We start from the raw sequence: 57118 nt of genomic DNA on the forward strand, positions 1-57118 counted from the left end.
GGCCCGCCTCACTCGAACTCGACTGGAACGGCCCGTTCCTCGTCGACGGAAGCGCTGCGGACGTCGCCCGGCCGCCGCACCTTACGAACCCCGCGTGCACCGTCGTCGACGGCACCGATCCGGTGGTCGTCCGCTGGGGCGGGCGCGAGCTGGTCCTTCCTGCGCTGGCCGACGAGGGGAATACGGTCTGATCCGTGGCTTCCGAAGACACCGACAACGCCCGGCTCGCTGATCCCCCGCTGCCTCCGGTTGGCGACGAGGCGCTGACGCGCGAGTCGCTCGCTGCAACGGCCGATCGGGTCGCTGCCGCGACCTGGCGGCTGGGGTTGCCGCGATGGTTCTGGGGCGAGGGGGTCTGCCTCACCGGACTCGTCCAGGCGGGCTTGGTATATCGCGGCGATATACCGCGCGAAGTGATCGAGTGGTTCGAAACCCAGATCGCATCCGACCCACTCGCCACCCTCGACCACGTCAACGAGGTCGCCCCCGGCGCGGCCGCGGCGGACCTCGGCGATCCGACCCACACCCCCGTCCTCGAAGCTCTGCTCGCCTGGACGCGCAACCCTGACCAGCCGCGGGCGGCCAACGGTGCGATCGAGCACTGGCCGGGCGGGGTCTGGGCCGACACCATGTACATGGTCGGCCGTTTCATGCTGCGCTTCGGCGTACGCACCGGCGACGCCGCCCTGGTGCGCGCAGGCGTACGCGAGGTCCTTGCGCAGACCGAGATCCTCCAGGCCGAGAACGGATTGTTCGTCCACGGCGCGCACCGCGGAGACGTGATCCCGTGCTACTGGGGACGGGCCAATGCCTGGGCAGCTCTGGCCCTTGTGGAGACCCTCGAGGCACTCGACGAGATGGGGATCACGCGGCTGCCGATCCCCGAGTTCGCGCTGCGGCGACAGTTGGCCGCGTTGGTCGAGGTCCAACCGTGGCACGGGGTCTGGGACGTCCTCGTCGACGGCAACGTCGAGACCCGCGGCATCCTCGAGACGTCCGCGACGGCGGGGATCGGGGCGGCGCTCCTGCGGGCCGGACGGCTCCTCGACGAACCAACCTTCACCGACGCAGGCTGGGCCGCGCTGCGGGGCGTACTCGCCTATGAGCAGGACGGACTCCTCACCCGGGTCAGCGCGGGAACCGTCCTGCAACTCGTACCGTTCGGGTACTCGGTGATACGCGACGACCGGCCGCAGCTCTGGGGTCAGGGGCTGCTGCTGACGGCGCTCGCCGCCGCCGGCCGGCATCCCGCCGAACCGTGAGGTTCTCAGGCCCCAACCGTGAGGAATGCCGGAGGCAATCCGAGCCGAAAGTCACGGTTTCGACCTGAAAACCTCACGGTTCGGCACGAAAAACCTCACGGTTCGGCGCTATTGGGCGCGCGCCTGCAGAGCAATCCAGCCATCGGCTCGCGTCTGAGGGTCGGCGAGCGACGAGTCGAGCAGCGATTCGATCCGGTCCAGCCGCTTCCGCACGGTGTTGCGATGGATGCCCAGGTCCTCGGCGACCTGCAGCTGCGACCCATGATGCGCGAGGAACGACCGCAGCGTCGCCAGCAACTCCGGCTCCGGGTCGAGCGGCGCCAGCCAGGTGTCGGCGAAGGCGCTCAACCGATCTGAGTCCAACACCTCCAGCACCCCGCGGCGTACGCCCTCGACCCATCGGACCACCGCGCGATCCACCGTCGTCAGGTCCAGGGCCAGGCCGGCGGCACGGTCGCTTCGCGCAGCGTCTGCGACCGGGACGAGGTCGCCAACGCCGACCCGCAGGCCACGAGCGGCCAGGTCCTCAACGAGAGCGTCGACGCGTGACTGCCGCGCGACGATGACCATCTCCCCCGCCTCGGCGGCAACGACTCCGGCGAGCGCCGTCGATTCCACCTGCGCCAGAGCCGCCTCGATCCGGGAGGCCGCTCCCCTCGTCCGAAGCACCGCGACGCGCGACGGGACCCGCAGCCGCCCACCCCCGGCAGCCGCCAGCAGGACCGAGGCCGTACGTGTGTCGCCGGCGATGAGGAGTTCGACCGCACGAGCGCGTACCTGCCGCTCCGCCTCCCGCCGCGAGCGACGACGCTCCTCGGAGGTACTCAACAGGGCGACAGCGGTGACGATGCTGCTGCGCTGGTCCTCGGTGACGCGTTGCTCGAAGGCGGTCACCAGGTAGCGCTCGGGTCGGCCGCGGACACCGAGCGGATGCAGCAGGATCTCGCCGCCACTGACCGACATCCCAGCAGCCGCACGCAGGCCCCGGTCACGGATCCGGTTGAGTGCCTCAGCGATCGCGTCGGCCGCCAACAGGTCGGTGCGTACGCCCGCGGGACCGACCAGAACCGCCCCCTCCGGATCGACCAGCGCCGCCGCCTGACCGACCCGCGCAACCGCTTCGATCAGCAGTTCGGGCTCGTCCTCCCGCAGCGCGGCCTGGGTCAGTTCGCGCTGCTGGCCCAGAGCCGCCCGAGTGGACGACTCGTCCTCGGCCTGGAGCAGGCGAGCGACCTGTCGGGTGACCGCCACGAACGTGGTCTCCCGAGGCACCTCGAAGAGGCCGACGTCGTACGCCGCGCAGGCTTCGATCAGAGCCGGCGGCGCCGTGGCGTACGTCAGGTCGACGGCGAGGCCGATCGCCAGTACGCCCACGGCCGCGATCCGCGCGACGTACGAATCCCACTCGTCGAGCCAGCCGACGGTCTCCAGCCCGGTGGTGAGCAGTACCTCGCCCTGACCGAGGAACGGAGACGGATCCGTCAACTCGCTGGTCGCGCTCCATGCGATCTCCTCGGACCGGCGTACGTCGACGAGCGGGCGCAGCCCGAGGGTGCGGTCATCCAGGAGTACGGCGAGCTTCACCACGAGTGTCATTTTTGCACACTTGTAGAACCGATATTCGACACAAATGACATGTTGACGACCGGCACCGCAGGCCTACCGTGATCAGCACAGGCCCCCAATCCAGGAGCAACGATGACGACCTTCCTCACGGAGACCACCACGGGCGGCCCCGCGCTTCCCCAAGAGCTGCGACTGGTCACCGAGGTACCCGGCCCTCGGTCGCGTGAACTGCAGGCGCGCAAGAGCGCCGCAGTCGCCCAGGGTGTCGGTACGACCCTCCCGGTCTACATCGCCGCGGCCGGCGGAGGCGTCCTCGTCGACGTCGACGGCAACTCGCTGATCGACCTCGGCTCCGGCATCGCGGTGACCACGGTCGGCAACAGCGCCCCGCGTGTCGTCACCGCGGTCCAGGAGCAGGCGGCGGCGTTCACTCACACCTGCTTCATGGTGACCCCGTACGAGAGCTACGTGGCAGTCGCGGAGGCGCTCAATCGCCTCACCCCCGGTGACCACCAGAAGCGTTCGGCCCTCTTCAACTCCGGCGCCGAGGCCGTCGAGAACGCGGTCAAGATCGCCCGCAGCTACACGAAGAAGTCAGCCGTCGTCGTCTTCGACCACGCCTACCACGGGCGTACGAACCTCACCATGGCGATGACCGCGAAGAACATGCCGTACAAGAGCGGCTTCGGCCCGTTCGCCTCCGACGTCTACCGTGCGCCGCTCTCCTACCCGTACCGCGACAGCGGTATCGACGGCGCTGCCGCTGCAGCCCGCGCGATCGACGTCATCGAGAAGCAGGTCGGCGCGGAGAACCTCGCCGCCGTCGTGATCGAGCCGATCCAGGGTGAGGGCGGTTTCATCGTCCCGGCCGACGGCTTCCTCGCCGGACTGGTCGACTGGTGCCGCGTCAACAACGTCGTCTTCGTCGCCGACGAGGTGCAGACCGGCTTCGCCCGCACCGGTGCGATGTTCGCCTGCGACCACGAGGGCGTCGTCCCCGACCTGATCGTCTCGGCGAAGGGCATCGCGGGCGGTCTCCCGCTCAGCGCCGTCACCGGGCGCGCCGAGATCATGGACGCTGCGCACGGCGGCGGCCTCGGCGGTACGTACGGCGGCAACCCGCTCGCCTGCGCGGCAGCGCTGGCGGTCATCGAGACCATCGAGTCGGACGGTCTCGTCGAGCGCGCCGCTGCGATCGGCGACCTGATGGTCGACCGCCTCAAGACCCTCGCAGCCCGCGACGACCGGATCGGCGACATCCGCGGTCGCGGCGCGATGATCGCGGTCGAGCTGGTCAAGGCCGGCACCAACGAGCCGGATCCAGACCTCACCAAGAGGGTCGCCGCCGCCGCCCACGCCCGCGGCGTGATCGTGCTGACCTGCGGGACGTACGGCAACGTGCTCCGCTTCCTGCCCCCGCTCGCCATCTCCGACGCACTCCTGGCCCAGGCCTGCGACATCCTCGACGACGTCTTTGAGGAGACCCGATGACCGCCGCGCTCACAGCCACCAGCATCGCGCCCGACCCGAACCCGCTGGACGATGCCCGCTCGCAGCTCGCCGAGGCGGTCAAGCTGCTCGGCTACGACGAGAGCGTCTACCAACTGCTGGCGGTGCCGCGTCGTGAGGTCACGGTCAGCATCCCGCTGCGCCGCGACGACGGCTCCCACGAGGTGCTCATCGGCCACCGTGTCCAGCACAACTTCTCCCGCGGCCCGGCCAAGGGTGGTCTGCGGTACGCACCCAACGTGACCCTCGACGAGGTCCGCGCGCTGGCGATGTGGATGACCTGGAAGTGCGCCCTTCTCGACGTCCCGTATGGCGGCGCCAAGGGCGGCATCCGGCTCGACCCGCGTGCCCACTCACAGGCCGAGCTCGAGCGGATCACCCGTCGCTACACCTCCGAGATCAGCCCGATCATCGGTCCTGACCGCGACATCCCGGCGCCCGACATCGGCACCGATGAGCGCACGATGGCCTGGATGATGGACACGTACTCCGTCCAGCAGGGTCACACCGTCCTCGGCGTGACCACCGGCAAGCCGATCAGCCTCGGCGGCTCACTCGGCCGCGCCACCGCCACCTCGCGCGGCGTCCAGCACGTCGCCCTGGCGGCGCTGGCCAGCCGCGGCATCCCGGTCCAGGGCGCCACCGCCGCCGTCCAGGGCTTCGGCAAGGTGGGTCGGTACGCGGCCCGCTTCCTCGCCGAGTCCGGCATGCGGGTGGTCGCGGTGAGCGACCAGTACGGCGCCGTCGCCGATGAGAAGGGTCTCGACATCGTTGCCCTGGAGGAGCACGTCGACCGCAACGGTTCGGTCGTCGGCTTCGTCGGCAGCGACGTGATCGACGGCGATGCACTGCTCGAGCTCGAGGTCGACCTGCTCGTCCCGGCGGCGGTGGAGGGCGTACTCCGCGCCGACAACGCGCCGCGGGTCAAGGCCAAGGTGATCGTCGAGGGCGCCAACGGTCCGACGACCCCGGAGGCCGACGAGATCTTCTCGAGCAACGGCATCCTGGTCGCTCCCGACATCCTCGCGAACGCCGGCGGCGTGGTCGTGTCCTACTTCGAGTGGGTCCAGTCCAGCCAGGCGTTCTGGTGGAGTCTGGACGAGGTCGAGGCTCGCCTTGCCGAACGCATGGACGTTGCTTGGGACGCCGTTGCCAAGCACGCCGCGAAGCTCGACGTACCGTTGCGCACGGCAGCCACCGCACTCGCCGTCGAGCGCGTCGCCGAAGCACACCGCCTGCGCGGCCTCTACCCGTAAACCGACGCCTCACCCCGACAGTCACGACTTCTCAAGGACGAACGATGATCCCCACCTCGGTCACCGCCACCATTGCCGCGCTCGACGCCGCCAACGGCCAGCACATCGCCGGAGCGGGCCGACCGGGCGTCGACGGTCGGGTGTACGACGTCAACGACCCGGCCACGGGCGTACTGCTGTCGCACGTCTCGGACGGCGGTCCGGCCGACGCCACGGCCGCGGTCGACGCCGCAGCAGCGGCGTTCGGCGGATGGTCCACGACGGCACCGCGCGTACGCGGTGAGGCGTTGCGCAAGGCGTGGGAACTGATGACGGCCCGCTCCGAGGAGTTGGCCGCGCTCATCTCCGCCGAGAACGGCAAGGCGCTCCCGGACGCCCGCGCCGAGGTGGCGTACGCCGCTGAGTTCTTCCGTTGGTTCTCCGAGGAGGCGGTCCGCCCCGAGGGCTCGTACGGAGAGTCGCCCGCCGGCGGCACTCGCACGATCGTGACCGAGCACCCGGTCGGCGTGGCCGCCCTGGTGACGCCTTGGAACTTCCCGGCCGCGATGGCGACCCGCAAGATCGGTCCGGCCCTTGCGGCAGGCTGCACCGTCGTCCTCAAGCCGGCAGCCGAGACGCCGCTGACGGCTCTTGCCGTCGCGCAGATCCTCGAGGAGGCCGGCGTACCCGCCGGTGTCGTCAACGTGGTCAACTCCACCGACCCCGGCGCGATCGTCAGCACCTGGCTCGAGGACGACCGGGTCCGCAAGATCTCGTTCACCGGTTCGACCGGCGTGGGGAGGATCCTGCTAGGCCAGGCGGCCGACCGGATCGTGAACTCCTCGATGGAGCTCGGCGGCAACGCACCGTTCGTCGTGGCCGCGGACGCCGACATCGACAAGGCCGTGGCCGGCGCACTGATCGCGAAGTTCCGCAACGGTGGCCAGGCCTGCACGGCGGCCAACCGCTTCTACGTGCACGCCGACGTGGTCGAGGATTTCGTCGCGAAGTTCGGCGCCGCGATCGAGGCGATGCCGGTCGGGTCAGCCTTCGAGGACGGCACCGTGATCGGTCCGATGATCAGCGCCAAGGCCGTGGCCGGGCTTACGGCGAAGGTCGAGGACGCACTCAACCGTGGCGCCAAGGTCGCGTACGAGGCGACGCCAACCACCCTGACCGGACACTTCTACACGCCGGCGCTGCTGGTCGACGTGCCGCAGGACGCGAAGATCGTCCGCGAAGAGGCCTTCGGCCCGGTCGCCCCGATCATCATCTGGACTGACGAGGCCGATGTGCTCCGGCAAGTCAACAACACCGAGTTCGGGCTCGCGTCGTACGTGTTCTCCGGCGACCTCAAGTGGGCGCTGCAGTTCGCGGAGAAGGTCGAAGCCGGCATGGTCGGGATCAACCGTGGCGTCGTCTCCGACCCGGCTGCACCGTTCGGTGGCGTGAAGGAGAGCGGTCTGGGCCGCGAGGGTGCGCGCGAGGGCGTACGCGCCTTCACCGAGACGCAGTACTTCTCCGTGGACTGGAGCTGATCAGCCGCCGCGCGGCCGCTACTGACAGGCTGAGCAGATGAGCCGAGTGCCAGCGTGGGTGCTCACGGTAGCCGCGATCTTCACGGCGCAGGCGGGCTCCGTCTTCTCGGTACGACTCATCCCGCTGGTCGGCTCGGACGGAACCGCCTGGTTGCGATTCACGATCGCCGGACTGATCCTGCTGGCTCTGGTGCGGCCACCCCTGCGATCGATGAGTCGACGCGAGCTCCCGGCACTGATCGGGCTGGGGCTCGCGACAGCTGTCATGACGACGTGCTTCATCAACGCGCTCGCTCATCTGCCACTGGGCACCGTGGTGGCGATCGAGTTCCTGGGGCCGCTCTCCGTCGCCGCCTTCCAAGCCGCTGACCGGCGAACGCTGATCTGGCCGGCCACGGCGTTCGCCGGCGTACTCCTGCTCACGCGACCGTGGCTCGGATCGGTCTCCGCGGCCGGTATCGCCTTCGCGGTCGGTGCGGCCGCCGGTTGGGGTGCGTACATCGTGCTGACCCAGAAGGTCGGGGATCAGTTCAGCGGCATCAGTGCGCTCGCGATCACGATCCCGGTCGCTGCCCTCGCGACAGCGCCTCTGGGAGCAGCACCGGCCGGCTCGCACCTGTCCTGGCATGTCGTTGTGCTTGCCGGAGCGATGGCCGCCCTCTCCCCCGTCGTCACGTTCGGACTCGAGATGGTGTCGCTGCGCCGGATGTCGCAGACCGCGTTCGGAACCCTGATGGCGCTGGAGCCCGCCGTCGCCTCCCTGCTCGGGTTCGCCTGGCTCGGCCAGTCGATCTCGCTCTGGCAGTTGGCCGGCACGGCCCTTGTGGTGGCTGCGGGTGCCGCAACCCAGAGGACCGGGCAGCGGGCCCTCGTGCTCGAGACCTGACGGGCTGCCGCACCGGGCCCCAGCTCTCAATCTTCCGAACGTTCGGACGGTGACGGCCGAATCCGTCCGAACGTTCGGACGGTGACCCCGGGATCCGTCCGAACGTTCGGAAGATCGGCGCCGCCTCAGTCTCCGAGCACCAGCGGCGCGATCTCGTCGAACACATCCCCGGGGCCGGGGTTCGCCGCAGCTGTCGATCCGCCGAACTGGTGCATCACACCCCAGACCGCATTGAGCGCCGTGGTGACCGCTCCTTCGGCCCAGCCGGCCGTCCAGGAGACGTCATCCCCGGCGAGGAACAGTCCGCGGAATTCCGGCGCAAGCCGGTCCTGCATGAAGTGGCTGTAGAGCCGCTCCTGGTAGCGATAGTGCCCCGGCAGGTTCGCCTTGAACGCGCCCATGAAGGCCCGCTCTGACTCCCAGGTGACCGTCTGCGGCGGAGCGATGACGTGCGAGCGGATGTCGACGCCGGGATAGATCTCGGCGAGCGACTTGAGCATCAGGTCCATCCGCGCCTCGGCGTCCAGCGGCAGCAGCTTCAGCGAGTCGTCCGACCACGTGTACGAGAGGCAGATCAGGCCCGGCTTTCCCTCCCCCTGGTCGAGCAGGTACGTCCCGCGGCTCATCCGGTCGGTGAGCGTCATGGACATCACCTCGCGTCCCGTCGCGGGGTCCATGTCCTTCCAGAACGGTCGGTCCACCAGCACGAACACCTTCGACGACCCCATGTAGTGGGTCCGCTCGACGGCGGTCCAGTGATCGATCGGCAGCAGCCGGTCGTCGCTGTTGATGGTGTTGAGCAGCATCCACACCTGGGCGGTGTAGACGACCGCCTCGAAGGTGTCCGTACGCCCCTCGGCGTCGGTGATCTCGAAGCCACCGGCATCGGTCCGCCGAAGCGCGGCGACGGCGGGGTGCGTACGCCCTCCCTCGTGCACCGACTGGACGGAGGTGCCGGCGGGCCAGTGCACCGCCCCCTCGACGGGGCGTTCCCAGAGGCGGACCGGCAACTGCTGCGAGCCGCCCACGACACCTTGGTGGTGGTCATCCGCGGCGGTCAGCACCACCCGCAGGATCTCCAGGATCGAGTTCGGGTAGTCCGTGTCCCAGCCGCCGGTGCCGAACCCGACCTGACCGAAGATCTCCCGCAACCGAAAGCTCTGGAACGACGAGCTCCGGGCCAGGAATCCGTAGAACGTCTCGTCGTCGTAGCGACGGATGAGGTCGTTCCAGATCTCCTTGAGCTTCACGTGATCGCGGGCTCGGATCGCGTCCTGGAGGGGCCGGAGTTCGGCGTGCTCCTCCAGCGCCCTGGTCCACGCCTCCGCGACCTCGGTGTAGACCGGCGGGAGGTCGGCGAGCGTACGCGCAAAGTGCGTCTCGCCCTTGAGATCGACGACGGTGCTCGGCGTCGACTCAGCCAGCGGATTCGGGAACGGTGTGGTCTCCAGACCCATCTCGTCGAGGTAGTGGAAGAGCGTCGTGGAGGACGGCGGGAACCGCATCGAGCCCATCTCGGCGACGACATCCTCGTGGCCCTCGAACGGCACCGAGCGCATCCGGCCACCGATCTGGTCGGCTTCGTACACGACGGGCTGCAAGCCCATCCGGAGCAGTTCCCGGGCGGCGAGCATGCCCGAGAGCCCACCGCCGATGATCGCCACGCGAGTGCCGTACGCGGCGGCCGGGATCGAGCCGATCCCATCGGGGTGCTTCACGTAGTCGTCGTAGGCGAACGGGAAGTCGGGCCCGAACATCGTGATCGGGGCGGCGGCGTCGGTGCCGCCGGCGGCATGGGTGGGGACGGCCGAGGTCATCGGACGTGCTCCTCTCGGGCGAGCGCTCCGTACAACTGCGGTCGACGGTCATTCAGATGGGTGTTGTCCGCGCGCGATCGCGCGAGCGCGGCGGTGTCGATCTCGGCCAGCAGCAACTCATCCCCGGAGCGGGCACGGGCGAGGTCGACCCCGTCGGGTCCGACCACACAACTCTCGCCGCAGTACGTCAGCGTGCCCTCAACCCCACTGCGGTTCGCATACGCGAGATAGACCTGATTCTCGTACGCCCGTGCCGGCACCAGAGTGCGCGTGACGACCTCGTACGGGGTCATCAACGCGGTCGGGACCGCCACCAGATCGGCACCCGCCAAGGCCAGCATGCGTACGGTCTCCGGGAACTCGACGTCGTAACAGATGAGCACGCCGACGCGTACGCCATCGAGGTCGGCGAGCGCGTCCAGCGAAGTGCCCGGCTGGTACACCCGATCGACCTCACCGTAGAGATGAGTCTTGTGGTGACGGGTCAGGACGCTGCCGTCGCGGTCGACCAGGGTCGCGCTGTTGAAGACCACGTCGCCGGCACGCTCCGGGTGACCGTAGAGGATCGCCAGCCCCGTCTCGGCAGCGATCGCAGCCACCGCCTGGTCCCACGCCCCGCCGAGCGGTTGAGCCAGTTCCGCGATGTCCGGCACCGCGTACCCGCTGGTGAAGGCCTCCGGCGTGATCAGCAGTCGCGCACCCTCCGCCGAGGCCTCGAGCGCACGCTCGCGGAGTCGGCCGAGGTCAGCCGATCCGGTCTGCCACAGTGCGATCTTCATCGGCCGTCCTCAGTGGTTGAGTGCCATCAGCGAGACCAGCTCGTACGCCACGTGCGAGGCCGCGATCGCGGTGATGTCGGCGTGGTCGTACGCCGGGGCGACCTCGACGACGTCCGCGCCGACGATGTTCGAGCCCCGGAGGCCGCGGAGGATCGCGAGCAACTCGCGGCTGGTGAGACCGCCCGCCTCAGGCGTACCCGTGCCGGGTGCGTGCGCCGGGTCGAGGCAGTCGATGTCGATGGAGATGTAGAGCGGCCTGTCGCCGATACGCTCACGCATCGCCTCGACGACCGCCCCGACCCCCTGGTTCATCACGTCCATCGAGGTGGTGATGCCGAAGCCCATCCGGGCGTCGTCGCTGAGGTCGTCCTTGGAGTAGAGCGGGCCGCGGATGCCGCAGTGGCTGATCGCCTCGGTGTCGAGCAGGCCCTCCTCGACCGCGCGCCGGAACGGAGTGCCGTGGGTGTAGTCGGCTCCGAAGTAGGTGTTCCAGGTGTCGAGGTGGGCATCGAAGTGCAATAGTGCGACCGGACCGTGCTTGCGGTGCATCTCGCGCAGCAGCGGCAGCGCGATGGTGTGGTCTCCTCCGATCGTGACCGGTCGAGTGCCCGCGTCGAGCAGCGTCGAGACGCCTTCCTGGATCGAGTCGAGCGCCTCGGGGATGTTGAACGGGTTGCAGGCGATGTCACCGGCGTCCGCCACCTGCATCGTCGCGAAGGGTGAGACGTCGAGACCGGGGTGGTACGGCCGCAGCAGTCGACTGGCTTCGCGGATCTGGGCCGGCGCGAACCGGGCGCCGGGGCGGTAGGAGACGCCGCTGTCGAACGGCACCCCCATCACAGCGACGTCGGCATGTTGCACGTCCTCCAGGCGCGGCAGCCGGGCGAACGTGGCGATGCCCGCAAAACGCGGGACGCGGGAGGAGTCGACGGGTCCGATCGGTTCGGTCATCTTCGGGCTCCTGCTCAGTAGATCGGGTGGTCCAGCGAGAGCGCGGGCGTGAACACCCACAGCACCTCGGTGGCCTCGGACGGGGCGATGCTCCGGAACGCGTGCGGTGCCTGCGGGAAGGTCATCGCATCCCCGGGACCCAGGACGGTCTCCTCGTCGTTGAGGTGAACGGCGAGCCGGCCGGAGAGTACGTACACGAACTCGACCTCGGCCGGGATGCTGTAGAGCTCGGGGCCGCTGCCGCCGCCAGGCTCGATCCGGCTCAGGATCGCCTGCAGCCGCCGCTCACCGGACGGGGTGAGCAGGAACTCGGTCATGTCGATGCCACCGAGGTTGATCGGGGGGTACTCGTCGCGGCGCACGACGGAGCCCTGGGGCACCTCGAACAACTCCCCGATCGAGATCTGCAGGGTGTCGCACAGCCGCATCAGGCAGGCGACAGACGCGGTGGCTTGATCGCGTTCCAACTTCGACAGGAAGCCCTTGGTGATGCCCGCGGCCTCAGCGACCTCGGCGAGCGTCAGCCGCCGCGAATGCCGGGCCGATCGGAGTTGGTCGCCCACACCATTGGACGATTCGACCGCAGCGCTCATGCCCATCCTCTCGCGGGCGACATCGAGGTGACGCCGACCACACCCTCGGGACTAGGCAACACCAAGCGGAGTCAGGAAACAAGCGTTTCCATCAGGTGAACTAACCCGCGGTGCGGATCAGTTTCTTGTTGACGAACTCGTCCATCCCGAACCGCCCGAGTTCTCGTCCGAATCCCGACCGCTTGACCCCTCCGAACGGGGTCTCGGCGAGGTCCATCAGCACGCCGTTGATGTAGACCATGCCGGCCTCGATCTGGTCGGCCACGCGCGCACCCTGAGCCGCATCGGTGGTGAAGACGTACGAACCGAGCCCGAACGGTGTGTCGTTGGCGACCTCGACCGCCTCGGCTTCCGAAGTGACCTTGAAGACCATCGCCACCGGTCCGAAAAATTCCTGCGCATAGGCCGGGTTGTCCCGGGTGACACCGGTGAGTACGCCGGGGGGCGCCTGCGCGCCGGCGGTCTCCCCCGCCGAGGCGTAGTACGCGCCCCCGGCGACGGCAGCGGCCACTTGGGCGGACAGGATCTCGGCGGCGCGTACTGATGACAACGGCGCGACATCGGCGGTGGCGAGCAGGGCTGCGGTGAACTTCTCCACGAACGGCTCGTAGAGGTCCTCGACCACGACGAAACGCTTCGCCGCGTTGCAGGACTGGCCGGCGTTGTCGAGGCGTGCAGCAACGGCCGATTCGACCACCGCGTCCAGGTCGTCGGTGGACAGCAGAATGAACGGGTCCGAGCCGCCGAGCTCGAGGACGACCTTCTTGAGATGGCGACCGGCGATCTCCGCCACCGCCGCACCCGCGCGCTCCGATCCGGTGAGCGACACCCCCGCCAACCGCGGGTCGGCGATGATCGTCTCGATCTGCTCGTTGGTCGCGTACGCGGTGACGTACGCACCCTCCGGGAAACCCGCATCCAGGAAGATCTGCTGCTGGGCTGCCGCGGAGCTCGGGCACTGCGGTGCTGGCTTGAGGATCACCGCATTGCCGATGGCCAGGTTCGGTCCGGCGAACCGGGACACCTGGTAGTAGGGGAAGTTCCACGGCATGATCCCGAGGATCACTCCGAAGGGCTGGCGCCTGATCACGGCAGTTCCACCGGCATCGCCGACGTTGATGCTCTCGTCGGCCAGGAAGGCTTCCGCGTTGTCCGCGTAGAACTCGTAGATCGCCGCCGCGAAGTCGACCTCGCCGAGGGCGTCCTCCATCGACTTGCCCATCTCGATGTGGGCCAGTCGGGCCAACTCGTCGCGCCGCTCCGTGTGTAACGCAGCCACCCGCCGCAGCAACGCAGCCCGGTCTCCGACCGAGGACGTACGCCCCCAGCCCCTGGCGGTCTCGGCGGCGGACGTCAGCAGGTCCTGAATCTCAGCGTCGGTGGCAGCGGGACGATCGGCGACGGACTCACCGGTGGCGGGGTTGATCACGGTGTACATGCGGATGCCCTATCGAGAGGTGGAAGACGTCGCCGTTCGGGTCAGTGATCCGCGCGCTGTCGCGGCTGCAGGAGGTCGAGGCTGATGCCGACTTCCGCACCCGGCGGCGTCTCGGGCTCGAGCAGCGACTTGAGCAGCTGGGACGCCGCCACCACCAGCAGGATCGGCTCGATGGCCGCCTCCCAGCGGTCCAGCAGATAGGTGGCGGCGATCAGCGGGAGCGCGAAGATCAGCAGATCCACCTGTACACGGTTGAACCGGCGCCACATCGACGCAGCGTCACCGTGACGCCGGCGCGCCATCAGCACCACCAGGATGACCGCACCGAACTCGCCGATGCCCGAGAGCATGTGGGCGTAGTGGGTCATCGGCAACTGGAAGTGCCACTCGGCACTGCGGCAGCTCGCGCTGAGCGCCTCGGCGCAGGAGTAGTGGAAGATCGCCCCGGTCATGCCGAAGGCGGTGAACCACAGCATCGTGAACCACTCGGTGCGGCGGCCGCGGGCGCCCACGAGCAGCAACGCGACCAGGAACAACGCGCTAGCCGTGAAGTCGAGGCTGTTGAAGAGGCGCGAATACTGACCGCCCTGCACCTCGAGGTCGCTGAACAGCATGTTGGGCGTCGGCAGGATGTGAGTGAAGGCCGCGACGACCCACCAGTTGTAGAGCGCAGCGCCGACAAGACCGAGTGCCGCGGCTGCCCACAGCACCGGCGTGGCGATCACACGCCCCTGGTTCGTACCCTCCACCATCACGACTCCCATCCCGAATCGCCTGGCCAGTCAGCTCCCCCATGATGACCGGCGTCGCGCCGCAACGCTCAGCATTTTCGCAGCGTAGGCCTGTGCCCGGGCTGTGTCGGCACAACACGCTGCGGTGCCGGCGCATTCCACGGCATGCGTACGCAGGGCCCCACTCACGCGACCGCGCCGGTCGACGCACTCGACCGCGCGACCGTGACGTACCCCGTCTTCTTGCCGGTCACATGGACCGAGATCTTGCGGCCAATCCACCCGCTCGACAGCGTCAAGGTCGACTTCGTCGCACCGCCGACCGCGACGCCGTTGACGTACCACTGGTAGGCGAAGGTGATGCCTGCCGGCTTCCACGTCCCGGGGTGCGCGGTCAGTGTCGACCCGTGTCGCACAGTGCCTGAGATTGTCGGCGTCGCCGCCAGCAGGGCGACCTTGACCGCGAACGCCGGACTGATGGCCACGAAGTAGTCATGTGCCGCCGTGCGGCCACTGGCGTACCAGCGATAGGTCGTCGAGATCGTCTGCGCGAAGGTCAACGAGGCCGCTCCGGTTCCGGAGGTGATGACGTTCTTGACGCCGGCCCAGGCGCTGCCGGTCCACCGCTGGAGTTGCGCCGTGACGCCAGCCAGCGGCGTGTGCGTGGACGTGTTGGTCGCCGTCATCGAGAACTTCACCGCACCGCCGTACGTCACCTGGCCGGCCGACTGGGTGTGCGCCACGGTCGTGGTGTCGGTCTGCGGGGCGATCACCATCGCGCCGGCGTACACCGGCGCTGAGAGCCCTGGCGTCGGGTTGGACCCGGCGACGTTCCAGTAGTTCTCGGCGTGACTGAAGGTGATCGTCGTGCCCGACTGCAGACCCTCATAGGTGGTGGTCAACTCGCCATTCGAGTCCTGGATGCCCACCCAGAAGTTCCCGACCGAATCGATGTGCATCGACACCGCGGTCTTCCCCGAGCCAAGAGTGGGCAGGTTCGTGGTGTTCGTCTGGATCGTCGATCCGTCCGACGTGCTCAGCCACTTGATGGTCCGGGTCGCCGGGTCGAGCGCAAAGAGGAACGTGCCACTTGCGTCGAACGCGAGCGAATCCTGTGGCCCGGAGAGTCCGGTGGATCCCTTCTTCTCGACCCCCGCCGACGTGGCTCCGAGTGCGATCGAATACAGCCCACCCTGATCGCCGAGCCCGTAGATCTGCCCGCCCGAGCCGATCGCAATCGAGTCGATCCAGTCGAGGCCCTCGGGCTCGTTGAGTTGCACCGACCCCCAGCGTCGTCCGGTGGACGGGTCGAGTCGCTCGATCCGGCGACCGAACGCGCTCCATTCGAGGACGTAGACCGTGCGGTCGGCGGGGTTGTACGCCATCGAGTTGGGGGCGTAGTCGTTCGCCGAATCGACCGCCGCACTTCCGGTGGAGACGAAATGGCCGTTCTGGAGATCGGTGTCGACCCAGCTCGCTCCCGTGTAGTCGAGGACGTACATCGCCTGACCCGCAGGCAGCGACATCGAGGTGATGGCGTGAGCAGGAGTCAGGCCCAGCCACTGGGCAGATCCGACCACGATGACGACGACAACGAGGGAGGCAAAGCGGCGCACGGTGTCTACTTTCGTCCCTCCTGAGGCCGAAGACCAGAGTCGGAGGTGCAGAATCAGCCCGTGAGCACCTCGACCAGCCGCGCCCGCAGTCGGGCCGGATTCGACACCCTGACCACCCCCGACGGCACCGTCCTGGCAGTCGTGGACGCCGGACCACGGGACAGCGCGGCGACGATCGTGCTCCAGCACGGCTGGACCCAGGACCACACCAGCTGGGAGGACGTGGCCGAACGCCTGGCAGGGACCTACCGAGTGGTGTCCTTCGACTCCCGTGGCCACGGCCGCTCCGACGCCGGCCCGCGCGGCACCGCGACCGTCGAGCAACTCGCTGACGACCTGGCCGAGGTCATCGATCAGCTCGCCCCTGAAGGCCCGCTCGTCCTGGCCGGGCACTCGCTCGGCGGACCGGTGCTGCTGGCGCTGGCCGAGCGTCGTCCGGACATCGTTTTCGAGCGCGCGACCGGGATCGCGATGGTCGCGACGTCGGCGGCCAACATCGGGCGCGACATCCTGGGCCTGCCGCTGGCAGTGACTTCGGTCGCGTCCGCCGCTGTGCCGGCGGTCAGCCGCCTGCGGCAGTTCTCGCGGGCACCGCGCAACACCCGCTATCCCCGTGTCATCGAGGAGTTCGTACGCCTCGGCCTGTACGGCCCCGGACAGGGAACCCGGGCGAACCGCAGCCGTACCGCGCGTCAGGTGGCCCGGAGCCACCCCGAGACGACGGCGGCGCTGGTACCGGCGTTGATGCACCACGACCGGCTCGCGATGATGCCGCTTCTGGACAAGGTGCCGACCGTGATCCTCGGAGGCACGAAGGACGCCCTCACACCGATCGCCCACTCCCGGGCGATGGCGGAGGCGCTTCCCCAGGCCAAGTACGTGGTCTATCCGCAGGCCGGGCACATGCTCCCGTACGAGCGCGCGAACGAGGTCACCGGCGAGCTGACCGCCCTCGCCGAGCGCGTCACGATCCTCAGCAGGACCGGGGTCTGAGCCTCGGTCTCAGGCGGGGATGCGCTCGAGTTCGTCGTCGACGACGAGCTCGACGACCGGGGCCTCCTCGGGCGCCGGCTCACCGAGCTTGACCAGGATGACGCCGGCGAGGATGCCGACTCCGCCGAGCAGTTGCACCGGGGCGGGCGTCTGACCGAGTAGCGCCCAGGCTGCGAGGACCGCCCCGACAACTTCGGCGAGGGACACGAACGACATCAGCCGGGCGCCGAGAAGCTGTCCGGCGACCATGCCGAGGGCGTACGCGATGCCGGTGCTGATCACGCCGATGCCCAGCAGCGGGAGGAACCACGGCACGCCGACGGAGCGGAAGTGCACAGTCGACGCGCCCGCGTGGAAGGCCGTCAGCCCAGTGGCGCCGGCGGCCAGCAACAGCGCGCCGCCGACCAGCATCCCGGCCGCGGGCAGCGCGATTGCCGGCAGTTGGCTCGGCCGCGCGGACAGGACGAAGTAGACGGCCGCTCCGACCATGGACGCAAAGGCCCAGGCGAGTCCCAGGCCATCCAGGCGGGCTCCGGAGAACAGATTGATCACCAGGACCAGCCCGATCGTGGTGACCAACGCCCCGAGGGCTGTCAGGCGGCTGGGACGGTGCCCGTGCCGGGCCCAGAGCCAGGCCAGGAGCGCCACCGGCGCGGTGTACTCAATGAGTAGTGCGACGCCGACATCCATCCGTGCCACCGCGCGGTAGTACGCGGTCTGGCACAGCGCGACCACGACCGCCCCGTACAGGACGATCGTGACGATCTGGGACCGCACCAGGTGCCACTTGCCGCGCATCGCTCGCGCAGCCGGGATCGCGAGCACGACGGCTGCGATGAGGACCCGGCAGGTGATCACCAGACCGACGCTCCAGCCGGCATCGAGCAACGGTCGGGCGAAGGTGCCCGACCATGCGAACGAGGCCGACGACGCGAGAGCCCACAGGATCCCGCGACGAGTGTCATTGGCAACAGCGGTCATGACACATGACGGTACGACGCAGCATGTAACCTGTCAAAGTGCTTTTTGCTCATGACACGGTGATGAACCTCCTCGGCTCGGTGGCCGTGGTCAACAGTCGGTTCAGCAACCCGATGGACGTCGACCGACTGGCGACCCCGGAGGCGCTCGACCTGTTCCTCACCGAGCACGGATACAGCTACATCCCGAAGGCCACTCCGGCGCTGGTGGCCGAGATCCAGGCGCTCCGCCAACCCATGCACGACCTCTTCACCAGCTCGCGGGAGGACGCAGTCGTCGTCATCAACCGCTGGCTGGCGGACGCAGAAGCAGTCCCTCGGCTCGTACGTCACGACGAACTCGACTGGCACATCCACGCCGAACGCCCCGGCGCCACCCTGGCGACGCAGATCCTCGTGGAGACCGCCATGGGCATGATCGACGTCGTCCGCGCCGACGAAATGGGGCGCCTGTCCGTGTGCGAGGACGACGCGTGCGAGGGCATCGTGCTCGACCTGTCGAAGAACCGGTCACGACGCTACTGCTCGACCGCCTGCGGCAACCGGGCGGCAGTCGCCGCGTACCGCGCCCGGCGAGCCGGTGACCAATGAGAGAGTGGCGCCATGGCCGTACGCGTTGACCTCAACATCTCACTCGACGGATTCGGGACCACGACGGACCAGACGCCGGAGAACCCGTTCGGCGAGGACTGGGGACGGTTGGTCGCCGCGTACGTCGCGACCCGCACCTTCCAGGAACGCGTCCTGCACAACACGTCCGGTGAAGGCACGACAGGCGTCGACGACGCGTACGCGGAGGCGTACTTCGAGGAAGTCGGCGCCGAGATCATGGGTGCCGGCATGTTCGGGCTGCACACCTTCCCGGACGACCCCGACTGGCGTGGCTGGTGGGGCGAGGAGCCGCCGTTCCACTGCCCCGTGTTCGTACTGACCAACCGTGCCCGACCCTCAGTCTCGTTCGCGAACGGCACGACCTTCGACTTCATCACCGCCTCCCCGCACGAGGCTCTGAAGCGAGCAATCGACGCCGCCGGCGGTCAGGACGTACGCATCGGCGGCGGGTTGAGCACCGTCCGCGACTTCCTCCAGGCTGGACTGGTCGACCGGCTCCATGTCGCGATCGCGCCCATCCTGCTCGGACGGGGCATCCGTCTGTGGGACGACCTGCGGGGCCTCGAGGAGGGCTACGCGGTCGCGACCGAGACTGCCGAGAGCGGCGTCGTCCACCTGACGTTCAGGCGGTGAGCCGCCGGCTCACGGTTTGCATCCGACAACCGTCAAGGTGGTCGCGGCCGAGGTGACTCTGCCGCCAGGCCCGATCACACGAGCCGTCACCGTCCACTGACCTGGTGTCGGGAGGTCCGTCGCCTTCACCGATGCCGTCCAGGATCCTCCCGCTGACTTCGCACCGACGGTCCTGACCGTGCCGGCCCGGGTGAGGATGAAGGTCACGTTGGCGGCGTGCGATGCGGCGATGCTCAGCACGGTGCCGGTCGGGTCTGCGCAGCCCTGGACCTCCGCGATGGTGGCCGGGCGGGCTGACGGCGTACCCGCCGTCGGCGGCGGTGTGACTGGCGACGGCGTTGGGCGTGGAGACGAAGCACTCGTCGAAGGGGACGCCGACGGGCTCGTGGACCAGGTCGGTCTCGTGATCGCCGCCGGAGACGTCGGAGAGGTAGTACGCCCCGCTCCTGAAGCTGGCGGCGAGCTCGGCACCACGGACGGTGTGACCGTGACCGAGGGCGAGGAAATCGGAGCCGCCGCGCCTGCGCCCGACCCGCTCGAGGGCCAGAACCAGTAGGTGCCGCCGCCGATCAAGACGAGGAGCAGGAGACCGAGAAGCACCTTCGGCGCGACAGGCGGACCGGGCGGCTGACTGTTGGCCGGCGGCTTGTTGAGAATCTCTTCCGGCGTATAGGTGAGGTTGACGTACGCAGCGTCCTTGGCTGCACCGTCACCGCCGGGGAACTCCACCGCACCCGGCGGCTCCGGCTGCGGATTCAGGCGCGTACGTCGCCACTTCATCTCGACACTCCCATGAGCAGATGATCGCACCGCGAAGGCCCCGGCGTGGGCCGTGCGTGTGCAGCGCGGCGGTCTTGACGCCGACACATAGGCTGTAGGTGACTGATCGGCGACATGGCCTCAACCCCGAACCCGTAGCGGTGACCGGTCGAGAGGCGGCTTCATGCACGACCAGTCGACTGCAGACCGACGAGGACTCCTGGCAGCACTCTTCGCAGCCGTCGTGACGGCGCGCGAGACCGAACGGACGCAGCGTCACCAAGCAGCCACCTTGGCCAACTCGACGGCGTTGAGTCAGGCCCGGGAGTCGACGCTTCGCGCACTCCTCGCGTACGCCGCGGCGATCGAGGCCCTGAACTGGCCGGTGCCTCGCGAGATCCTCGCCGACATCCGGATGCACCAAGGGATCCGGGCGTACAAGGCCGCCCCTTAGGTCAGGCCGGCTCGCGCTCCAGGATGAAGCAGTACGGCGTCGAGCCGCGCAGGTCCATCACTCCGAACAGAGTCGTCTCATCGACGCGTCGGAAGACATCGATGATCGGCAGGTGGTCGTAGACCATGGCCGCAGTCACGACTCCCCGGAACTCGACCGCCCGTAGTCGCGCGCGGTGACCCCGCGCCCGCAGCAGCGGACGCAGGCCGCCGATCAGACCCTGCGAACGGTCCACGATCGCGTCAGGGACCGACGCCGCCATGCCGAGCGGCATCATCCGGGGCTCGACGGGGAAGATCTCGCCACGGCGGTTGCGGAACAGCAGCGGGTGCACGTGGTCGGCGTCGTCGAACTCCTTGCCGTACCAACCCGTTGCCTCGAGCAGTCCGTCCATCGCGTGCCCGGTACGCAGCTCGCGACCGATGTAACGGCCCGATACATCCCCGCATTCGACTGCCGGGAGGGAGTCGTAGAAGGCCAGCGCCTCGTCCAACGTGGTGCCCGCTTCGAGCCGGGCCAACTTTTCGGAGTTCACGACGCGACTCCTGTCAGACGCAGCGCCCCGGGAGCGTTCGCCGGGACCACCGGAGCGTTCGGCACGACCGGCTCAAGTCGTACGTACGCCGACCCGAGCTCCGGCCGTCCGTCGGCCTCACCCTTGTTGGGCCAGAACGCCATCGCCCGCTCGGCCTGAGCGGTGATCGTGAGTGACGGGTTGACTCCGAGGTTGGCCGTGACGGCGCTCCCGTCGGCGACGTGCAGACCGGGGTGCCCGTAGAGGCGCTGCCACGGGTCGACGACGCCCGTCTCGGCCGAGTCACCGATGGCACATCCACCGATGTAGTGCGCGGTCGCCGGGATGTTGAAGATGTCGGTGACGATGTTCCCGGCATCGGCATCGGAGTGGTCCGCGTACTGGCGGGCGATGTCATGTGCGATCGGCAACCAGTCCGGATTCGGCTCGCCCGTCCCCTGCTTCGTCTTGAGCAGACCGCGCTTGAGGTACGACGTCAGCGAGTTGTCGAGCGACTGCATCACCAGCAGGATCACCGACCGCTCGGAGGCCCGGCGGACGCTGAGCGTACGCGCGAAGGCGATCGGGTGGAGCACCAACGTCAGCAGGAATCGCAGGAACCGGAACGCCCCGCCATCCACCATCGGCACCGTCTGCAGGAACAGCGAGTTCTGACCCTTGCCGTACGAACACACCTCGACGTGCGTCTGCGGCTCGGGGTGGATCGAGGACGTGATCGCGACGCCCTGCGCGAAGTCGTGGCGCGTCCTGCTCTGCACACCGATGATCGCCTCGGAGTTGCTGCGGGTCAGCTCGCCGAGCCGGTCCGAGAGGCCCGGCAGGCTGCCGTCCTCCTTCAATCGGTGCAACAGCTTCTGAGTGCCGAGCGCCGCGGCTGCGAAGACGACCTGCTGTGCGGTGAACGTACGCCGCCCTTTGCGGACCCACCGGTCCGACCGCTCGGTCTCGATGACATACCCACCGTTGCCGTCCGCGGTCACGTTCGTCACCGTCGTGAGCGGATGCACCTCCGCGCCGTTCTTCTCGGCGAGGTAGAGGTAGTTCATGTTCGTGGTGTTCTTGGCGTTGTGCTTGCACCCGGTGAAGCACTCCGAGCAGTGGATGCAGCCCGTACGCGTCGGCCCAGCACCACCGAAGTACGGGTCCGCGACCTCCACGCCCTCCTGGCCTTCGTTGAAGAACACCCCTACCTGGGTCCGGTGGAACGTGTCGGCGACCCCGCGATCCTTCGCCACGCTCAGCAGGACCTCGTCCTTCGGGCCGATACGCGGGTTCTCGTTGACACCCAACATCCGCTTGGCCTGGTCGTAGAACGGGGCCAGCTCGTCGCGCCAGTCGGTGATGTGAGCCCAGGCCCGATCGGTGTAGAACGCCGGCAACGGCTCGTACAACGTGTTGCCGTAGATCAGGGACCCGCCACCTACACCCGCGCCACTGAAGACCAGACACTTCCCCAGCGCACTGATCCGCTGCGGCCCGGTCAACCCCAGACGCGGCGCCCAGATCGACTTCCGGACGTTCCAGTTGGTCTTCGGGAAGTCCTCGGCATTCCAGCGTCGGCCCGCTTCGAGCACACCGACCCGATACCCCTTCTCGGTCAGGCGGAGCGCCGTGACGCTCCCCCCGAAGCCGGAGCCGATCACGATGACGTCGTAGTCGTAGGTCATGCGGGAAGCACCTCATAGTCCTCAGGCCTGAAGGTGGCCTGCTTCTTGTAGTCAAGACCGAGAGCCGGCCAGTTGGTAGTGACACGCCCGTTCGAGTTTCGGTACCAGGAGGAGCACTGACTCCACACGCTGTCGGCGAGCTGGCTCTGGATGCGCTGGTCGTACGCCTCCTCGACGTCAGGCTTGACGCCCAACGGCCCAGCAGAGTCGGCCAGGAACTCGACGTAGTCGCCGAGGTATCTGGCCTGGGCTTCCAGGAAATAGATGATCGATCCGCCACCGGTGTTGGTGTTCGGTCCGTACATGATGAAGAGGTTCGGGAAGTGCGGAACGGTCATGCCGTAGTACGCCCGAGCACCCTCGGACCACTGCTCCGCCAAGTCGCGCTCCCCCGCGCGGATCATCATCGGAGCAAGGAACTCGGTCGCCTTGAACCCCGTCCCCCAGATGAGCACGTCCGCGTCGTGGTGGACACCGTCGGTGGTCACGACGCCGCCCGGGGTGATCTCGCGGATGCCCTCAGTGATCACGTCGACGTTGTCCTGTGCGAGCGCCGGCAGATAGTTGTCGGAGAAGAGGATCCGCTTGCAGCCGATCGCGTACGTCGGCCAGACCTTCTCGAACAGCCCGGGCCGGGCCTTGGTCTGCCGCTTCATGTGGGCTCGGGAGATCGCCTTGATGGCCGCCGCCAACGGCTTGGAGTAGACCCACGCGATGCTGAGGAGTTCGACGAGGCCGTACCAGGTGCCGCGCTCGACGAGCTGGGTGGCGCGTACCCGCTCGAAGACGCGGTGGTGCAGCGCCGAGAACTTCCGGTCCGGCCGCGGGATGACGTACGGCGGGGTGCGCTGGAACAGGTCCAGATGGGCCACCTCGGGCTGGATCACGGGCACGAACTGCACGGCGCTGGCGCCGGTCCCGATCACCGCAACCTTCCGGCCCGACAGATCCACGGCATGGTCCCACTCGGCGGAATGGAACGACGGACCAGCAAAGGTGTCGGCTCCGGCGATGGCTGGGAACGACGGCCTCGACAGCTGCCCGACGGCCGTCACGAGGACGTCGACCTCGACTGTCTCGCCTGTGCCTAGTTCGACGGTCCACGTCTTCGTGCTCGCGTCGAACGATGCGCCGACGACTTCGGTTCCAAAACGGATGTGCCGACGAACGTCGTACTTGTCGGCGACGTCGCGGATGTAGTCCAGGATCGCTGGCTGCCTCGAGAACCGGTGCGGCCAGCGCGGGTTGAGTTCGAACGAGTACGAATAGAACGGCGACGGCACGTCACAGGCGGCACCCGGGTAGGTGTTCTCCCGCCACACGCCGCCGACGTCGTCGCCCTTCTCGAACACCACGATCGAGTCGAAGCCACGCTTCTTGAGCTCGATCACAGCGGCGAGGCCGCCGAACCCTGCGCCGATCACGGCGATACGAGGTGTCTTCACGCATCAGACCTTAAAAACAGTTTGCTTGTACGGTTTATGCACCGTATTCAACCGACAGGCATGCTGTCAACCAGACCAGTTGACCCATTTGTTGTATACGTCGTACGGTTTGTGGCATGAGCACGACCCCTCCCCGACGCAGCCAGGCCGAGCGACGGGCCGCCTCACGCAAGAAGATCCTCGACAGCACCGCGCAGTGCCTGATCGAGCGCGGGTACGCAGCCACCACGATCAGTGAGATCCAGCAGCGGACGGGACTCGCCCGCGGGACCCTGCAGCACCACTTCCCCACGCGAGCGGACCTCCTCATCACGACGGTCACGCACGTCGTGGACACCCGGGTCGACGCCTTCCAACGCGAGGCGGCTGCTCTGCCCGAGGACATCGACCGCATCGATGCGCTCGTGGAACTCGTCTGGCGCGACCTCAATTCACCGGCGTTCTTCGCCGCCGTCGAACTGTGGGTCGCTGCGCGTACGGACGCAGACCTGCGCACCCAACTTCTGCAGGAGGAGGCGCGGGTCTTCGCCGAGATGCGGCGCGTGTACGCGGCGTGCCTCGGGGAGCCGCTGGCAACCGACCCCCGTACGCCCGAACTGATCGAGTTCACGATCGACCTGCTCACCGGGCTCTCAATGACCACCATGCTGACCGGCAGCCTCGGCGACCGCGAGGCCGTCCTGCGCCGCTGGAAGCTCGCGCTGGCCGTCCTGTCCGGGCGGGCGCCCGCCGAGCAGATGCTCGAAGGGCGCTCGCTGCAATGGACGTAGGTCAGTGCTTCCGCCGACCGGGCGTCACGGGCAGGTAGCGCCCGTCGAGGCCTTGGTGCCCGGGTGGAAGCCCGCGTACGACGGGGTCGTGGCCGAACCCTCGTAGGCACCGGGCCACGTCTGCGACGGGCTCGTCATGTCGACCGTTCCGATGTTCGACATGTTCGCGAACGGCAGTTGCGCGCCAAGAGCCGGGAAGACGTTGTTGAACGACTTGTACCCGCCAGTCGGGGTGTTGTCGATGACCTGCTGGTTCGCCAGAGCGGTGTAGAGCGCACCGTGCGTCTGGAAATACGGACGCCAGTCGTAACCGGTGATCTTGGAGAGTTCGATCAGCAGGAAGTCGTTACCGATCATGTTGCCGACCGTCTTGCCGCTGCCGTAGACGGCGTCGTTGTTCCACGCGAAGTCGGACATCCCGTACGTCGTCTGTGCAGCAGCCGTCCATTTGGCCTGGCTCGACGTCGCGTCGGACCAACCGCGGGCTGCCTGGTAGAGCAGCGTCCAGATCCCGTACCCGTCGTTCAACGTGGTGCCGTCCGACAGGACCCTGCCCCGCATCAACGGCGCGATCTGCTGGTAGAAGGACATCCGCAGGTTGTTGTCGTCGTACGTCCCGCTGTTGCGCCAGATCGCGTTCGCGATCGCGATGTTCGTCGGCGTTGCGGTGGTGTCAGTCGTGTTGTGGAGATTGCACGACGCGTCGTACGCCCTGAGCACGCCGCCGTTGTTCTGCTGAAGGCGGATCGACTGGGCGATGGAGAAGGCGTCGATGCCACCGACGTCGCGGCTAAGGGTCGCGGTGTCAGGCGCGGATCCTCCCGGGAACGAGGAGTCGCCCCAGCCCCTGTGCACATTGCGGTAGAAGTTCCACGCAGTGTGATACGGGAAGATGTTGTTCGACACCTCGCCGGAGCGGTTCGAGTAGTTGGACCACACGTTCGCCGCGGCAGCGTTGGTGCCGTTGGCGCCCGTGTCCGCCCACATGATGTTCAGTTGCTGACGCTGCAGGTTGTGGCCGAGCTCGTGGTTCTCGCCCCACCCTGCTGGCGACGGGGAGCCGTCGGAATCGATCGGGTTGCCGGAGCACAGGTCACCGCACTGGGCGTGCTGGTCGTAGTTGAGATGCTGGATGACCGTGCGTTGGTTCAAGCTGGGATCCAGGCACGGGAACCCGAAGTGCTGGCAGGCGGTCACTACGTCAGGGTCGTCACTGTTGGCCAGCGGGGTGTTCGGCCCCAGTTGCAGGCCGGCCATCTTGTAGACAGTGAACACGTACTGGTCACGGAAGTCGTTGAGGAACTGTTGCAGACCACCGTGGTCGGTGTAGGACCACGTACGACCCTGGGTGCCCGAGTTGGTCAGCGCATCGTTGATGGCCGCAACTGACATGTGGGCCTCGAACCCGGAGCCACCGAGGTCGGCGTAGTACGCCCCGTCATGGTTGGTGTTGGCGGCATTGACGGTGGCCACGAAGTTGCTGACCTGACTGCTGTCGGTCATGTCGAGCACCGCCGGGTGGGTGGCGGTGTTGTTGAACTGCAAAGGCACCGACGTGCCGCTGGTCGCCGTGCTCCCGACGATCCGGACGTACAGCGGACCACCGTACGGCGAACTGAACGTGGTACCCGTGGTGGTCACCGGGATCCAGTCAGTCGCCACGAACTGCGGTCGGTCGTAGTAGGACACATTCGAACCGTCGACCTGCCCGGACTTGGTGGTGCCGTTGCGCTGGAAGAACGTGCGCACGTAAACCTTCAGGCCCGGGTCGCTGGTCAGACGCACGGTCAGCGGGACGCCGGGCTTGGCGTCGAAGCCGGTCGCCTGCCACTCGTCATTGCGGGTGGACGTCAGGGTCAGGCTGTGGTTGCCGAAGCCGGGCCAGCCTGGTGCCACGCACCTGTGGGCGACCGTGTCCGAACGCGTGCAGTACACGGTGCCGGTGTCCGCGGCCGCCTGATTGCCCGACCATGCGGTCATCGTGGTGGAGTCGACGAACAGGCCGCGGGTCGCGGCACCACCATCGGTGTACGTCGGGACCGGGTACGTCACCGCAGGCACCGAGTCGCCCGGTCGCAGTGAGGGGGCCGCGCCGGTACGCAGCTTGTCGGCGAGCATCACCAGAGCACGCATCAGGTCCTGATCACCATTGCGCGGCTGACTGAACCACGACACACCGTTGGTGTTCGCAGATGACACCCACGACCGCCATGAAGCAGTCGCGGTCTGGTAGGCCGTGAACGCCGCCGTGCCAAGGTTGCAGTCGTAGAGGGTGTCCTTGCCCTGGCAGGCGCTGTAGTCGCTGGTCGCCAGCGGCGTACCGAAGGTGGTGTTGACCAACGGGCTGACCACCTGCTGGAAACCGTCGAGGCCGCCGGGAAGCTGGTTGGCCGTGGTCGAGTTCTGCAGGCCGTTGTGGTCCCAGTAGACCGGCGAGTAGTCCACCGCCATCCCGAACTTCTGCGCGATGGCCGCAGGTGCGTCGCCATACCAGTTGTCAGCCATGAAGAGCACCGGGACGCCCCCGTCGTATGCCGCCTTCACCTGGTTGGCGATGGTCGGGCTGTCAGAGGTGGAGCCGATGCCGCCGAACACGACCAGGTCCGCTCCGGTGAGGCACGTGGGATCGGGAAGATCGCACTCGCTGACATTGAGGTGCAACCCGGGCGCGTGCGCCGCGAACCAGCTGCGCGTCGGCGCCTCGGTTCCCGAGGTGGTGCTACCCCAGGTATTCACGAGTTTGACGTTGAACGAGGTGGAGGACAGGTCCGACGCCTTGAGCAGCCACTTCAACAGATTGACGTCGAACGCGTTCATACCCGCGTCGGGCATCGCCGTCCGCGGACTGGCGAGCAGGTCGGTGAAGGGATTCGCGGTGACGTACGCCATCCGAGTGGTCTGGCCAGGTGCGGTCCCCGCCACAGCAAGGTCGGCGGTGCTACTGCCACCACTGAAGTTGTGGTTGCTCCGCAGCACCACCTGTTGGAACGGCATCGCGTAGCTCGACACCGACTGTCCCTGAGCGTCGAACTGCCAGTTCATCGCCGTACTGGGGAGCAGGCTGGCCGCAAGACTGGCGTGGGCGCTCTTCAGCGCCTGCGCCTTGGCGACCAGTTCGGCATAACTCACCAGGTTCGGCAGGCCGTGCTGCAACGCGATGTTCATTCGATCGAACGTCGTGCTGAACGCAGCGGCGGTGGCGCCGACCTGACCCGTCGGCGAGGTGGCCGACGCCGTCGCCGCGTTGGACAGGCTGCCCGCGCCGACCTGGGCAAGCGTGACGCCCAGGCTGCTGGTGCAGGTGACCGTGGCGCCTGGGCTGACCGAACCGGTCGGGCAGGTCGCCGCGCCACCGATCCCCGGCGTCACCGAGACCGAACTGAGTGTCGTGGAGCCGGTGTTCTTGACCGCGTACGAGTAGTGGATCGTGTCGCCCATGTCGAGCAGTCCGTCGGTGTCGGCATCGGTCGGAGCCGTCGTGGAGGTCGTGACCGTGAAGTGACTGAGCGTCGACAGCGACGTGGAGGTGCTGGCCTGGGACTGCACCTGACCTGCGGCGCTGCTGGCGGTGGCCGTGGCGGTCGAGGCAACCGACTGCGCATCCACGTCAGCCTGCGTGACCGTGTACGTCACACCGTTGCAGGAGGCGATCTGGTTCGGAGCGAGAGCCGTCGGCGTACACGTGATCGCGCCCAGCTTCGGGTCGGTGACTCCGGTCAGGGTGACCGGGATGTTGCCGGTGTTGCGGACCGAGAACGTGTACGGGATCGTGTCGCCCGCGGACGCGCCGCCACTGTGATCCGTGTCGACGACGTTGCCGGCCGTCTTGGTCAGGACGATCCGGGGAGTCTTGGCGAGCACGGTGACTGTGATCCGGCTGACCTTGCCGCGGTACGAGGCGGTGACGACGGTCCTGCCGGGCTTCAGTCCGGTGAGGACGCCGCTCGCGCTCGAGACGATCCCCGCAGGCTGGAAGCTGTACGCGGACCACCACCGCAGCTGCTCGTTGAAGCCGACGAAATACCCCAATGTCTCGAAGCCGAAACGGTCGCCGACGAAGATCGTCTTGCTCGTCATCGCCGGGACCACGGAGGTGAGCGCGGCCGTCGAGACGTTGATCTTCAGATAGGTGGTCTTGCCCCCATAGGACGCACTGACAACCGCCACGCCCCCGACGGGCTTGCCGCTGATCCGGACCTGGCCCGCGCCATGCATGTACGAGAGCGCAGGCGTACGGGAGACCCACGACGCCTTCGCGGTGACGTCCGTCGTCACGCCTGCCGAATTGCGGTAGAGCGCACGCATGAAGAGCCCCGTGCCGTACGCAATCCGCGCCCCAGTCGGGGTCACGGTCAGCACCGGCGTCGTGGCTGCCGAGGTCGGCGCCGAGACCGCAAGGGTCGCGGTCAGGGCCGCAAGGACGGCGAGTGTGGCAACGATGCGGCGCTTCATCAGGCTCCCCCGGAGGTGACAACAACTAGTCGGCATGGCCGGCTCGGAGCAGCGTCAGTTCGCGACGCCGCCCGAGCCAACTTTGCCGATGAATCCCAGACCGTCAATCGTCCCTTCGTCCTGTACCGCCGCACATCCGTAGTCATACGGACGGCACGTACGGCTCCCGGATCAGAAAGGGGCGGCGTTCGAGACTGGGGGTGTCGTCAGCAGCGCGCGCGTAGCGGGCAGGCGAGATTCCGTACGTGCGTTGGAAGACTCGGGTGAAGCCGGCAGTCGAGTTGTATCCGGTGGCACTGGCGACCGCCGACACCGAGCCACCAGACGTACGAAGCAGGTCCGCGGCCTTCATCATGCGGGCCCACGTGATGAAGTCGGCGACACCGATTCCGAGATGGTCGCGGAAGCGGCGTACGAGCGTTGCACGTGACATGTGGGCTGCCTCCGCGAGCGTGTCGATGGTCCAGACCGCGCCGGGGTCTGCGATCACCGCTGCCAGCGCTGCTCGCAGAGCGGGATCGGCAATCGCCAGAAGTTGGGGTTCTCCACCTGGGGGCTGGGCTCGCAGCGCGATGACGAACAGCATCTGAGCGAGCGCATCAAGGACAGCTTGCTGCCCGGGGAGCTCCGAGGCGGAGTGGATCCGCAGAAGCGACGAGATGTGGCCGAGCTCGAGCTCGGTGCCGTTGGCTGACAGGCTGACTCGCATGGGGTTCGGCAGGTGCCGGAACAGGAGCCGACCCGCCCCGCTCGAGAATTCGAAGTGCCCGCACAACAGATCAATCCTCGCGGAGGCAGGCCCGACGACCCTGATCTTGTGGGCGTCCCCGGTCGGCAGCAGCACGAGGTCGCCCACTGCCAACTCCATCTCGGTGCGAGTCCCGACGATCTCGACGACGCACGAGCCTTCGAGGAGGAGGTGGAACGGCACCACGCCTGCAGGTTGCGGCGGGTTGTCCAGATGCGTGTCGCCCGACAGCAGGCAGCGCTCATCCAGGCGCGCCCGCGGTCGCGCCTGAGCGACCAGATGACTCAGCCAGTCCATGCCGTCCTCTCCTAGCAGTGATCCGATGGAGCGCGATTGTGATCCTTTCATGCCTTGTCGGTTCACATCCAGGCGTCCACGATGGTTGCCATGAACAAGGAACGCTTGAGCTGGCTGCCGGTCGCGCTGTTCGGAGCCGTGATGGGCCTGAGTGGGCTGAGCCTCGCCTGGCGTCTCGCGCACGAACACTTCGGCACCCCCAGCCTCGTCGCCGACGGGATCGGATGGCTGGCGCTGACTGCCTACATCGCGCAGATCGTCGGTTACGGCATCAAGGCGATCACTGGCTTCGGCCACGTGAAGGCTGAGTTCCGTCACCCGGTGACCGGCGCGTTGTTCGGAACGCCGTTGATCAGCACGCTGCTGGTGCCGGCGTTGCTCGCGCCGTACAACCTGACTCTGGCACACACGGTGTGGTGGATCGGCGCGGCGGGCATGGTGGCTCTCGCCTGGCACATGGCCAGTCGGTGGATGGGCATCACCCAGCAGCGTCACCACGCCACGCCGGCCTGGATCGTTCCGCTCGTCGGCCTGCTCGACATCCCACTCGCGGTGCCGGCGTTGAAGTTCAGCCACGAACCGCGGGCGGTCATGATGTTCGGCCTGTCAGTCGGCTTGTTCTTCGCCATCCCACTGTTCACGATCATCTTTGCGCGGCTGATGTTCGAAGAGCCTCTGCCAGCAGGCGGATCACCCGTACTGATGGTCCTCCTGGCACCGTTCTCCGTCGGCTTCTCCGCGTACGTGATCACGATCGGTCGGGTCGACGATCTGGCGAAGGGCCTCCTGGCGATCGCCGGGTTCCTTCTCTTGGTGCTGCTCGGCCGATTGCGGCACCTCGCGAAGTGCTGCCCGTTCCGCGTCGCGTGGTGGACCGTGAGCTTCCCGCTCGCCGCGACCGCCGGCGCGGCACTGCGTTATGCGACGCTTGCGCCATCGACTCTGGCCGACACCGCGGCAGTCGCGATGTTGACCTTGGCGACCGTGGTCATCGCCGGCCTGCTCGCGCGTACGCTGCACGGCATCGCCCGCGGGGAACTGCAGGCACTCGCCGGCTGAGAGCCGGCCGTTCGTTCGATGCCGGCGTTCTCTGCCGAGGAAACGGCGCTCTACATCTCGTGTTCGATGTAGTGGCGCAGTTGGTCGAGTCCAGCGACGAGATGGCGCGAAACGATGCCCTTGGACACGAACTGACTGATGCGACCGGTCAGTCCGCCGGCCAAACGGCTTTGCAGGTGGAATTCCACCACCGCACCGTCTGCATCAGGCTCCACGCGGATGTCCATCGAGTGATGGGTACCGCGCACCGAGCTCCACTGCAGGTGTCGTTCACCGAGCCGGACGACCTCCACCCGGCCGCCGACCTGGTTGGTTCCCAGATTGATGAAGACATCCCACAGCCCGCAGCCGGCGGCGTCGACATCCAACGGATCGAATCGCCCGAAGCCCCCGATGATCGGAAGGATCGTCAACGGGTCGGTGGCCACCTTCGCAACGACGTCGAGGTCGCGGCGTACGAGCATTCGCTCGATGATCTCGCCGGACATCAGCCGAGCACCGGCAGCACGGTCTTGGCCGCGAGCGCCGACAGTTCGCGCTGCATCAGGCTCGTGACGTAGGCGTACGCCTGATCCCAGTCAGGATCGTCGCCATATTTTTCGCGGAGATCGATGGGCTCGAGCACCCGCATCCGAATCTTCGCCGGGAAGGGGAAGTGCGGGAGGCCTCCGGGGAGGAAGCCCCAGGGCATCGAGAACGTGATCGGCACACTCTTGATGCGCAGCATCTTGTCGAACCGCATCAGCTTGGCCAGCGCCTTGCCGTCATTGAGCACCCAGAGGGTTTCCTGGCCACCGGTCGCAACGACCGGCACGATCTTGACGCCATTGGCGTGCGCCAACTTGAGGAAGCCCTTTCTCCCGTCGAAGTTGAGCTTGTTCTTGTCGCGAGTCGGCCGCAACGCCTCGACGTCACCGCCGGGGTAGACCAGTAGTGAGCCGCCTTCGCTGAACACCTGCTCGGCCGCTTCGTGGCCAGCGGTGACGGCACCGAGCTTGCGCAGCATGTGTCCGATGCCCGGGGTGGCGGTCAGAGCGCGGTGAGCCATCCCGATCATGGGACGCCCCTCAACCGTGAAGAAGGTGTTGTAGGCAAGCATGAAGATCCATGAGTCCGCCACCGTCGCGCCGCCACTGTGGTTGCCCACGAACAGCACTGGCTCGTCAGGGACGTTCTCGAAGCCTTCGACCTCGGCGCGGTGATAGACCTGTGCGATCAGCCACAGACGGGGCAACTGGCGGCGAATGAACTCCGGGTCGCGCCCCTCGAGGCCCTCCGGGCTGGAGGTGAGGGTCTCCACGATCTTGCTGAGCGGTGATGCCATGACGATTCCTGCTCCTCGTGCCGTCGAACTCCCGCGTGCATCATGCCGCATGCGCCGTGGGGAAGGGTCGACCCTGCAGCGGGCGACAGCGCGACGCGGCCAGCCGGTTTACTGGGAACCATGAGGCTGGCACTGACGGATCGAGGGCTGCGGCCGTGAACAAGTCCGCGAGATTGACGCCGCAACAGCGGGCATGGAACTGGTACGACTGGGCCAATTCTGCCTTCTATACGACGACTTTGGCGGTGCTGTTTGCGCCGTTCATGATCACGGTAGCCAGCCACGCCGCCGGCTGCGCTGATGCCGAGGACACCTGTCGCAATCCAGTCAGCGTCTTCGGCCTTCACCTTGCGGCGGGGTCGCTGCCGAGCTACCTGATCAGCTTCGCCACGATCAGCAGCGCGCTGGTGCTGCCGGTGGTGGGTGCATTTGTTGACCGTAGCCCGCGCAAGAAGTGGCACATGGCGGGCTACGGCTGGGCAGCTAGTGCCTGTGCGGCGTTGCTCTTCTTCATGCAGGGCAGCCAGTGGCAGTTGGCTGCCTTCGCGATCGTCGCGGCGAGCGTGCTGGGCGGCTGCTCACTGGTGGCCTATTACGCGATCCTGGTCGACATCTCCACCGAAGACGAGCGCGACGCGGTGTCGTCGCGGGGCTGGGCCTGGGGCTACCTCGGCGGCGGATTGCTGCTTCTGATCAACCTTGTCATGGTCCAGGCTCACAGCAACTTCGGACTGAGCAAGGAACTCGCAGTGCGGCTGTCCCTGCTCTCTGCCGCTGTCTGGTGGGCAGCGTTCACCATCATCCCGCTGGTACGCCTGCGCAACTACGCCCCGACGCGTGAGGCACAGACGGGGTCCTTGATGCAGCGCAGCTTCGGCCAGTTGTTCACGACCCTGAAAGACATGCGCGCATTTCCGCACACGCTCACCTTCCTGATCGCATACCTCTTTTACAACGACGGAATCCAGACAGTCATCGGCAGCGCATCGACCTATGGATCCAAGCAGCTGGGCATGAGCCAGACCGTGCTGATCAGCACCATTCTGATGATCCAGTTCGTGGCGTTCGGGGGCGCCCTCGCCTTCGGTCGGCTCGCGCAGCGGTTCGGCTCCTACCGACCGATTCTCTGGGGCACTGTCGGCTGGATGGTGATCGTGGTGTTGGCCGTGTTCGTTCCTCGCGGCAGTGTCGCGCTCTTCATCGCACTGGGGGTGTTGATCGCGATCGTGATGGGTGGAACCCAGGCGCTGTCCCGGTCCTTCTTCTCGCTGTTGATCCCGCGGGGGCGCGAGGGCGAGTACTTCGCCCTCTACAACGCGTGCGAGCGCGGCACATCGTGGTTCGGCACGCTGCTGTTCGGCGTGGTGTTTCAGGTCACCGGGTCGTATCGCCCGGCGATCGTCGCGCTGATTGTCTTCTTCATTCTCGGCGCGATCTTCTTGCTCCGGGTGGACCCGCGACGCGGCATCGAGGAGGCCGGCAACCGCGTGCCCGGGCAAGCGTTCGAGGCCTTGCGACCGGCGTCATAGGCGACCGGGATCGCTGCCGCCGAGTTCCGTCACGAATAGGCGTCACGTCGATGCCGCACAGTGATGACGCGTACGAGGACACGTTCGTCATGAATCTCGTAGATGACCCGGAACTCCCCGCGCCGAGCGGAGTAGCGGCCTTCCAGTTCGTCGCGCAACGGCTTGCCGACGCGGTACGGACTTTCGGCCAGCGGCCCGAAGATGAACTGTGCACATGCTGCGGCAACGGCCTCTGGCAGGTCGACGCTCAACGAGCGCCGCGCTCGCGGCGACAGGGAGATCGCGTACGTCACCCGCGCAGTCGCCCTGCAGCTCGCAACTCGGCCTGGACCACATCCCCGGGGATCCACTGGTCGTCCGCCAGCGCCTCCGACTCGCGGATGGCAGCCATCGCCTCGGCGTCGCCAAGGATGTCGAGAGTCTCCATGAGTGAGTCATAGTCATCTGCGCTCAGGATGACCGCTGCGCGCCTACCGTTCCTCGTGACCTCGACGCGTTCATGGGTGCGCATGGCTTCGTCAACAAGTTGCGAAAGTTGCGCACGTGCAGTGGCGAGAGGGACGGTATTCATGTACATGATCATAGCGAGAATTGGTTCGCCATTCGGGCGCCGCGTTCCCTACCCGATGAGGTAGGCCATCCCCCGACCTTCCGATGCCAAACAACTGACGAACTCGCCAGCCCGCCTGAGGTACTGCTCCACGTAGAGCTTGTCCGGGTCGCCCACTGTCTGCAGCCCACCCGATTCGATCTCGCTCACCATTGCCGCGACGTCGGGCGCGATCTCGGCAACCTCAGCCGGCGTCAACGCGTGAACATACGGATCCCAACCCATGCCGGTGAATGTCACGGCGCCTTCGAACATTCGATACGCGGGCCGCGGACCCTTCTCGGCCGTCGGGCCTGACAGCCGCTGGAGATAACTCCATGCCTTGTCGAGGTATGCCATGTCTCGCTCCGGAGTTGTCTGCTCCATGGTCGCGATCCCGACGTACGCGTGCGGCTCCATGCCCCACGCATCGGCGAACGGATCACTCGAGATGTAGTTGCGCGGATTCGCGAGCACCTCATCGGTCTGGTCGCGGTCGAAGGCATATGCGTAGTAGCGGATCCCCATACGGCAACGATCAGGCTGGCGATGTCCGAGCGAAAGTAGAGTGAGCGGCCCTGTGGAGGAGCGCTGCTTCATCGAACGCTGTGGAGAAAACCAGGTTGATCGAGCTACACATTGAAGCGGACGACGAGCGGATCGGGCTATGCACAAGCAGTCAGGCCGACTGAAGCGTTTCGACCTTCGGAATGCCTGCCTTGCGTTCGGCAGCGAGGTCGTGGGCGCTCTGCATGGCGAGCCACACCCGCGCACTGCTCAGCCCTGCAGCCTCCAGACGGAGGGCGAGGTTGGGCGAGATCGCCGAGTGCTCATGAAGTACGCGGCTCAGCGTCACGCGCGACACTCCCAGGTGCTCCGCCACAGCCGAGACGCTGAGCCCAAGTTCGGGCAATACGTCCTCACGGAGGATCGCGCCCGGATGAGTCGGGATCCGTACAACCATGTCTGCCACCTCCTAGTGATAGTCCTGATAGTCGACGAGTTCGACGTCCTCGCCGATGAATCTGAACGTGACCCGCCAGTTGCCGTTCACCCACATCGACCAGTGCCCGGCCAGATCTCCGTGAAGTTCGTGCGCCCGGTAGCCCGGAAGCATGACGTCGGCCGGCTCGGACGCAACGTCGATGAGGTCGAGCATGCGCAACAGTTTCGGTGCATGGCTGGGCTGCACTCCCCGCTTGGACCCGGTGCGAAACAACGCCTCAAGTCCCTCGTGACGGAAGGTGACGATCACACGATCGACTGTATCACGTAACGATACGCGCTACACGTTGAAGCGGAACTCCACCACATTCCGTTATGCTTAGTGAGTGAAGGCTTCCGACAAGGCTCTGACCAGCGCAGATGCACTCATCCGCACAGCAAGAGCGAAGTCGTCGGCCACGGTCCCAGGGGCACGCCGAGCGGCGCTCTACCTGCGGCAGTCCCCTACCCGCAACGGCGAAGACGGCATCGAGCGCCAGCGCGAACGAACAACCGCTCTCGCGTCCTCTCGCGGTTGGCGCGTTGTCAGTGAATACGTCGACCTCGACGTGTCGGCATCGAAGACCCGTGGCAAGGGCACGGACTGGGCACGAATGCTGACCGATCGATCCGCCGGTCTGATCGATGTCGTCATCGCCGTAGATCTCGACCGACTCCTCCGCTCGACTCGCGACCTCAACGCGCTGATCGACGCCGGGCTGATGGCGGTGACGGTCGACGGCGAGATTGACCTCACGACCGCTGACGGTGAGTTCAGAGCGACGATGCTCGCAGGCATCGCGCGGTTTGAAGTGCGCCGGAAAGGCGAGCGCCAATCGCGCGCCAACCAGCAGCGAGCCGAACGGGGCGGCGTTCCCAAGGGCACCCGCTGCACGGGCTACAACACAGACGGCACCGTGCGTGAGGACGAGGCAGAGACGGTGCGGGCACTGTTCAACGAGTTCGCCCAGGGAGACACCCTGCGCACTCTCTCGCGCCGCTACGAGCTGACCCCGTCCTCCGTGCGCACGATCCTCACCAACCCGCGCTACGCAGGACGACGGACCTATAAGGGCAAGGTAGTTGGGGATGGCTCGTGGACGGCGCTGGTAGATCCGGTTGCTTTCGACCTCGTCAACGCCAGACTGGCCGACCCACGCAGAAAGACCAACGCGACAGGCACGACTGCTCGGAAGTACCTGGGCAGCGGGCTGTTCAGATGCGCGTGCGGTGATACTCGGCGGATCGTGTCCGGCGGGTCCGGTGGCACTCGCTACACCTGCCGAGGCTGTTACATGACACGCAACCGTGAAGCCGTCGATCAGTATGTGTTGGCTGTCCTGGCAGCACGGCTGCGTCAGCCTGACGCACTCGCTGCGCTTCGCCCAGGAATCGAGGGCCGCGACGATGCAGTCGACCTACTGGCCGAGCACACCGCACTTCGGGAGCGGCTGACCGGACTCGCGGCGCTCGTTGCCGATGGGACATTGACCCCCGACGACGTGCGAGAGGCCGTCGAGCCGCTACGCGCGCGTCTGGCTGACGTTGAGACTGCATTGGCGGAACACGCACGAACGCCCGTGCTCGACGGCCTGGAGGGCGTACTGGACAAGCTCGACGAGGCGTGGCCGACGATGACGACCGACAGGCAACGAGCACTGGTAAGCCTGTTCATGACGGTCACCCTTCATCGCGCACAGCAAGGGCGAAAGGGTTTCGACCCGGAGACCGTGACGATCGATTGGACCCGATAGCAATCACCCAAGTTTGGTGCGGAATCCGTCCGAGCACAGGGATCTCACAGTCCAGGCCACAGCACCGCACATACCTGCACATCCCTGCTGAGCGGGACGAGAACAGAGCGCACACCCCAGCACACCTCAACGTCAGATCCGGTGTGCGGATGCGCGCGTACCTAGAAGTACGCGCAGCACAGCGAGAGGGCACATCAGGCGGAACCTCGTTCAATCCATACGCCAGGCGGCGGAGAGTTGAGAGGGGACGAATCGACGACTAAATGCCCTAATGGGGCTGATATCGTTGCCTCAGCAACAAACTGTCCGGGTAGCTCTCGTGCGCTAGTCCCGGGTCACAGTTCCTGTGGGCACCCGGAGCACCCGGCGCGGCGCAGAGACACGAGTAGCGACCTTGGCCACCCGGCCCTGGCAGGTGCGAAAAATCAGAAGCAATGGACATGGTGCCTAAAATCCTGGCGACCGGAGCTTCGCATCCCCGCCAGGGACAGCACCGTGACCATCAAGACCAGCGCCTCCCGGCGCTCCAACGCCGACCCACACGGGCGGTATCGCGCAGCGGGCCGCGTGGCGCGCGCATCATCGCTCGGAACAGACGCGACTGAGGCTCGCCGCGATCTCGCTGCCGCCCAGATCGCCTGCGCGATCGACAAGGCTCTAGCGGACGCTCCCCCGTTGACGAAGGCCCAGCGCGCCCACCTCGCCGGTCTGCTCGTGGACGCGGGCGGTGACGCGTGAGCACGTTCAAGGACCCCGCTCTCGGGTGGACGAAGCGAGGCGCATTCGTCTTCCCCCTCCGGTCAACCAAGAGGCCCAACGGCCAGAAGGGATGGCGCGAGCGCGGAGCGACGCCAGAGCAGATCGCCGCCTGGCCCTCGTCTGTGACCGGATACGGGATCGACTGCGAGAGCGCTCGCCTCGTCGTGCTGGACGAGGACAGGCCGGGCGCGGTCGCTGAACTTGAGCAGCTGCTGGGGATCTCGCTCCCACCAACTCTCACTGTCAGTACAGGTCGTATCGGTGGAGGCAGGCACGTAATCTTCGAGCACGACCACGAGGTGTGCAGGATCGGGAATCGTGAGCCTTCAGGGTGGCCCGACGGCCTGAATATTCGAGGCGCTGGTGGCTTCATCGTTGGCACCGGCTCGCAACACTTCGACAGCAGGAACCAGCCAACCGGCAACTGGTACGAGGTCGCCGAAGACGTCCCCATCGCGCCACTACCCAGCGAGTTGGCCGACTGGCTAAGTACTGGCTCAGCCACCAAAACCGTTCAGACCGAGGATGGCTGCGAGATGGAGTCAAGCGACCGCAGTTGCACAGAGACCGAACGAGAGTGGGCCGACAAATACCTCCGAGAAGCGTGCGATCGAATCCGCTCAGCTCAGGAAGGCACACGCAACCAAACCCTCCGGGACAAGGCGTTGCCCGTGTGCTCGTTGGTCAAGGCGGGATACCTCGATTCACACGACGCAGAGACGGCATTGGCTGATGCTGCGGCCGACGCCGGACTGCCGCCGGGCGAGGTAGGGGCGACCATCACGAACGCGATCAAGGACGCCGATCCCGAGCGTGGCCCCCGCCCGTCGCTATCCGTTGCCGAGATGTTCGACGTTCTGGATCCCCTGCCGCCCATGCCTGACGAAGCCGACGTCCAGCGCGAGCTTCGACTTCTACGAGCCAGGACCGAAGCGAGGCGCCGGTTCGCCACCGAGTCTGTCGGGGCGGCTGACCGACATAGCGACTACATGACTCTGGACGACCTCGATGCCCTGCCCGCAATGCCTTGGTTCATCGATGGCCGACTGCCCGAGGGCTATGCCTTGCTCACGGGTCGTGACGGGACATTCAAGACTTTCATCGCCCTGGACATGGCGTTGAGCATCGCCGCGGGAATCCCCTGGCAGGGCAGGGCTGTAACACAAGCGCGGGTGCTGTATGTGGCAGGTGAGGGCGCGCGCAACATCAACAACCGAGTACGGGCCTGGCTCACGGCTCACCCTGAAGTAGCCCGCGCCGACCTCGTCGATCAGTTCACTGTCCGCACTAGTGCGCCGAACTTCTACGCCGCCGGTACGAGCTACGAGGACCTGCTGCACAACGCTTCCGGCTACGGCGTGGTCGTCCTAGACACCCTTCGGCGGATCTCGGGAGCTGCAGACGGAAACGGGTCGGATATGGCGACGGTCGTTGATCGAATCGCCGATCTCGTCCGGGTGCTAGACCACGGAACCGGTGGACTCGCCCTGGTGATCGCGCACACCCAGAAGAATGACACTGACACCCGCGGCTACTCCGGCATCGAGGACGACGCCGACGCCGTCCTCCACACGAATCGACAGGGCGCGTCAATGCACGTGACCGTAGAGGTGTCCAAGCAGAAGGACGGGGAAGACGGCGCGAAGGACCACCTGACCCTCATGTCCGTGACCCTCAGCTCCACTGATTCCTCGCTGACCGTTGATCCGCAGTCGTTGCAACCGATGCCGAACGAGACTCCACGCCAGGAGCGCGAGCGGCTGATCTTGGAGCATCTCGATGCAGTCAGGAACATCGGCGCGGCAGCGGGCGAGGTCGTCGCCGCATTGGGAGGAGGACACAACCGCACGACCATCAACAAGCACTTGAGTGAACTAGTCGGTAAGGGCCGAATCGAGAAGCAGGGTCAGCGCTACTACCCCGGCTCTACGGAGTCTGAGGCCATTGCGCTCGGATTCCGGATCGAACCCGATGTGTCCGACGCTGACGAGGAGATTGATCGATGAGCGCCCGACGCAGTCAACGAATGCGCGACGCCCGCAGGGCCGCCAAGACGATCTCTGCCCATGCGGATGGCATCCCAGCCTGCCCCGACTGTCCCGCGACGGCAGCGCCTTGGGAGCAGTCACCCGGCGTCGTGGTGATCAAAGTGGTGCACGATCTAGATTGCCCGTGGTTCAAGGCGCACGAAGCTCGGAACCATCGGCTAGGCGAGGCTCGGTAGCGGCCGGAACGCCGCGGAAAGACGCGCTGACGATCAGGCGTTGTTTTCAGCTGTCGGACGACGGGGCCCGAGGCTGGCTACGCATTGGCAGCAACGCACTCGGCTCGAGATTAAGGCCGTCGGCAAGCCGGGCGATCTGATCGAGGGTCGGGTTGGCCTCGCCACGTTCGATTCCGGACAAGTAGCGGCGACTCATGCCGATGTCGTGGGCGAGCGCCTCTTGGCTGATGCCCACAGCCTCGCGGGCCGCACGGAGGGATTGCCCGAAAGCCACCCGATAGTCAGTCAGCGGAGGCCGCGACTGCTTACCCGGTGAGCGCACACATGCACGTTGCCCTTACGGGTTTCTGGAAACCACGCTATACATAGCGCAGACAATTACAGTTTCGCACTTCCCAATCGAAGTGCGGCGTGAAGTGGGCGGCGCGATGAACGACCTCAAGGCAATCAGGATCCTTCTGGGGATCATCGTCATCATCCTGGGCCTCTGGATGGCAGGCCTCGTCGGACACTGACGCGGCCGACGGGTTGTCGATCCGAGCAGGGGTCTCACGTTCTGACGCTCCCGCTCGCGGTGCCTCCGGCGCTTGCTGGGAGCGTAGCACGGATATCTTGACGTCAAGAGACTCCGTGGTCAGACAAGGGTAAGTCGGACACGACATTGAGTAGAGGGAGCTGCACATGAAGAAAAGAGGGGTCGCCGTGATGATCGGCGTTGCGATTGCCCTGCTTGCGGTCGCGGGGTTCCTTGTCTTCAAGTTCGCCATTGGCGGGAAGTACGGCACTGGCGGCGACAAGTCCGCAGCTTGCTCGGCGGCTTGGGCATACGAGCAGAGCGCTGGCGAGGCGTCCACGGCCCTCCCCGGCAATCTGTCTACCGCCTTTGCCTCAGTCGGAGACGCATTGAATCAGCTTGAATCAGTAGGGCCGTCCAAGGTCGCAGCCGCCGCCAGGACACTATTGACCGCGCCGATGTCCAGCCTCGATGCCGCCAAGGCGAACACGTTGATCACCGAGTACGTCCACGACAAGTGCGGCCTGTAACTGGCCGCTGCTCCGGCTAGAGCTGATGCGTGGCAGGGCATGACGCCTTTGCGCTTCGATCGCGGCGAGATCGCAACCTGGTTGGATCGAACGGAATCGCAAATTGCCTGGAGTTCGCGAGCGACGGGCGGCCAGATTCTGTCTACGGCTGGAGCTAGGATCGCACCATCTGCAAGAGGGATGGAGCCGTCACCCAACATGAGCAACAAGCCGGAGATGGGCATCGATGACGCCATCGTGCTGCTGCTTGGGGCCCCCGGAAGCCCCGGCTCAGTCCCGGGCCGCTTGAACGGCATCACCCGCCTAGAGAAGCTGGTGTTCCTCCTTGAGAAGGAGACGCAAGCCCCAGAGTGGTTGACCGAAGAAGCGAACTTCGAGCCGTACAACTTTGGCCCGTTCTCAGCAGAGGTCTACAAGGCCGTGGACATGCTTTCTGCGGCCAAGCTCGTCGTCGACAGCGGCAGTAAGGCTGCGTCCGACGAGGACACCTGGGAGCAGCGCAACATGATCGGCGGAGAGCTAGCCGGCGATGATCCCTACGCAACCCGCGATTTCGAACTCACTGATCGCGGTTGGCGTTACTTCCACGCGCTCGCTGCCGAGTTGCCCGACGGCGCGATCGAAGACGTAGCGGGCCTCAAGCAACGTTTCGCCCGTTTGCCGCTGCGGCAGCTCGTCCGGTACGTCTACCAGCGATACGAGGACTACACCACGAAGTCGATAATCCGAGACGACATTCTCGGACGTCGCCCGTGAACCCCGATCTCCGAGTAGCCATCATCGGGGTTGGGGTGGCGGTGGCAACTCCGGCCATCGCGGCGATTTGGCGGACTGCAACGCTGAGAGGCGATACGTTAGAGAAGCTTGGCGATCGGGTGGAGATCGCACACTCGGGCCTCTCAGAACTCGCGCTCGAACGCCTTCGGAACGTTCAGGAGAAGACGGACCAGCACTTGGGTGAGGTTGACGGCTCCTTCAGCCCTGAGTTCGTAGTGGCAGATCCGGGCGAGATTGTCAGCCTGACCCGTGACTTCGAGAGTGCGATCAAGATTCGCGATACCTTGCGCGATCGCTTTCAAGCCCTGCTGTTCATCTGCAAGTGGGCCTGGGTTCCTGCTGTCATCTACCTTGCGGGAGTCGTGCTGATTACAGCGCTCTGCGCGACGGATACCCATACGCGCCTTTGGCGAACCTCAGCCTTCACAGTCGTCGGTGTCGGCGTTCTACTCGGAGCAGTTGTCGTCATCTGTTACCACTATCTCCACGGCGAGATCACCTCAGCTGAGCTCCTTGCCCGGCCGAAAGGGGTGCGGCATGACTGAAGCTCCCCGCCCGTCATTTGCAGCCGAAGGCGAGATGGTCACTCCCCTACTTGAATGGCTCAGGCGTACTCGCCGCGCGCCAAGAGGAACGGAAGTTCGCTTCGAGCTGCCCTGGAGGGGCCGACGAGTCGATGTAGCCACATTGACGCGAAGCGGCTCCTTGAGCGCATTCGAACTTAAGCTCGGCGGCTTCTCCCGCGTTCTTGAGCAAGCGATCTACAACAGCATGAGTTTCGAGCGCAGTTGGATCGTTGTTGAATCAGCACCGAACCCGGACAACGTTGAGGTAGCTCGACGCGAAGGTATCGGCATTATCCAAGTCGGCGCGCGGGCGCATGCCCTCCTCCTGCCACACGAAGAGCGAATCAACCCGCTCGTTCGACAACGGTTGCGCCAAGTATTCGACCGGACGGGGGGGCACCAGATTGTTTGACACCTTCGACCACTACCTGAGTTACGGCGCCGCCGATCAACAGACGGCCCGTGAACTCACCGGAGACTACGACGGCCTCCTAGTGCCAGGAACAGTCGCCGCCTTCCAGAAGGATGGCACCAAGGGGTTTGTACTAACGCTCTCGGCTTCGCCCGCTAGCCCGCCGAGATACGTCATTGATCCACGGTTCCCCCTGTTTCATCAGGCGCTAAGCCGACCCAAGAAGTCTCACATTTCGCTCGCGGAAGTCCTTGGAGATCCGGGGCTCGTCTCGGGCTTCGAGTTCGACCCGGAAGAGTTCGAGACGGGGCGGCTGCAGAACATCGCCACCCACTGGGTGCAGTTCAATCTCGGGTACACGGAACTCAACTCGAAGCACTTTGACAAGTACGCCCAACGACTCGGGGAGGCCGTCGTTTCGGAAGACGCGACGCTGCCTGAAGCGATCCTTCCCCCCTACCTAATGGCCAGCTCGACGGATGACCCGCGCTGGACCATTTCGAGTGAGCTTTGGCGACTGACGCAGGAGGAGCTTGCAGCGCGCTCCGCCCAGGTCCCCGCGTTTCGGGTGGTGGCTGCGGAGACCGCGCCAGCACTCGAAGGACTGTTGGCGTCGGCACCAGAGTCGCGCGTCGTTATCTGGGTCGATAGCCTGGACGAGCTCCAGGTCGACTTGGCGGGGCGGGCTCGGCTCGTCGCATACGGGCGGGCAATACGAGCTGCCTCACAGTCTGGGAAGAAGATGTTCGCGCTGTACGGCGGGTACTTCGCAGTGTTGCTCGGATCGGTCGGCTTGAACGGCTGCTCGCACGGTATCGGATTTGGCGAAAATCGGGCCTACGTCGAGCTGCCCAACTCCGGGCCTCCGCCCGCGCGTTACTACCTTCCAGCCGTCCACAAATACATCAGCCAAGACCTAGCCCAGTACCTGTACCTCTACGCGCCAGCCCTATTGGACTGCACCTGCCGGGAGTGCGCCGACCTCGGGCCAGGCGACCTGGACTATCACAGCCTGATGAAGCATTCCGTCCACGCCCGAGCCAACGAGGTGCGCGCCGCCAGCGGGAAGAGCGCAGCGACGCTCGCGGACGAGCTCGCCGATTCAGCTCGGTTCATCGCCCGCACGCTCAGCTCGGTCGGATTCCCGAAGAACCTCGACCGACAAGTGCAGACCCTCTACAGCCACCTCGACCCGTGGGCGGCTTGCCTCCGAGAGATCGCCGACTGAGAGATCCAGACGAGCCACGCCCACGCCCATCAAGGAAGGACCACAGGCGCGGCGCCACGTGCGAGTTGTCACGAACCAAGACGCGCGATCAACTTTTCGACAAGAACCACGTCGTCGAGATCCAACTCATCGATGGTCGGCGCGAGCCGCTGCACTGTTGCCGAGTATCCGGAGCCCGTATCGACGCCGTAGAAGTCGGCGCAAACCATTGAGGCAACCTGCTCACGGCTCGTACCCAGTAGCTTCGCAAGCCCGCCGAAATCATCCGGCGTCGGCGGCCCAACTCGACCAGCCCCAGCCGACCCCCACGCCCCCCTCTCAGCCATGTTCTTGAGCCAGGAATGCGAGCGGACGCGGTCGGCGTCAACCGACATTTCGATCCAGTCCTTCCCGGAGGCACGGACCTTCTTGAGCGAATCCTGCAAAGGCGTTGCGGTCATAGTGTCAGGCTAGCGCTTATGGCCTCGCATCACAATGACTGTCATACCTATATGTTGGTTGGCACTATTCTTATTCGCTGAGTACCGCTCGGGCTCCGTCCGAAGCACCCCGATGCCCCGTGCCCCGCTTCATCGGGGAAGCCTCTATTCGCGCCCTCGACGTCGGCTGCCGCCACACATCGAACCCCTCGGTCGTGTTAACAGCACACGTGTCGATCGGCTGCGGCATGATGCGTCCATGAAGGCTGAGGAGACACTCGTAGCGAATCTGTTCGAGAGCAAGCAGCAGGTCCGCGTCCCCGTCTGGCAGCGTCGCTACAGCTGGGACAAGTCGGACTGGCGAGACCTCTGGGACGACATCGTCCGGGCGCGCGACGAGAAGCGCACCCACTTCTTGGGCAGCTTTGTCTTCATGACTCACCCGGTGAGCGGAATCCCATCTGAGGCCAAGCGGTTCGACATCGTCGACGGCCAACAGCGCACCATCACGCTGTTTCTCTTGGTCGCAGCGATCCGCGATGCGGTGGTCGCGCTCGGAGCGGACGAGGACCAGAGGGCAACGGAGTTTCAGGACTACACGTCGCAGTTGCTGATGAACGCGAACCTGAAGGATGGCCATCGCGAGCGCCTGGTCCTACAACTGTTCGACGATCCCAGCTTCGCTGCGATCGTGGCTGGAGACACGACTACATCCGCTGAATCACCCGTGACCAAAGCCTACGGATACTTCAGGGGCGTGTTGGCCCCACTGACCCGGGATCAGCTCGATGCGACCCTCGCGGCGATCCTGACCAAACTTGAAGCTGTTTGGGTGACCCTCGCTGAGAACGACAATGCTCACCGCGTTTTCCAGACCCTCAACGCTGGCGGCAAGCCGCTTCGCCAGTCCGATCTCGTGAGGAACTACTTCTTCCTGCTGCTTGGAGAAAAGGGAGCGAGCTTCTACGAGACGCAATGGTCCAAGATGGAAAGCCACGTGTCGAGCCGCGAAATCGAACGATACTTCTCCGCATGGAGCATTAGTCAAGGGCATTCTGGCAGTACCGAATCAGTGTTCAGCTACTTCCAAAAGGACTTGGCCAACCATGAAACCGATTCGGCCAATGTACTGGCTTACGGAGCCGCCCTCATCGAGGCGGCAACTCTATTTTCGTGGATTCGCCAACCCAATAGCTGCCCGATCACTGCGGCGAAACGTGCGCTAACCGACCTTCACCATTGGGGCAGCCTTCCGGCCGAGGGTTTGGTCCTGTACCTCTTGCGCAGGCACCGAGCAGGGTCACTCAGCGGAGATGCGCTGTCTGATTGCATCCACTTGATTCTCTCCTTCATGGCCAGGCGAATGCTGGCGGGCTACGAGCCGAACCTTCACAAGTCGATCTTCGTCGGAGTTGCGCGGAAGCTCCGCGCTGAGGAGCATCTCAGCGACGCGGACGTCGCCACCTATCTACGGCTGATCCTGTCCTCAGGACAGGATGTTCGAACTTGGCCTAACGACGATGCGGTCAAGCACTACGCAAGCCAGAACCCGATCTACTTGAAGTCTCGCCAGCATTGGGTCTTCGGAGTTCTAGAGCGTCTCAACAGTTCGCTGATCAAATACTCCAAGCACAAGCCAGATTCGCTTGACCGCAACAAGTACCAGGTTGAGCACGTCATGCCACAGAAACTCACCACTGAGTGGGAGGGCGACCTGACGTCCTGGGGTTCCGAGAATGCAACACAAACCCATCAAACGTTGGCTCACGTCCTTGGCAACCTGACGTTGACAGCGATCAACCCACAGCTGAGCCAGAAGCCGTTTGGCGAGAAAAAGCCGATGCTCCAGGACGACTGGCTAAAGCTGAACTCCGAGATCGCGCTCCTAGATGAATGGTCCGAGGCGCAAATCGTGGCACGCTCGGGCGAATTGGCCGAACGTGCTTGCGCCGAGTACCCCGCTCCCTATGCATTCGACGAGTTGGAAAACGTGAAGACCCACCTTGGGCTAGGCCAGGTTCCGACGCTGCCTGAAGAAGACGACCAAACCACGGACGAGATCCTTCTGGATGAGGATTGATCGCCTTCGGCGAGATGCCCTTCGCCGCCTACGCGGCGGAGCGTCGTAGGACGCAGTATTAGTTGCGTTGGGACGAGTCATACAGGTCGACTATGGCGCGCGTTTGACCATGCGAAGGTGGGCGCTACGCTCCATAGCCACCTGCAGTGGAGGAACTCCACCGCGCTCGAGCCAGTCGCCTCGGATGTCCTGCCCCAGACGCGCGCTTAGTATTTGGTGCGATCGCCCGTGCCCCTCAAGGGCCTACGAGGCCTCTCCGCCCCTCACTGCTTCAGCTTGTGCGACCCATCGCGCGAACAGGCTCCAAGTCGCCAGCGTCTCCAGCGCCTCTTGCTCGGTGAGCCCGTCTGCCCCGACGTGGTTCAGCGGGTTCCGCACACCAGAAAAGAGACCCTGCCCGAGCATGATCGCTCCGATGTGCCGGTCCTTGAACAAGTCGGGGTTCGACTCGTCGCACAGACGTAGGCGCACCTTCCCGGGCTCGGGAAATGACGTACCGAATGCCTCTTGCACCAACTTCGTCTCGCCGAGATCGGGGCGCTCAATCTTCGCCTTCAACTGCGAGTTGACATTGATCGCGGCGGCCCAGACAGAGGCGTCGTGATTGTTGCTCTCCCAGTGCGGTCGGGCAGCGTCCCAGACCCAAGGGTGCAGTGCATCAGCCGCAATAGCTGGGCCGGGTGACAACAAGCCGAGGCGCTCGCGGACCGCATAGCCTTCCTCCAACTCGAAAATGAGCGAGCGAACGTCTCCGGCTTCAAGGCGCCAGCGGTAACCGTTGTTCCACTTCTCCCAGACCGCGTCGGCAACAAGGCGGACACGATTCCCCACGCGGTTGCGCGCTTCCTCCGTCCCTCGGGTCCGTGTCTTCGGCGCACCCGGTTCGCGCTTATCCTCGGGAATCGGTACGCGCTCCTGAAGCCGAAGCCACTCTCGGCACTGCTCGATCGCCCACTCGGTATCCACGCCTGCGATTCTCGCAGCGAGCACCGACAACCCCAGGCGTGGCCCAGCCACGGAACCGTACGCGGGCTATGGGCATTGGTGTCGCCTACATGATGTGTCACAACATGCAGACGCACGAACGAGTATCGGATGCGGTCGACCTTCGTTGCCCGGCCAGCCTCATCTTCGGCGTTGCGCAGGGGGACCGGGGCTCTGCGAAAATGGTCTAACCCGCACCCACGGTTAGGCGGTCAAACCGGTCCAGAAGTCCCGCCATCACTCACGTGTTGTGACGGAACTCCACCACGTCGCCGTCCTTCATCACGTAGTCCTTGCCCTCCATGCGGGCCTTGCCGACCTCGCGAGCCTTGACCACGGAACCGGCAGTCATCAGATCATCGAAGGAGATGACCTCCGCCTTGATGAAGCCCTTCTGGAAGTCCGTGTGGATCACGCCGGCAGCCTCAGGAGCAGTGGCGCCCTTGCTGATCGTCCAGGCGCGTACCTCCTTGGGACCAGCGGTCAGATAGGTCTGCAGGCCGAGGGTGTCGAAGCCGACCCGGGCGAGCTGGTTGAGCCCGGACTCGTCGATGCCGAGGTCGTTCAGCATTTCCAGGGCTTCCTCGTCGGTCATCTCGACCAGCTCGGACTCGATCTTCGCGTCGAGGAAGATCGCCTCGGCCGGAGCGATGAGTTCGCGCATCTGAGCCTTGAGGTCCTCGTCGGTGAGCTCGTCGGTGTCGCAGTTGAAGACGTAGATGAACGGCTTGGCCGTCAGCAGCGACAGCTCGCGCAGGAGTTCGCGATCGATCTTGGTGGCGATGATCGGCGTACCCGACTCGAGCGCCTCCTTGGCCTCCTTGGCGGCCTCGAAGTTGGCGGCGAAGTCCTTGTTCTTCTTCGCCTCCTTCTCCAGACGTACGACGGCCTTCTCGACCGTCTCGAGGTCGGCGAGGATCAGTTCGGTCTGGATCGTGGAGATGTCGTTGCCCGGGTTGACCTCGCCGTCGACGTGCGTGACGTCCTCGTCCCGGAAGACCCGGGTGACCTGGCAGATCGCAGCCGACTCGCGGATGTGAGCGAGGAACTTGTTGCCCAGGCCCTCCCCCTGCGACGCACCGCGGACGATGCCGGCGATGTCGACGAACTCGACCGTCGCGGGCAGCAGCCGCTCAGATCCGTAGATGGTGGACAGCTTCGCCAGGCGATCGTCCGGAACGCCCACGACACCGACGTTCGGCTCGATCGTGGCGAACGGGTAGTTCGCCGCGAGCACGTTGTTCTTGGTCAGGGCGTTGAAGAGCGTCGACTTGCCCGCGTTGGGGAGTCCGACGATGCCGATGGTGAGAGCCACGGGCCGAAACTCTACGGCGCTGCGTACGCCCCGAACGAACCCTCAGCAGGTGTTGGATGGAGGAATGACGCTGAAGATCACCACCGCGACCTTCGACTGCGACGAAGCGCTTCCCCTGGCGCAGTTCTGGGCGAGCCTGCTCGGGTGGCACGTGTTCTCCGATGCCGACCCCGAGATCCTCGTGGCACCGTCCTATCCGCCGCCGCCCGGGATGTGCCTGCTCTTCATCCCGGTGCCCGAGGGGAAGACCGCGAAGAACCGGATCCACTTCGATCTGACTCCCACCGACAGCACCCGCGACGCCCAGGTCGAGGTCGCGCTCGCTGCCGGCGCGCAGATGATCGACGACCGCCGCGCGATCCAGGGTGACGGTGGTTGGGCTGTCCTCGCCGACCCAGAGGGCAACGAGTTCTGCATCCTCCGCTCGGACGCGGAGCGTACGACCAGGCCCAGCCGGACCTTCCGGATCGAGGAACTCTAGGTCGCGAGAGCGTCACCGCGCAGCAGCTGCAGCAACTCCTCGTACGGGCCCACGAGGTAGGCCGTGTCACCGGCCTCGAAGCGGGTGTCGCGGCGAGGCGCGAGGTCGCTGGCTCCATCGGCGCGGAGCAAAGCCACCACGCGGATCTGGGCCGAGAGGTCACCCATCGCACGCCCGGCGAGCCCGTCCTTGGACACCGTCATCCGCGCCACCAGCATCGGCCGATCAGCCACGTAGAACGTGTCGATCACGTGCAGGCCGAAGGCCGCGCCGACGAACCACGGCGCCGCGAGGGCGGCCGGCGAGCGTACGAACCCGAAACCGAAGGATGTGGTGACGGTCTTCATCAAGCGCGGTTCGAAGAGTCGCAGGACGACCGGGACCTTGGCCCATCGCTCCCCCAGCATGTCTCGGATCGCGAGGCCGGTCTCGATGTTGGCCAGATCGTCGGAGGTCAGGACGGCGACGCCGCGGGCGCGGTCCAGACCCGCGTCGGACAGGGTCTCGGGCTGGGTCGCATCCGCGATGACGACCGGGACCTTCTTGTCCCGCAGGTGGCCGAGGTACCGATTGCTGTCGTCTGCGTCGATGACGACGACGTCCTTGCCCCGCTCGACGAGGCTGTCGACCACGGCGACGCCGACCGAGCCTGCGCCGATCACGATCACGTGATCCACCAGACCGGTGATCCGCCGACGACCCAGCGTCTCGGCGAGCCGACGAGTGACCAACATGTTCGTGAGCATCGCGAAGAACACGGTGGCGAGGATCGCTCCGACGATCATCAAGCCGATCGCCCAGATCCGGAGCCATTCGGGCTGGTCCCGGAAGTAGAAGTCACCGAAGCCGACCGTGCCGATCGTCTCGACGGTGAAATACAGCGCATCGAGGATCGACATGTGACCGCGACCGTCGTGGTAGCCGAGCCGGAGGACCGCGACCGAGATCAGGACCAGCCCCATCAGGGCGGTGAGGGCGTACCGGACCGGACGGTCGACGCCGGCGACGACGTCTCGTACCAGCGATCGACGGGCGTCCCGCGATTCGACGACGCTGATGTGGCGCTTCCGCTGCCCCAGACCTGCGCCCTCGATCCCTGCCGGCGAACCGATCATGACGACGCGCTCACCCACGGACACCTCGGTGTCGCGTCCGGGCGAGAGTTCTGTGGTGCCGTCTGGACGCATGATCGCCAGCGGGGCGAGGTCGCCGTAGAGCGACCGCAAGGACCCGTCCCGGCGCACCTTGGCGTTCGCGACGGCGAAGGCGTTCGGCCCGAGCTGCAGTTGGCGTACGCCGTGGCCCAGAGCTGCCTCGATGATCGACGCCGACGCCAGACGGGCGACATCAAGGACGGAGGCGTTGATCGCGCCGAGGGCGCGACCGACGGAGGCGTTGTGGACCTGGACCACGACGCGGATCCCCGGATGGAGCTCGTGGGCGAGCAAGGCTGTCGCCAGGGTCAGCAGGTCGTCAGACCCGATGCAGACGATCGCCGAGGCACGCCGCGCCCCGGCTGACTCCAGCGTCTCCGGCAGCCGAGGGTCGGCCTTGATCAGCGGAATCCCGAGCGCCTCGAGTTCGCGGGGCGTGGCCGGTGCCGGGGATTCGTCGACCACGACGACGCGAGCACCGGCGGCATCGAGCTGCTCGACGACGCGTACGCCGTCGTCATCCAGGCCGCAGACGATGACATGACCCGCCCAGTTGCGGGGATCGTCACCGGCCGTCATGAAGGTCACGCTAGTGCCCGGTAGTTTTGCCTCGTGCGAATTGCCACCTGGAACGTCAACTCTGTCCGCAGCCGCATCGACCGGGTCGAGGCGTTCCTCGAGCGCAACGACATCGACGTGCTTGCGCTGCAGGAAACGAAGGCCGTCCCCGACCAGATCCCGACGATGAACCTCGAGATCGCCGGGTACGAGGTCGCCGCGGTCGGCTACGACCAGTGGAACGGCGTCGCACTCGTGTCGCGGGTCGGCATCGAGGACATCAAGGTCGGCTTCCCGGGCATGCCGGAGTTCAATGGCAAGGCCGAAGCCCGCGCGTTGGGCGCGGTGTGTGGCGGCGTCGGGATCTGGTCGCTGTACGTACCCAACGGCCGCAAGCCGGACGATCCGCACTACGCGTACAAACTCGAATGGCTCGCTGCACTGAAGGCCGCCTCGTCCGAGTGGCACGGCACCCCGACCGCGCTCGTCGGCGACTGGAACGTCTGCCCCTTCGACGAGGACTGCTTCGACCCCTCGCAGTTCAAGAACTCCACGCACCTCACCCAGCCCGAGCGCGACGCGTTCTTCGCGATCGAGGCGGACTACCGCGATGTCGTACGTCCGCACGTGCCGGGTCCTGAGAAGTACACGTACTTCGACTACTACCGCCAACGCTTCGAACGGAACCGCGGGTTGCGGATCGACTTCGTGCTGGGGTCACCGACCTTCGCGGAGCGGGTGACGGGCGCGTTCGTGGACCTCGAAGAGCGCGACCCCGCGAAGTTCGCAGGCGCGCCATCCGACCACGCGCCGGTCGTGGTCGATCTGGCAGATTGACCCGCGATGTTCCCCGGACTGCCACTGCCAACCCAAATCGCGCTGATCGCGATCGAGTTGCTGGTCTTCGGCGCATGGATGGCGGCTTGGTTCAGCGCCATCTTTACACCTACCGAAGTGTGGAGCGCGTCAGGTCAGCGCAAGTGGGTCATCGTCTTGGCCCTCATCTTCTTGGGACCGCTCCTTGCGTCGCTCGCGTATTGGCTCGGCTTCTGGCGCGCATTGCGTCGGCGCACATTCGTACGCGAACCACTGTCGGGCTGAGGCGCCTCCGCCGGTCCGGCAGCACCCTGACCGGTGCATCTTCGATCTGGACGAGCGCGACCCGGCACCGGCGATCTGGCAGATTGGTCATGTGAGCCACGATCACGACCACGGGTCCTCGCACGGGCACGACCACGGCATCTCCGAGAACGCCGACGGCCGCTACCTCGCAAGCGCCCTCGGCCTGCTGGTCGCGTACATGGTCGGCGAGGTCGTCGTCGCGTTCGTCTCGCACTCGCTGGCGCTGCTCTCCGACGCCGGCCACATGCTCACCGACGCCGGTGCGATCGGTGTCGCGATCTGGGCGATGCGACTGGCTGCTCGTCCGGCGCGTGGCGCCTGGACGTTCGGCTGGAAGCGCGCGGAGATCCTCTCCGCCCTCGCCAACGGCGTCTCCATGCTGGTCATCGCCGCCGTCGTGGCGGTCGAGGCGATCCGCAGGCTCGCCACCACCAACACCGCCGTCAACGGCACGGCGGTGCTCGCCACGGCGTTGGTCGGTGTCGTCGTCAACATTGCTGCCGCTTGGCTGCTCGCCAGGGCAAACCGATCGAGCCTCAACGTCGAGGGGGCGTACCAGCACATCCTGACCGACCTGTACGGCTTCATCGGCACGATCATTGCTGCGGCCGTGATCCTCACCACCGGCTGGGCGAAGGCAGACGCGGTCGCGTCACTGGTCGTCGTCGCACTGATGCTGAAGGCCAGCTGGGGTCTGCTGCGCGACTCAGGTCGCGTACTCCTCGAGGCCGCTCCGGCACACATCGACATGGACGCGATCCGGGAGCACCTGCTGGCCGTCGATCACGTCACCGACGTCCACGACCTGCACGTCTGGACGGTCACCTCCGACCTCCCCAGTCTGTCGGCGCATCTGGTCATCCAGGACGGGTGCTTCAACGACGGTCACGCGGCCGAGATCCTCGCGCAGGTGCACCAGTGCCTCGACGGGCACTTCGAGGTCGACCACTCCACGTTCCAACTCGAGCCCGAGAGCCACGGGGAGCACGAGCACACCGTGCACGCCTGAACCTGACGGATCACGCGTCCCGACTGGGTACGATCGCGCACGACCCACCAGCCGACACGAAGTCCTTCCCACTCATGCATCTGACGCTCATCCAGCCTGCCGGCAACCGGCTGCCTGATGCTGTCCTGAAGCGGCTCGCGGGCCATCGGTGCAGCGTGATCACCGAGCCGCATCACGAGCAGCAGTACCCGGCTGACATCCGGTGCATCACGGTGTGGAGCCTCCACGACATCGCGGCAGTGACGGAGGCGTACGAACGGATCCTGCGCACCGGCCCGGTCGATGCCATCGTCGCGCTGTTCGAGATCGGTCAACCGGCCGCCGGCCACCTCCGGTCGCGCTACGGCCTACCCGGCACCTCGTACGACGTCGCGAACCGGTTCAGCAACAAGCTCCTCACCAAGCGGGCGTACGCATCCGCGGGACTGCCGACCGCCCACGCCCACCTTGCGCCGAGCCCGGAGGACGTCGCCACCGTCGCCGAAGGCATGGGCTGGCCGGTGATCGTGAAGCCGACGCTCGGCGGTGGGGCAGTCCAGGTCTTCGAAGTCGCCGGACCGGACGACCTGGCCCGCCGCTTGTCGACCTCGGGCCCGCTCGGCCTCAAGTCGGTCGACGTCCCGCTGATCGTGGAGCCATTCCTCACGGTGCTGGACGAGTTCCACTGCGACAGCGTTGTCATCGACGGCACCGTGGTCTTCTCGGCCGCCTCCCAGTACCTCGCCCCGTTGCTGAACTGCCCGGTCGCACAGAACGGCTCGTTCCTCCTTCCGGACTCCTCCGAACTCGCGGCCCAGATCGGGCGACTCAATGAAGCTGCAGTCGCGGCGCTCGGCCTTCGTGACGGCGTCACGCACATCGAGTTGTTCCGTACGCCCGACGGCCTGGTCCTCGGAGAGGCCGCATGCAGACCTGCCGGCGGCGGCATCCCCGATGCCATCCGGCTCGCGTACGGCGTGGACCTGTGGGACCTGATGATGCGGCTGACCCTCGGCGAGAGCGTGGAGGTCTCCGCGACCACACCGGAGTCGGTCGGGGTCAACTACCACCTGCCGGTGCAGCCCGGAAGGATCAAGGCGCTCAGCTCCGCCTCAGACCTCGCCGCTCTCCCGGGCGTGATGGAAGTCGACATGCACCACCGTGTCGGCGATCGCATCCCCGACACGGTCAACTCCAGCTACACGACCGGCGTCGTCCACCTCGCCGTGCCCGATGTCGCGTCAGTCCCGTCGGCGATCACCGAGGTCCTGGATCACTACGTCCTGGACGTACGTCCGCGACCGTGGGTGAGTCGATCGCTTCGGCGGTTGGCCCATCGGTTGCTGCATCTGCTCCCCCGACCACGGCGTACGCCACTCCTCGAACCGGCGATCCTCGGCCCGGGCACGCCGGACGGACCGATCTCAGCGTCCGCGTCCTGACCGCCTGCGATCGGGCGAGAGTCGCAGCGTCATCAACGTCGTCGCGAGCATGTCGTAGTGACCGATGAGCAGGACCACCTCGAGCGCCCCGCGCTCGTCGTACGCTCCGCGCAGCCGCTCCCAGGTCGCATCCGACAGGTCCTTGGTGGTGACGAGTTCCTCCGCAGTCTGCATCAGGAGTTGCTCGGCCTCCGACCATCGGTCAGCACCCGACCCCTCGCGCACGCGTACGAGATCCTCGGCGCTGACCCCCGCACGCCTGCCCAGCAACGAGTGGTGCTCGAACTCGTACGCGCAGTCGCGGAGCGCCGCCACCCGCAGGATCACCAACTCGGTCTGGCGACGAGGCAACGTGCCGCCCGGCATCAGCTTGCCGGCGAAGTGCAACCAGCCCCAGAACAACCCTCGACCGCGTCCCAGCGTGGTGAAGATCGCCGGAGGTTCGGTGTCCGTCACCCGTCCCGCGATCCGGGAAAAAGTCCAGATCGGCAGGCCGAGTTCGCGTACGCCACCGGGCGCGATCCGCGGGGCGTTCACTCCTCCACCCGAACCGCGCGCTTGACGGCCGGCAGGGCGAGATTCGCGGCGCGATTGAGGATCGTCATCGCCAGGACGTAGCCCGGCGGGAAGTACCGCTGCAACAGGTGCGCGAGCCGGATGTCGGTCGAGGTGTAGACCCAGAAGCGGTTCTTCTTCATCCCCCGCAGGATCGACGCGGCCGCCCGGTCCGGGCTGACGGCGTGCTTCCGGAAGCCCTCCCGCAGCTTGAGGAACCGCGGGCTCGCCTTGTCCACCCCGGCGATCTCGATCGTGCGCACCAGCCCGGTGTCCACCCCGCCCGGGCAGACCAGACTGACCCCGATCCGGTGCCGGGCGAGGTCGAAGCGAAGCACCTCCGAGACTCCGCGGAGCCCGAACTTCGAAGCCGAGTACGCCGCGTGCCAGGGCATCCCGATGATCCCCGCGGCGGAGGACACGTTGACGATCTGACCGCCGCGACGGGCTTCGATCATCGGAGGCACGAAGTATTCGAGGACGGCGATCGGGCCCATCAGATTGACGTCCACGATCCGCCGCCACGTGCTGTGCGGCATTGCCGAGATCGTCCCCCACGACGAGATGCCGGCAACGTTCATCACCACGTCCATCGACCCGACCTCGGCGGTCAACCGTTCGGCCCAGGCGCGTACGACCACGTGGTCGCTGAGATCCAGAGCCGTAGCGTCCACCACGTCATGACCCGCAGCCATCAACTCGGCAGCGAAACGGCCCAGCTCGACGGCGTTGATGTCGGTCAGGACGAGGCGTGCGCCCTCAGCCGCGCTCCGACTCGCCACAGCGCGACCGATGCCGCTGGCAGCTCCCGTCACCAGGACCAGCGCACCATCCACGGACTTCACCGGAGGTCTCATACCGAGAGACTAAAGGCGATCGACGGCCATCCGTCTCCTCCACGTCGCCTCACCGTCACCTGGGACCGATTGGCTCCGTGCGCCCCCTGCCAGTTGCGGCAGCTCGTACGAGGAGAAACCCCGTGAAGCGTCCCACCCGCGCAACCCTCGCCGCCGCAGCTGTTGCGGCCGCAGCCACGGTCGTGGTCGTCCCGATCGTGGCCAGCGCCACCACCGATCCCTCGGCCGTCTGCGCCCCGCAGACGGCGTACCTGACCCACACCCAGCAGATGGTGCAGCAGAGCACCGCCGTCCTCGTGGCGGCGGAGTCCCTGCCTGGCGCGACTCCGTTCCAACGCACCCACAAGGCAGCGCTCATCACGGCCGCCAAGGCCGGGCTGGCCGCCTGGTCTGCCCAGAACACCAAGGCGCAGGCGGCGCTGATCGCGTGCGAGGTCGCGGCCAAGCCGGCTGTCACCACCACCGCCACCGTGACGGCCAACACCACCACGACCGCGACGGCCACGGCGACCGCGACGACCACCACGACGGCGACGGTCACGGCCGCACCGACCTTCGGGCCGATGACACTCGCCGTGGTCGGCGACACCGCGTGCATGCCCGACGACCTCACCAACTCCGGCATCTCGACCGGCAAGTGCGACGGAT

At 66.3% G+C, this 57118-nt stretch carries 57 protein-coding genes (2 of these 57 only partly in view); 29 read left to right on the top strand and 28 right to left on the bottom strand.

What is annotated here, in order from left to right:
• Positions 1–191 carry the 3' end of a PA14 domain-containing protein gene (locus KCTC_RS05190; RefSeq protein WP_125567389.1) on the top strand. It extends 2395 nt beyond the left edge of the window, so the window shows 191 of its 2586 coding nt (coding positions 2396–2586); the start codon falls outside the window, past its left edge; the stop codon is at positions 189–191.
• 3 nt (positions 192–194) lie between these two features.
• Positions 195–1262, top strand: a complete 1068-nt coding sequence (locus KCTC_RS05195; RefSeq protein WP_125567391.1) for a glycoside hydrolase family 88 protein — start codon at positions 195–197, stop codon at positions 1260–1262.
• A gap of 108 nt (positions 1263–1370) precedes the next feature.
• On the opposite strand, the gene KCTC_RS05200 is transcribed toward KCTC_RS05195, so the two are convergent.
• Positions 1371–2858 (bottom strand): helix-turn-helix domain-containing protein, encoded by a 1488-nt coding sequence (locus KCTC_RS05200; RefSeq protein ID WP_125567393.1) that lies wholly within the window; start codon positions 2856–2858, stop codon positions 1371–1373.
• A 102-nt stretch (positions 2859–2960) separates the two neighbouring features.
• On the opposite strand from KCTC_RS05200, the gene gabT reads away from it, so the two are divergent.
• The 4 genes from gabT to KCTC_RS05220 are packed head-to-tail and all read left to right on the top strand — an operon-like array spanning position 2961 to position 7996.
• The gene (gene gabT, locus KCTC_RS05205; protein ID WP_125567395.1) at positions 2961–4319 is read left to right on the top strand and encodes a 4-aminobutyrate--2-oxoglutarate transaminase; all 1359 of its coding nucleotides are present in this window, start codon (positions 2961–2963) and stop codon (positions 4317–4319) included.
• Positions 4316–5593 (top strand): Glu/Leu/Phe/Val family dehydrogenase, encoded by a 1278-nt coding sequence (locus tag KCTC_RS05210; RefSeq protein WP_125567397.1) that lies wholly within the window; start codon positions 4316–4318, stop codon positions 5591–5593. Before gabT ends, KCTC_RS05210 begins: the two co-directional genes overlap by 4 nt.
• Before the next feature lie 44 nt (positions 5594–5637).
• Positions 5638–7110 carry an NAD-dependent succinate-semialdehyde dehydrogenase gene (locus tag KCTC_RS05215; RefSeq protein ID WP_125567399.1) on the top strand — a complete coding sequence of 491 codons (1473 nt, stop codon included), beginning with the start codon at positions 5638–5640 and terminating at the stop codon, positions 7108–7110.
• Between the two features lie 37 nt (positions 7111–7147).
• Positions 7148–7996 carry an EamA family transporter gene (locus KCTC_RS05220; protein WP_125567401.1) on the top strand — a complete coding sequence of 283 codons (849 nt, stop codon included), beginning with the start codon at positions 7148–7150 and terminating at the stop codon, positions 7994–7996.
• Positions 7997–8121: 125 nt separating this feature from the next.
• On the opposite strand, the gene KCTC_RS05225 is transcribed toward KCTC_RS05220, so the two are convergent.
• From KCTC_RS05225 to KCTC_RS05255, 7 genes are all read right to left on the bottom strand, one after another.
• Positions 8122–9813 carry a flavin monoamine oxidase family protein gene (locus tag KCTC_RS05225; RefSeq protein WP_125567402.1) on the bottom strand — a complete coding sequence of 564 codons (1692 nt, stop codon included), beginning with the start codon at positions 9811–9813 and terminating at the stop codon, positions 8122–8124.
• Entirely contained in the window at positions 9810–10592 is a 783-nt protein-coding gene (locus KCTC_RS05230; protein ID WP_125567404.1) for a carbon-nitrogen hydrolase family protein, read from the bottom strand. The genes KCTC_RS05225 and KCTC_RS05230 overlap by 4 nt, the downstream gene beginning before the upstream one ends.
• Before the next feature lie 9 nt (positions 10593–10601).
• Positions 10602–11543, bottom strand: a complete 942-nt coding sequence (gene speB / locus KCTC_RS05235) for an agmatinase (protein ID WP_125567406.1) — start codon at positions 11541–11543, stop codon at positions 10602–10604.
• Between the two features lie 14 nt (positions 11544–11557).
• Entirely contained in the window at positions 11558–12136 is a 579-nt protein-coding gene (locus KCTC_RS05240; protein ID WP_174233034.1) for a helix-turn-helix domain-containing protein, read from the bottom strand.
• A gap of 100 nt (positions 12137–12236) precedes the next feature.
• Positions 12237–13574, bottom strand: coding sequence for an aldehyde dehydrogenase family protein (locus tag KCTC_RS05245; protein WP_197715255.1), 1338 nt, complete (start codon positions 13572–13574; stop codon positions 12237–12239).
• A gap of 41 nt (positions 13575–13615) precedes the next feature.
• Positions 13616–14338, bottom strand: a complete 723-nt coding sequence (locus KCTC_RS05250) for a DUF998 domain-containing protein (protein WP_125567411.1) — start codon at positions 14336–14338, stop codon at positions 13616–13618.
• A 152-nt stretch (positions 14339–14490) separates the two neighbouring features.
• On the bottom strand, positions 14491–15921 hold the full coding sequence (locus tag KCTC_RS05255; RefSeq protein ID WP_125567413.1) for a hypothetical protein: 1431 nt from the start codon (positions 15919–15921) through the stop codon (positions 14491–14493).
• A 60-nt stretch (positions 15922–15981) separates the two neighbouring features.
• Between KCTC_RS05255 and KCTC_RS05260 the strand changes: the two genes are divergently transcribed.
• Positions 15982–16914, top strand: coding sequence for an alpha/beta fold hydrolase (locus tag KCTC_RS05260; RefSeq protein ID WP_164512482.1), 933 nt, complete (start codon positions 15982–15984; stop codon positions 16912–16914).
• A gap of 9 nt (positions 16915–16923) precedes the next feature.
• Here the strand turns inward: KCTC_RS05260 and KCTC_RS05265 are convergent, their stop codons facing one another.
• Entirely contained in the window at positions 16924–17895 is a 972-nt protein-coding gene (locus tag KCTC_RS05265; RefSeq protein ID WP_125567417.1) for an EamA family transporter, read from the bottom strand.
• A gap of 38 nt (positions 17896–17933) precedes the next feature.
• On the opposite strand from KCTC_RS05265, the gene KCTC_RS05270 reads away from it, so the two are divergent.
• The 4 genes from KCTC_RS05270 to KCTC_RS05285 all read left to right on the top strand — a co-directional run bounded on the left by KCTC_RS05270 (position 17934) and on the right by KCTC_RS05285 (position 20352).
• The gene (locus tag KCTC_RS05270; RefSeq protein WP_125567419.1) at positions 17934–18485 is read left to right on the top strand and encodes a CGNR zinc finger domain-containing protein; all 552 of its coding nucleotides are present in this window, start codon (positions 17934–17936) and stop codon (positions 18483–18485) included.
• Positions 18486–18497: 12 nt separating this feature from the next.
• A complete protein-coding gene (locus KCTC_RS05275; protein WP_125567421.1) occupies positions 18498–19139 on the top strand; it encodes a dihydrofolate reductase family protein in 642 nt (213 codons plus the stop codon).
• Between the two features lie 178 nt (positions 19140–19317).
• Positions 19318–19695: a hypothetical protein gene (locus KCTC_RS05280; RefSeq protein WP_125567423.1), complete on the top strand. Its 378-nt coding sequence runs from the start codon at positions 19318–19320 to the stop codon at positions 19693–19695.
• A 387-nt stretch (positions 19696–20082) separates the two neighbouring features.
• A complete protein-coding gene (locus tag KCTC_RS05285) occupies positions 20083–20352 on the top strand; it encodes a hypothetical protein (protein ID WP_125567425.1) in 270 nt (89 codons plus the stop codon).
• Between the two features lies 1 nt (position 20353).
• Here the strand turns inward: KCTC_RS05285 and KCTC_RS05290 are convergent, their stop codons facing one another.
• Genes KCTC_RS05290 through KCTC_RS05300 form a run of 3 tightly spaced genes read right to left on the bottom strand, consistent with a single transcriptional unit; the run spans position 20354 to position 23999 of the window.
• Complete coding sequence (locus tag KCTC_RS05290; protein ID WP_125567427.1) at positions 20354–20887, bottom strand: DUF4334 domain-containing protein; 534 nt, start codon at positions 20885–20887, stop codon at positions 20354–20356.
• Entirely contained in the window at positions 20884–22554 is a 1671-nt protein-coding gene (locus KCTC_RS05295) for a GMC oxidoreductase (protein ID WP_125567429.1), read from the bottom strand. The genes KCTC_RS05290 and KCTC_RS05295 overlap by 4 nt, the downstream gene beginning before the upstream one ends.
• Positions 22551–23999: a flavin-containing monooxygenase gene (locus KCTC_RS05300; RefSeq protein ID WP_125567431.1), complete on the bottom strand. Its 1449-nt coding sequence runs from the start codon at positions 23997–23999 to the stop codon at positions 22551–22553. The genes KCTC_RS05295 and KCTC_RS05300 overlap by 4 nt, the downstream gene beginning before the upstream one ends.
• Positions 24000–24115: 116 nt before the next feature.
• Between KCTC_RS05300 and KCTC_RS05305 the strand changes: the two genes are divergently transcribed.
• Positions 24116–24769, top strand: coding sequence for a TetR/AcrR family transcriptional regulator (locus tag KCTC_RS05305; RefSeq protein WP_125567433.1), 654 nt, complete (start codon positions 24116–24118; stop codon positions 24767–24769).
• A 24-nt stretch (positions 24770–24793) separates the two neighbouring features.
• On the opposite strand, the gene KCTC_RS05310 is transcribed toward KCTC_RS05305, so the two are convergent.
• Together KCTC_RS05310 and KCTC_RS05315 are read right to left on the bottom strand one after the other, a co-directional pair.
• A complete protein-coding gene (locus tag KCTC_RS05310) occupies positions 24794–29221 on the bottom strand; it encodes an ImpA family metalloprotease (RefSeq protein ID WP_164512483.1) in 4428 nt (1475 codons plus the stop codon).
• Between the two features lie 142 nt (positions 29222–29363).
• Positions 29364–30266 carry an AraC family transcriptional regulator gene (locus KCTC_RS05315; protein WP_164512484.1) on the bottom strand — a complete coding sequence of 301 codons (903 nt, stop codon included), beginning with the start codon at positions 30264–30266 and terminating at the stop codon, positions 29364–29366.
• A gap of 90 nt (positions 30267–30356) precedes the next feature.
• Between KCTC_RS05315 and KCTC_RS05320 the strand changes: the two genes are divergently transcribed.
• A complete protein-coding gene (locus KCTC_RS05320) occupies positions 30357–31325 on the top strand; it encodes an SLAC1 anion channel family protein (protein WP_197715256.1) in 969 nt (322 codons plus the stop codon).
• 50 nt (positions 31326–31375) lie between these two features.
• Here the strand turns inward: KCTC_RS05320 and KCTC_RS05325 are convergent, their stop codons facing one another.
• Both KCTC_RS05325 and KCTC_RS05330 read right to left on the bottom strand, forming a co-directional pair.
• On the bottom strand, positions 31376–31813 hold the full coding sequence (locus KCTC_RS05325; RefSeq protein WP_125567442.1) for a hypothetical protein: 438 nt from the start codon (positions 31811–31813) through the stop codon (positions 31376–31378).
• Positions 31813–32649 carry a lysophospholipid acyltransferase family protein gene (locus KCTC_RS05330; RefSeq protein ID WP_164512485.1) on the bottom strand — a complete coding sequence of 279 codons (837 nt, stop codon included), beginning with the start codon at positions 32647–32649 and terminating at the stop codon, positions 31813–31815. The genes KCTC_RS05325 and KCTC_RS05330 overlap by 1 nt, the downstream gene beginning before the upstream one ends.
• Positions 32650–32804: 155 nt before the next feature.
• Between KCTC_RS05330 and KCTC_RS05335 the strand changes: the two genes are divergently transcribed.
• Positions 32805–34178, top strand: coding sequence for an MFS transporter (locus KCTC_RS05335; protein WP_125567446.1), 1374 nt, complete (start codon positions 32805–32807; stop codon positions 34176–34178).
• Positions 34179–34207: 29 nt separating this feature from the next.
• Here the strand turns inward: KCTC_RS05335 and KCTC_RS05340 are convergent, their stop codons facing one another.
• The 5 genes from KCTC_RS05340 to KCTC_RS05360 all read right to left on the bottom strand — a co-directional run bounded on the left by KCTC_RS05340 (position 34208) and on the right by KCTC_RS05360 (position 36022).
• Positions 34208–34471: a type II toxin-antitoxin system RelE family toxin gene (locus tag KCTC_RS05340; RefSeq protein WP_125567448.1), complete on the bottom strand. Its 264-nt coding sequence runs from the start codon at positions 34469–34471 to the stop codon at positions 34208–34210.
• The gene (locus KCTC_RS05345) at positions 34468–34749 is read right to left on the bottom strand and encodes a type II toxin-antitoxin system Phd/YefM family antitoxin (RefSeq protein ID WP_197715257.1); all 282 of its coding nucleotides are present in this window, start codon (positions 34747–34749) and stop codon (positions 34468–34470) included. The genes KCTC_RS05340 and KCTC_RS05345 overlap by 4 nt, the downstream gene beginning before the upstream one ends.
• Positions 34750–34797: 48 nt before the next feature.
• A complete protein-coding gene (locus KCTC_RS05350; RefSeq protein WP_125567452.1) occupies positions 34798–35295 on the bottom strand; it encodes a DUF1877 family protein in 498 nt (165 codons plus the stop codon).
• A gap of 151 nt (positions 35296–35446) precedes the next feature.
• Complete coding sequence (locus KCTC_RS05355; protein WP_125567454.1) at positions 35447–35731, bottom strand: HigA family addiction module antitoxin; 285 nt, start codon at positions 35729–35731, stop codon at positions 35447–35449.
• 12 nt (positions 35732–35743) lie between these two features.
• On the bottom strand, positions 35744–36022 hold the full coding sequence (locus tag KCTC_RS05360; protein ID WP_125567456.1) for a type II toxin-antitoxin system RelE/ParE family toxin: 279 nt from the start codon (positions 36020–36022) through the stop codon (positions 35744–35746).
• Positions 36023–36098: 76 nt separating this feature from the next.
• Here KCTC_RS05360 and KCTC_RS05365 point away from each other — a divergent pair, with 76 nt between their 5' ends.
• The 3 genes from KCTC_RS05365 (at position 36099) to KCTC_RS05375 (ending at position 40270) form a co-directional block, all read left to right on the top strand.
• The gene (locus tag KCTC_RS05365; RefSeq protein ID WP_125567458.1) at positions 36099–37505 is read left to right on the top strand and encodes a recombinase family protein; all 1407 of its coding nucleotides are present in this window, start codon (positions 36099–36101) and stop codon (positions 37503–37505) included.
• Between the two features lie 495 nt (positions 37506–38000).
• Positions 38001–38243: a hypothetical protein gene (locus KCTC_RS05370; protein ID WP_197715258.1), complete on the top strand. Its 243-nt coding sequence runs from the start codon at positions 38001–38003 to the stop codon at positions 38241–38243.
• Positions 38240–40270: an AAA family ATPase gene (locus tag KCTC_RS05375; protein WP_125567460.1), complete on the top strand. Its 2031-nt coding sequence runs from the start codon at positions 38240–38242 to the stop codon at positions 40268–40270. Before KCTC_RS05370 ends, KCTC_RS05375 begins: the two co-directional genes overlap by 4 nt.
• A gap of 264 nt (positions 40271–40534) precedes the next feature.
• Here KCTC_RS05375 and KCTC_RS05380 read toward each other — a convergent pair whose 3' ends face one another.
• Positions 40535–40810, bottom strand: coding sequence for a helix-turn-helix domain-containing protein (locus tag KCTC_RS05380; RefSeq protein WP_197715259.1), 276 nt, complete (start codon positions 40808–40810; stop codon positions 40535–40537).
• A 380-nt stretch (positions 40811–41190) separates the two neighbouring features.
• On the opposite strand from KCTC_RS05380, the gene KCTC_RS05385 reads away from it, so the two are divergent.
• The 5 genes from KCTC_RS05385 to KCTC_RS05405 all read left to right on the top strand — a co-directional run bounded on the left by KCTC_RS05385 (position 41191) and on the right by KCTC_RS05405 (position 44515).
• Positions 41191–41532, top strand: coding sequence for a hypothetical protein (locus tag KCTC_RS05385; RefSeq protein WP_125567462.1), 342 nt, complete (start codon positions 41191–41193; stop codon positions 41530–41532).
• Between the two features lie 198 nt (positions 41533–41730).
• Entirely contained in the window at positions 41731–42288 is a 558-nt protein-coding gene (locus KCTC_RS05390) for a hypothetical protein (protein WP_125567464.1), read from the top strand.
• A complete protein-coding gene (locus KCTC_RS05395) occupies positions 42285–42854 on the top strand; it encodes a hypothetical protein (protein ID WP_125567466.1) in 570 nt (189 codons plus the stop codon). Before KCTC_RS05390 ends, KCTC_RS05395 begins: the two co-directional genes overlap by 4 nt.
• The gene (locus KCTC_RS05400; protein ID WP_125567468.1) at positions 42847–43287 is read left to right on the top strand and encodes a hypothetical protein; all 441 of its coding nucleotides are present in this window, start codon (positions 42847–42849) and stop codon (positions 43285–43287) included. The genes KCTC_RS05395 and KCTC_RS05400 overlap by 8 nt, the downstream gene beginning before the upstream one ends.
• Positions 43280–44515, top strand: coding sequence for a hypothetical protein (locus tag KCTC_RS05405; RefSeq protein ID WP_125567470.1), 1236 nt, complete (start codon positions 43280–43282; stop codon positions 44513–44515). Before KCTC_RS05400 ends, KCTC_RS05405 begins: the two co-directional genes overlap by 8 nt.
• Positions 44516–44583: 68 nt before the next feature.
• On the opposite strand, the gene KCTC_RS05410 is transcribed toward KCTC_RS05405, so the two are convergent.
• On the bottom strand, positions 44584–44955 hold the full coding sequence (locus KCTC_RS05410; protein WP_125567472.1) for a hypothetical protein: 372 nt from the start codon (positions 44953–44955) through the stop codon (positions 44584–44586).
• A 238-nt stretch (positions 44956–45193) separates the two neighbouring features.
• On the opposite strand from KCTC_RS05410, the gene KCTC_RS05415 reads away from it, so the two are divergent.
• On the top strand, positions 45194–47014 hold the full coding sequence (locus KCTC_RS05415) for a DUF262 domain-containing protein (protein ID WP_164512486.1): 1821 nt from the start codon (positions 45194–45196) through the stop codon (positions 47012–47014).
• A 243-nt stretch (positions 47015–47257) separates the two neighbouring features.
• On the opposite strand, the gene KCTC_RS05420 is transcribed toward KCTC_RS05415, so the two are convergent.
• Together KCTC_RS05420 and ychF are read right to left on the bottom strand one after the other, a co-directional pair.
• Positions 47258–48004 carry a TIGR02391 family protein gene (locus KCTC_RS05420; protein WP_231998890.1) on the bottom strand — a complete coding sequence of 249 codons (747 nt, stop codon included), beginning with the start codon at positions 48002–48004 and terminating at the stop codon, positions 47258–47260.
• Positions 48005–48239: 235 nt separating this feature from the next.
• Positions 48240–49313 (bottom strand): redox-regulated ATPase YchF, encoded by a 1074-nt coding sequence (gene ychF, locus KCTC_RS05425; protein WP_125567478.1) that lies wholly within the window; start codon positions 49311–49313, stop codon positions 48240–48242.
• 64 nt (positions 49314–49377) lie between these two features.
• Between ychF and KCTC_RS05430 the strand changes: the two genes are divergently transcribed.
• On the top strand, positions 49378–49794 hold the full coding sequence (locus tag KCTC_RS05430) for a VOC family protein (RefSeq protein WP_125567480.1): 417 nt from the start codon (positions 49378–49380) through the stop codon (positions 49792–49794).
• Here KCTC_RS05430 and KCTC_RS05435 read toward each other — a convergent pair.
• Positions 49791–51527 carry an NAD-binding protein gene (locus KCTC_RS05435; RefSeq protein WP_125567482.1) on the bottom strand — a complete coding sequence of 579 codons (1737 nt, stop codon included), beginning with the start codon at positions 51525–51527 and terminating at the stop codon, positions 49791–49793. The two genes, KCTC_RS05430 and KCTC_RS05435, sit on opposite strands and share 4 nt — an antisense overlap.
• Positions 51528–51560: 33 nt before the next feature.
• Here KCTC_RS05435 and KCTC_RS05440 point away from each other — a divergent pair, with 33 nt between their 5' ends.
• From KCTC_RS05440 to KCTC_RS05455, 4 genes are all read left to right on the top strand, one after another.
• The gene (locus tag KCTC_RS05440) at positions 51561–52343 is read left to right on the top strand and encodes an exodeoxyribonuclease III (RefSeq protein ID WP_125567484.1); all 783 of its coding nucleotides are present in this window, start codon (positions 51561–51563) and stop codon (positions 52341–52343) included.
• A gap of 6 nt (positions 52344–52349) precedes the next feature.
• The gene (locus tag KCTC_RS05445; protein WP_125567485.1) at positions 52350–52607 is read left to right on the top strand and encodes a hypothetical protein; all 258 of its coding nucleotides are present in this window, start codon (positions 52350–52352) and stop codon (positions 52605–52607) included.
• A 91-nt stretch (positions 52608–52698) separates the two neighbouring features.
• Complete coding sequence (locus KCTC_RS05450) at positions 52699–53637, top strand: cation diffusion facilitator family transporter (RefSeq protein ID WP_231998849.1); 939 nt, start codon at positions 52699–52701, stop codon at positions 53635–53637.
• Between the two features lie 74 nt (positions 53638–53711).
• On the top strand, positions 53712–55058 hold the full coding sequence (locus KCTC_RS05455) for a hypothetical protein (protein WP_125567488.1): 1347 nt from the start codon (positions 53712–53714) through the stop codon (positions 55056–55058).
• On the opposite strand, the gene KCTC_RS05460 is transcribed toward KCTC_RS05455, so the two are convergent.
• Both KCTC_RS05460 and KCTC_RS05465 read right to left on the bottom strand, forming a co-directional pair.
• Complete coding sequence (locus tag KCTC_RS05460; protein ID WP_125567490.1) at positions 55041–55595, bottom strand: carboxymuconolactone decarboxylase family protein; 555 nt, start codon at positions 55593–55595, stop codon at positions 55041–55043. The genes KCTC_RS05455 and KCTC_RS05460 overlap by 18 nt on opposite strands.
• Positions 55592–56470, bottom strand: a complete 879-nt coding sequence (locus KCTC_RS05465; RefSeq protein WP_125567492.1) for an SDR family oxidoreductase — start codon at positions 56468–56470, stop codon at positions 55592–55594. The genes KCTC_RS05460 and KCTC_RS05465 overlap by 4 nt, the downstream gene beginning before the upstream one ends.
• A 122-nt stretch (positions 56471–56592) precedes the next feature.
• Between KCTC_RS05465 and KCTC_RS05470 the strand changes: the two genes are divergently transcribed.
• Positions 56593–57118, top strand: the 5' portion of a protein-coding gene (locus KCTC_RS05470; protein ID WP_125567494.1) for a metallophosphoesterase family protein. The gene runs 992 nt beyond the window's last position; only the first 526 of its 1518 coding nucleotides appear in the window; its start codon is at positions 56593–56595; its stop codon lies off the right edge, out of view.

The sequence above is a fragment of the Nocardioides baekrokdamisoli genome, from assembly GCF_003945325.1.
Taxonomy (GTDB): Bacteria; Actinomycetota; Actinomycetes; order Propionibacteriales; family Nocardioidaceae; genus Nocardioides; species Nocardioides baekrokdamisoli.

Bases quoted from the DNA above. Each gene is read 5' to 3' on its own strand.
- KCTC_RS05200 (WP_125567393.1), bottom strand. From the start codon at position 2,858: ATGACACTCGTGGTGAAGCTCGCCGTACTCCTGGATGACCGCACCCTC.
- gabT (WP_125567395.1), top strand. From the start codon at position 2,961: ATGACGACCTTCCTCACGGAGACCACCACGGGCGGCCCCGCGCTTCCC.
- KCTC_RS05210 (WP_125567397.1), top strand. From the start codon at position 4,316: ATGACCGCCGCGCTCACAGCCACCAGCATCGCGCCCGACCCGAACCCG.
- KCTC_RS05215 (WP_125567399.1), top strand. From the start codon at position 5,638: ATGATCCCCACCTCGGTCACCGCCACCATTGCCGCGCTCGACGCCGCC.
- KCTC_RS05220 (WP_125567401.1), top strand. From the start codon at position 7,148: ATGAGCCGAGTGCCAGCGTGGGTGCTCACGGTAGCCGCGATCTTCACG.
- KCTC_RS05225 (WP_125567402.1), bottom strand. From the start codon at position 9,813: ATGACCTCGGCCGTCCCCACCCATGCCGCCGGCGGCACCGACGCCGCC.
- KCTC_RS05230 (WP_125567404.1), bottom strand. From the start codon at position 10,592: ATGAAGATCGCACTGTGGCAGACCGGATCGGCTGACCTCGGCCGACTC.
- speB (WP_125567406.1), bottom strand. From the start codon at position 11,543: ATGACCGAACCGATCGGACCCGTCGACTCCTCCCGCGTCCCGCGTTTT.
- KCTC_RS05240 (WP_174233034.1), bottom strand. From the start codon at position 12,136: ATGAGCGCTGCGGTCGAATCGTCCAATGGTGTGGGCGACCAACTCCGA.
- KCTC_RS05245 (WP_197715255.1), bottom strand. From the start codon at position 13,574: ATGTACACCGTGATCAACCCCGCCACCGGTGAGTCCGTCGCCGATCGT.
- KCTC_RS05250 (WP_125567411.1), bottom strand. From the start codon at position 14,338: ATGGGAGTCGTGATGGTGGAGGGTACGAACCAGGGGCGTGTGATCGCC.
- KCTC_RS05265 (WP_125567417.1), bottom strand. From the start codon at position 17,895: ATGACCGCTGTTGCCAATGACACTCGTCGCGGGATCCTGTGGGCTCTC.
- KCTC_RS05275 (WP_125567421.1), top strand. From the start codon at position 18,498: ATGGCCGTACGCGTTGACCTCAACATCTCACTCGACGGATTCGGGACC.
- KCTC_RS05285 (WP_125567425.1), top strand. From the start codon at position 20,083: ATGCACGACCAGTCGACTGCAGACCGACGAGGACTCCTGGCAGCACTC.
- KCTC_RS05295 (WP_125567429.1), bottom strand. From the start codon at position 22,554: ATGACCTACGACTACGACGTCATCGTGATCGGCTCCGGCTTCGGGGGG.
- KCTC_RS05305 (WP_125567433.1), top strand. From the start codon at position 24,116: ATGAGCACGACCCCTCCCCGACGCAGCCAGGCCGAGCGACGGGCCGCC.
- KCTC_RS05310 (WP_164512483.1), bottom strand. From the start codon at position 29,221: ATGAAGCGCCGCATCGTTGCCACACTCGCCGTCCTTGCGGCCCTGACC.
- KCTC_RS05315 (WP_164512484.1), bottom strand. From the start codon at position 30,266: ATGGACTGGCTGAGTCATCTGGTCGCTCAGGCGCGACCGCGGGCGCGC.
- KCTC_RS05320 (WP_197715256.1), top strand. From the start codon at position 30,357: ATGAACAAGGAACGCTTGAGCTGGCTGCCGGTCGCGCTGTTCGGAGCC.
- KCTC_RS05325 (WP_125567442.1), bottom strand. From the start codon at position 31,813: ATGTCCGGCGAGATCATCGAGCGAATGCTCGTACGCCGCGACCTCGAC.
- KCTC_RS05330 (WP_164512485.1), bottom strand. From the start codon at position 32,649: ATGGCATCACCGCTCAGCAAGATCGTGGAGACCCTCACCTCCAGCCCG.
- KCTC_RS05345 (WP_197715257.1), bottom strand. From the start codon at position 34,749: ATGAATACCGTCCCTCTCGCCACTGCACGTGCGCAACTTTCGCAACTT.
- KCTC_RS05350 (WP_125567452.1), bottom strand. From the start codon at position 35,295: ATGGGGATCCGCTACTACGCATATGCCTTCGACCGCGACCAGACCGAT.
- KCTC_RS05355 (WP_125567454.1), bottom strand. From the start codon at position 35,731: ATGGTTGTACGGATCCCGACTCATCCGGGCGCGATCCTCCGTGAGGAC.
- KCTC_RS05390 (WP_125567464.1), top strand. From the start codon at position 41,731: ATGAGCAACAAGCCGGAGATGGGCATCGATGACGCCATCGTGCTGCTG.
- KCTC_RS05400 (WP_125567468.1), top strand. From the start codon at position 42,847: ATGACTGAAGCTCCCCGCCCGTCATTTGCAGCCGAAGGCGAGATGGTC.
- KCTC_RS05410 (WP_125567472.1), bottom strand. From the start codon at position 44,955: ATGACCGCAACGCCTTTGCAGGATTCGCTCAAGAAGGTCCGTGCCTCC.
- KCTC_RS05415 (WP_164512486.1), top strand. From the start codon at position 45,194: ATGAAGGCTGAGGAGACACTCGTAGCGAATCTGTTCGAGAGCAAGCAG.
- KCTC_RS05430 (WP_125567480.1), top strand. From the start codon at position 49,378: ATGACGCTGAAGATCACCACCGCGACCTTCGACTGCGACGAAGCGCTT.
- KCTC_RS05435 (WP_125567482.1), bottom strand. From the start codon at position 51,527: ATGACGGCCGGTGACGATCCCCGCAACTGGGCGGGTCATGTCATCGTC.
- KCTC_RS05445 (WP_125567485.1), top strand. From the start codon at position 52,350: ATGTTCCCCGGACTGCCACTGCCAACCCAAATCGCGCTGATCGCGATC.
- KCTC_RS05455 (WP_125567488.1), top strand. From the start codon at position 53,712: ATGCATCTGACGCTCATCCAGCCTGCCGGCAACCGGCTGCCTGATGCT.
- KCTC_RS05465 (WP_125567492.1), bottom strand. From the start codon at position 56,470: ATGAGACCTCCGGTGAAGTCCGTGGATGGTGCGCTGGTCCTGGTGACG.